This is a genomic window from Ralstonia sp. 22111 (assembly GCF_052045895.1).
Classification (GTDB): domain Bacteria; phylum Pseudomonadota; class Gammaproteobacteria; order Burkholderiales; family Burkholderiaceae; genus Ralstonia; species Ralstonia wenshanensis.
On record NZ_JBQEPR010000007.1, the window covers coordinates 112,629 to 170,299 of the forward strand.

The 57,671-nt window shown below is 64.9% G+C and carries 44 protein-coding genes and 1 riboswitch (2 of these 45 cut by a window edge); of the genes, 19 read left to right on the forward strand and 25 right to left on the reverse strand.

Features of this window, described 5'->3' with window-relative positions; translation table 11 throughout:
- The 3 genes from ACTJK4_RS18240 to ACTJK4_RS18250 form a co-directional block, all read right to left on the reverse strand.
- Positions 1 to 2,708: the 5' portion of an efflux RND transporter permease subunit gene (locus ACTJK4_RS18240; RefSeq protein WP_440818592.1), read on the reverse strand. It extends 415 nt beyond the left edge of the window; the window shows 2,708 of its 3,123 coding nt (coding positions 1–2,708); the start codon lies at positions 2,706 to 2,708; the stop codon falls past the left edge of the window.
- Entirely contained in the window at positions 2,705 to 3,811 is a 1,107-nt protein-coding gene (locus ACTJK4_RS18245) for an efflux RND transporter periplasmic adaptor subunit (RefSeq protein WP_440818593.1), read from the reverse strand. Before ACTJK4_RS18245 ends, ACTJK4_RS18240 begins: the two co-directional genes overlap by 4 nt.
- Positions 3,812 to 3,897: 86 nt before the next feature.
- Positions 3,898 to 4,512, reverse strand: coding sequence for a TetR/AcrR family transcriptional regulator (locus tag ACTJK4_RS18250; protein ID WP_440077435.1), 615 nt, complete (start codon positions 4,510 to 4,512; stop codon positions 3,898 to 3,900).
- 86 nt (positions 4,513 to 4,598) lie between these two features.
- Between ACTJK4_RS18250 and ACTJK4_RS18255 the strand changes: the two genes are divergently transcribed.
- The 3 genes from ACTJK4_RS18255 (at position 4,599) to ACTJK4_RS18265 (ending at position 9,698) form a co-directional block, all read left to right on the forward strand.
- Complete coding sequence (locus ACTJK4_RS18255) at positions 4,599 to 6,059, forward strand: efflux transporter outer membrane subunit (RefSeq protein ID WP_440077436.1); 1,461 nt, start codon at positions 4,599 to 4,601, stop codon at positions 6,057 to 6,059.
- Between the two features lie 59 nt (positions 6,060 to 6,118).
- Complete coding sequence (locus ACTJK4_RS18260; protein ID WP_440077437.1) at positions 6,119 to 6,925, forward strand: oxidoreductase; 807 nt, start codon at positions 6,119 to 6,121, stop codon at positions 6,923 to 6,925.
- A gap of 661 nt (positions 6,926 to 7,586) precedes the next feature.
- Positions 7,587 to 9,698, forward strand: a complete 2,112-nt coding sequence (locus ACTJK4_RS18265; protein WP_440818594.1) for a TonB-dependent siderophore receptor — start codon at positions 7,587 to 7,589, stop codon at positions 9,696 to 9,698.
- Positions 9,699 to 9,744: 46 nt separating this feature from the next.
- Here the strand turns inward: ACTJK4_RS18265 and ACTJK4_RS18270 are convergent, their stop codons facing one another.
- On the reverse strand, positions 9,745 to 10,494 hold the full coding sequence (locus ACTJK4_RS18270) for an SDR family oxidoreductase (RefSeq protein ID WP_440818595.1): 750 nt from the start codon (positions 10,492 to 10,494) through the stop codon (positions 9,745 to 9,747).
- 112 nt (positions 10,495 to 10,606) lie between these two features.
- On the opposite strand from ACTJK4_RS18270, the gene ACTJK4_RS18275 reads away from it, so the two are divergent.
- The 3 genes from ACTJK4_RS18275 to ACTJK4_RS18285 all read left to right on the forward strand — a co-directional run bounded on the left by ACTJK4_RS18275 (position 10,607) and on the right by ACTJK4_RS18285 (position 14,152).
- Positions 10,607 to 11,545, forward strand: coding sequence for a LysR family transcriptional regulator (locus tag ACTJK4_RS18275; RefSeq protein WP_433867774.1), 939 nt, complete (start codon positions 10,607 to 10,609; stop codon positions 11,543 to 11,545).
- Positions 11,546 to 11,754: 209 nt separating this feature from the next.
- Entirely contained in the window at positions 11,755 to 12,330 is a 576-nt protein-coding gene (locus tag ACTJK4_RS18280; RefSeq protein ID WP_440818596.1) for a sunset domain-containing protein, read from the forward strand.
- A gap of 79 nt (positions 12,331 to 12,409) precedes the next feature.
- Positions 12,410 to 14,152 carry a SulP family inorganic anion transporter gene (locus ACTJK4_RS18285; RefSeq protein ID WP_440818597.1) on the forward strand — a complete coding sequence of 581 codons (1,743 nt, stop codon included), beginning with the start codon at positions 12,410 to 12,412 and terminating at the stop codon, positions 14,150 to 14,152.
- Positions 14,153 to 14,190: 38 nt separating this feature from the next.
- Here ACTJK4_RS18285 and ACTJK4_RS18290 read toward each other — a convergent pair whose 3' ends face one another.
- From ACTJK4_RS18290 to ACTJK4_RS18300, 3 genes are all read right to left on the reverse strand, one after another.
- Positions 14,191 to 15,954 (reverse strand): virulence factor family protein, encoded by a 1,764-nt coding sequence (locus ACTJK4_RS18290; protein ID WP_440818598.1) that lies wholly within the window; start codon positions 15,952 to 15,954, stop codon positions 14,191 to 14,193.
- Complete coding sequence (gene mprF / locus ACTJK4_RS18295; RefSeq protein WP_440818599.1) at positions 15,951 to 18,584, reverse strand: bifunctional lysylphosphatidylglycerol flippase/synthetase MprF; 2,634 nt, start codon at positions 18,582 to 18,584, stop codon at positions 15,951 to 15,953. The genes ACTJK4_RS18290 and mprF overlap by 4 nt, the downstream gene beginning before the upstream one ends.
- 284 nt (positions 18,585 to 18,868) lie before the next feature.
- Positions 18,869 to 19,063 carry a hypothetical protein gene (locus ACTJK4_RS18300; RefSeq protein ID WP_440818600.1) on the reverse strand — a complete coding sequence of 65 codons (195 nt, stop codon included), beginning with the start codon at positions 19,061 to 19,063 and terminating at the stop codon, positions 18,869 to 18,871.
- A gap of 291 nt (positions 19,064 to 19,354) precedes the next feature.
- On the opposite strand from ACTJK4_RS18300, the gene ACTJK4_RS18305 reads away from it, so the two are divergent.
- The 5 genes from ACTJK4_RS18305 to ACTJK4_RS18325 all read left to right on the forward strand — a co-directional run bounded on the left by ACTJK4_RS18305 (position 19,355) and on the right by ACTJK4_RS18325 (position 26,224).
- Entirely contained in the window at positions 19,355 to 20,872 is a 1,518-nt protein-coding gene (locus ACTJK4_RS18305) for a sensor domain-containing diguanylate cyclase (protein WP_440818601.1), read from the forward strand.
- A gap of 87 nt (positions 20,873 to 20,959) precedes the next feature.
- Positions 20,960 to 21,976, forward strand: a complete 1,017-nt coding sequence (locus ACTJK4_RS18310; RefSeq protein ID WP_232039998.1) for a helix-turn-helix domain-containing protein — start codon at positions 20,960 to 20,962, stop codon at positions 21,974 to 21,976.
- Between the two features lie 292 nt (positions 21,977 to 22,268).
- Complete coding sequence (locus ACTJK4_RS18315) at positions 22,269 to 24,209, forward strand: S8 family serine peptidase (protein WP_440818602.1); 1,941 nt, start codon at positions 22,269 to 22,271, stop codon at positions 24,207 to 24,209.
- Between the two features lie 22 nt (positions 24,210 to 24,231).
- Positions 24,232 to 24,717, forward strand: coding sequence for a hypothetical protein (locus ACTJK4_RS18320; protein WP_232040000.1), 486 nt, complete (start codon positions 24,232 to 24,234; stop codon positions 24,715 to 24,717).
- 100 nt (positions 24,718 to 24,817) lie between these two features.
- Positions 24,818 to 26,224 carry an amino acid permease gene (locus tag ACTJK4_RS18325; protein ID WP_440818603.1) on the forward strand — a complete coding sequence of 469 codons (1,407 nt, stop codon included), beginning with the start codon at positions 24,818 to 24,820 and terminating at the stop codon, positions 26,222 to 26,224.
- Here ACTJK4_RS18325 and ACTJK4_RS18330 read toward each other — a convergent pair.
- Positions 26,203 to 27,402 (reverse strand): M20 aminoacylase family protein, encoded by a 1,200-nt coding sequence (locus ACTJK4_RS18330; protein WP_433867768.1) that lies wholly within the window; start codon positions 27,400 to 27,402, stop codon positions 26,203 to 26,205. The genes ACTJK4_RS18325 and ACTJK4_RS18330 overlap by 22 nt on opposite strands.
- Before the next feature lie 53 nt (positions 27,403 to 27,455).
- The gene (locus ACTJK4_RS18335; protein WP_440818604.1) at positions 27,456 to 28,751 is read right to left on the reverse strand and encodes an MFS transporter; all 1,296 of its coding nucleotides are present in this window, start codon (positions 28,749 to 28,751) and stop codon (positions 27,456 to 27,458) included.
- Between the two features lie 254 nt (positions 28,752 to 29,005).
- On the opposite strand from ACTJK4_RS18335, the gene ACTJK4_RS18340 reads away from it, so the two are divergent.
- On the forward strand, positions 29,006 to 29,923 hold the full coding sequence (locus tag ACTJK4_RS18340) for a LysR family transcriptional regulator (protein WP_260801349.1): 918 nt from the start codon (positions 29,006 to 29,008) through the stop codon (positions 29,921 to 29,923).
- A gap of 22 nt (positions 29,924 to 29,945) precedes the next feature.
- On the opposite strand, the gene ACTJK4_RS18345 is transcribed toward ACTJK4_RS18340, so the two are convergent.
- Positions 29,946 to 31,250 carry an O-acetylhomoserine aminocarboxypropyltransferase/cysteine synthase family protein gene (locus tag ACTJK4_RS18345; protein ID WP_440818605.1) on the reverse strand — a complete coding sequence of 435 codons (1,305 nt, stop codon included), beginning with the start codon at positions 31,248 to 31,250 and terminating at the stop codon, positions 29,946 to 29,948.
- 211 nt (positions 31,251 to 31,461) lie between these two features.
- Here ACTJK4_RS18345 and ACTJK4_RS18350 point away from each other — a divergent pair, with 211 nt between their 5' ends.
- From ACTJK4_RS18350 to aspA, 4 genes are all read left to right on the forward strand, one after another.
- Positions 31,462 to 32,361, forward strand: a complete 900-nt coding sequence (locus ACTJK4_RS18350; protein WP_440818606.1) for a LysR substrate-binding domain-containing protein — start codon at positions 31,462 to 31,464, stop codon at positions 32,359 to 32,361.
- A 209-nt stretch (positions 32,362 to 32,570) separates the two neighbouring features.
- A complete protein-coding gene (locus tag ACTJK4_RS18355) occupies positions 32,571 to 33,869 on the forward strand; it encodes a dicarboxylate/amino acid:cation symporter (RefSeq protein ID WP_440818607.1) in 1,299 nt (432 codons plus the stop codon).
- Entirely contained in the window at positions 33,866 to 35,347 is a 1,482-nt protein-coding gene (locus tag ACTJK4_RS18360; protein ID WP_440818608.1) for an aspartate/glutamate racemase family protein, read from the forward strand. Before ACTJK4_RS18355 ends, ACTJK4_RS18360 begins: the two co-directional genes overlap by 4 nt.
- Positions 35,344 to 36,759, forward strand: a complete 1,416-nt coding sequence (gene aspA, locus ACTJK4_RS18365; protein WP_440818609.1) for an aspartate ammonia-lyase — start codon at positions 35,344 to 35,346, stop codon at positions 36,757 to 36,759. The genes ACTJK4_RS18360 and aspA overlap by 4 nt, the downstream gene beginning before the upstream one ends.
- Before the next feature lie 34 nt (positions 36,760 to 36,793).
- Here the strand turns inward: aspA and ACTJK4_RS18370 are convergent, their stop codons facing one another.
- From ACTJK4_RS18370 to ACTJK4_RS18405, 8 genes are all read right to left on the reverse strand, one after another.
- Complete coding sequence (locus ACTJK4_RS18370; RefSeq protein WP_440818610.1) at positions 36,794 to 37,726, reverse strand: amidohydrolase family protein; 933 nt, start codon at positions 37,724 to 37,726, stop codon at positions 36,794 to 36,796.
- Positions 37,727 to 37,728: 2 nt separating this feature from the next.
- Positions 37,729 to 39,054, reverse strand: coding sequence for an MFS transporter (locus tag ACTJK4_RS18375; RefSeq protein WP_316869554.1), 1,326 nt, complete (start codon positions 39,052 to 39,054; stop codon positions 37,729 to 37,731).
- 76 nt (positions 39,055 to 39,130) lie between these two features.
- On the reverse strand, positions 39,131 to 40,384 hold the full coding sequence (locus tag ACTJK4_RS18380; RefSeq protein ID WP_440818670.1) for an MFS transporter: 1,254 nt from the start codon (positions 40,382 to 40,384) through the stop codon (positions 39,131 to 39,133).
- A 32-nt stretch (positions 40,385 to 40,416) separates the two neighbouring features.
- Positions 40,417 to 41,463 carry an amidohydrolase family protein gene (locus ACTJK4_RS18385; RefSeq protein ID WP_440818611.1) on the reverse strand — a complete coding sequence of 349 codons (1,047 nt, stop codon included), beginning with the start codon at positions 41,461 to 41,463 and terminating at the stop codon, positions 40,417 to 40,419.
- A gap of 46 nt (positions 41,464 to 41,509) precedes the next feature.
- Positions 41,510 to 42,883: an MFS transporter gene (locus tag ACTJK4_RS18390; RefSeq protein ID WP_440818612.1), complete on the reverse strand. Its 1,374-nt coding sequence runs from the start codon at positions 42,881 to 42,883 to the stop codon at positions 41,510 to 41,512.
- A gap of 56 nt (positions 42,884 to 42,939) precedes the next feature.
- Positions 42,940 to 43,890, reverse strand: coding sequence for an SMP-30/gluconolactonase/LRE family protein (locus ACTJK4_RS18395; RefSeq protein ID WP_440818671.1), 951 nt, complete (start codon positions 43,888 to 43,890; stop codon positions 42,940 to 42,942).
- 5 nt (positions 43,891 to 43,895) lie between these two features.
- Entirely contained in the window at positions 43,896 to 44,846 is a 951-nt protein-coding gene (locus ACTJK4_RS18400; RefSeq protein WP_343618542.1) for an NAD(P)-dependent oxidoreductase, read from the reverse strand.
- A complete protein-coding gene (locus ACTJK4_RS18405) occupies positions 44,846 to 45,544 on the reverse strand; it encodes an RraA family protein (protein WP_260801339.1) in 699 nt (232 codons plus the stop codon). The genes ACTJK4_RS18400 and ACTJK4_RS18405 overlap by 1 nt, the downstream gene beginning before the upstream one ends.
- 168 nt (positions 45,545 to 45,712) lie before the next feature.
- On the opposite strand from ACTJK4_RS18405, the gene ACTJK4_RS18410 reads away from it, so the two are divergent.
- On the forward strand, positions 45,713 to 46,423 hold the full coding sequence (locus tag ACTJK4_RS18410) for an IclR family transcriptional regulator (RefSeq protein ID WP_440818613.1): 711 nt from the start codon (positions 45,713 to 45,715) through the stop codon (positions 46,421 to 46,423).
- Here the strand turns inward: ACTJK4_RS18410 and ACTJK4_RS18415 are convergent.
- On the reverse strand, positions 46,411 to 47,670 hold the full coding sequence (locus ACTJK4_RS18415; RefSeq protein WP_440818614.1) for a voltage-gated chloride channel family protein: 1,260 nt from the start codon (positions 47,668 to 47,670) through the stop codon (positions 46,411 to 46,413). The two genes, ACTJK4_RS18410 and ACTJK4_RS18415, sit on opposite strands and share 13 nt — an antisense overlap.
- Positions 47,671 to 47,747: 77 nt before the next feature.
- A riboswitch (Fluoride riboswitch) is annotated at positions 47,748 to 47,825 on the reverse strand.
- Positions 47,826 to 48,095: 270 nt separating this feature from the next.
- Here ACTJK4_RS18415 and ACTJK4_RS18420 point away from each other — a divergent pair.
- Positions 48,096 to 49,589: an acyl-CoA synthetase gene (locus tag ACTJK4_RS18420; RefSeq protein WP_440818615.1), complete on the forward strand. Its 1,494-nt coding sequence runs from the start codon at positions 48,096 to 48,098 to the stop codon at positions 49,587 to 49,589.
- Positions 49,590 to 49,598: 9 nt separating this feature from the next.
- On the opposite strand, the gene ACTJK4_RS18425 is transcribed toward ACTJK4_RS18420, so the two are convergent.
- The 6 genes from ACTJK4_RS18425 to ACTJK4_RS18450 form a co-directional block, all read right to left on the reverse strand.
- Positions 49,599 to 50,750 (reverse strand): enoyl-CoA hydratase/isomerase family protein, encoded by a 1,152-nt coding sequence (locus ACTJK4_RS18425; protein ID WP_440818616.1) that lies wholly within the window; start codon positions 50,748 to 50,750, stop codon positions 49,599 to 49,601.
- Entirely contained in the window at positions 50,747 to 51,544 is a 798-nt protein-coding gene (locus ACTJK4_RS18430) for an enoyl-CoA hydratase (RefSeq protein ID WP_316657454.1), read from the reverse strand. The genes ACTJK4_RS18425 and ACTJK4_RS18430 overlap by 4 nt, the downstream gene beginning before the upstream one ends.
- Positions 51,544 to 52,437, reverse strand: coding sequence for a 3-hydroxyisobutyrate dehydrogenase (mmsB, locus tag ACTJK4_RS18435; RefSeq protein ID WP_316869543.1), 894 nt, complete (start codon positions 52,435 to 52,437; stop codon positions 51,544 to 51,546). The genes ACTJK4_RS18430 and mmsB overlap by 1 nt, the downstream gene beginning before the upstream one ends.
- 19 nt (positions 52,438 to 52,456) lie before the next feature.
- Entirely contained in the window at positions 52,457 to 54,004 is a 1,548-nt protein-coding gene (locus ACTJK4_RS18440; protein WP_440818617.1) for a CoA-acylating methylmalonate-semialdehyde dehydrogenase, read from the reverse strand.
- A gap of 66 nt (positions 54,005 to 54,070) precedes the next feature.
- Positions 54,071 to 55,765, reverse strand: coding sequence for an AMP-binding protein (locus ACTJK4_RS18445; protein ID WP_440818618.1), 1,695 nt, complete (start codon positions 55,763 to 55,765; stop codon positions 54,071 to 54,073).
- A gap of 61 nt (positions 55,766 to 55,826) precedes the next feature.
- Entirely contained in the window at positions 55,827 to 56,960 is a 1,134-nt protein-coding gene (locus ACTJK4_RS18450; protein ID WP_440077464.1) for an acyl-CoA dehydrogenase, read from the reverse strand.
- A gap of 171 nt (positions 56,961 to 57,131) precedes the next feature.
- Here ACTJK4_RS18450 and ACTJK4_RS18455 point away from each other — a divergent pair, with 171 nt between their 5' ends.
- Positions 57,132 to 57,671, forward strand: partial view of an AraC family transcriptional regulator gene (locus ACTJK4_RS18455; protein WP_232040024.1) — the 5' portion only. The gene runs 477 nt beyond the window's last position; only the first 540 of its 1,017 coding nucleotides appear in the window; its start codon is at positions 57,132 to 57,134; its stop codon lies off the right edge, out of view.

Consider the following 57,671-nt stretch of genomic DNA (forward strand, 5'->3'; position numbering starts at 1 on the left):
GGGACCACACCAATCAACCCCAGCGGGCTGGTCAGGAACACCATGACCATCGCTGGAATGGAGCGCACCTGGAAGATGAGGATCAGCAAGGTCACCGCCAGCATGATCGGGAACAGCGGCAGCATGGCCTTCGTCGCCTTGCCCGACTCTTCGATGGAGCCCGCCTGCTCAATGCGGTATCCGCTCGGCAGTTTCTCGATGATCGGGGCAAGCTGCTTGCTGATGGCGGTCGACACATCGGGCGGTTGCAGACCGTCGGCAATATCGCCGCGCACCGTGATGGTCGGCATGCGGTCGCGCCGGCGCATGACGGGCTCTTCCATGCGCACCTCGATCTTGCCGATTTGCGAGAGGGGGATGCGCTGCCCGCTGGCACCGGCCAGTGTGAAGTCTCCGATCTTGGCCGGGTCGAGCCGCACGTTGCCGGCCGAGCGCGCGGTCACCTGCACGGTGCGGATGTCCTCGCGCACCGCCGTCACCGGAACGCCGTTGAGCAGGAATTGCAGTTGCTGCGCAACGGCGCTGGAAGTCAGGCCCACGGCCTGGAGACGGTCTTGCTGCAAGGTGAAGTGCAGCGTCGGTACACGCATGCCCCAGTCCGTGTTGACCGTGCGCATCATCGGACTGGCGTCCATGACCTGCCGCACATCGGCGGCGATGCGGCGCAATGTCTCCGCATCCGGGCCGGTCACGCGGTAAGCCACCGGGAACGGCGAATACGGGCCGAACACGAGCTGCGTAACACGCACGCGCGCCTCGGGGGCGAGGCCATCCGCAACGGCCTGACGCAGACGCTGCTTCAGCGCATCACGCTCTTCCTGGCTATCGGTGCGGATCACGATCTTGGCGAACGACGGGTCGGGCAACTCTGGCCCCATTGCCAGATAGAAGCGTGGCGCGCCCTGGCCGATATATGCCGTCACGATCTTGGCTTCCTTCTGCTTGGCGAGCCAGGCTTCGATCTTTGCGGTCGCCGCGTCGGTCTGGTTGATCGACGTGCCATAAGGCATCTGCACCTCGACCAGCACTTCCGGGCGATCCGAGATTGGGAAGAATTGCTTCTTAACCACCGCCATGCCCGCTATGGCCAAGGCGAAGAGGCCCACCACCGCGCCCGCGACTAGCCATTTGCGCGCAATCACGCGCCCGAGCAGCACACGGAAGCGGTTGTAGCGCGGGGTGTCGTAAATCGCATCGTGGCCGCCTTCGACCTTCTTGAAATCGGGCAGCATCTTCACGCCAAGGTACGGCGTGAACACCACCGCGACCACCCAGGATGCAATCAGCGCAATGCCGACAATCCAGAACATGTTGCTGGTGTATTCACCCGCCGTGGATCGCGCAAAGCCGTTGGGCATGAAGCCGACGGCCGTGACCAGCGTGCCCGACAGCATGGGCGCGGCGGTGTGGCTCCACGCATAGGCCGAAGCAGCCACGCGGCTGTAGCCCTCTTCCATTTTCACCACCATCATTTCGATGGCGATGATCGCGTCGTCCACCAACAGGCCCAGCGCCAGGATCAGCGACCCGAGGGTAATGCGATCGAAGTTCTTTCCTGTCGCGGCCATGACCACAAACACCACGGCGAGCGTCAGTGGCACGGCAGCGGCCACCACAAGGCCTGCGCGCCAGCCCATGCTGATAAAGCTCACCAGCATCACCACCAGTAGCGCAGCAAAGAACTTGAGCATGAACTCGTCGACTGCACCGGCGATGTTGACGGCTTGGTCCGTCACCTTGGTCAGACTCATGCCGAGCGGCATGTCCGCATTGATGGCGCCGACTTCCTTGTCGAGTGCCTTGCCCAGATCGAGCCCGTTCCATCCATCGCGCATGACGACGCCCAACAGCAACGCGGGCTGCCCGCCATTGCGCACCATGAATGTGGCGGGGTCTTCATAACCGCGCTTGACGGTGGCGATGTCGGAGAGCTTTAACGTGCGGCCCTGCGAGACCACCGGCGTATCGCGAATCTTCTGTAGTTCATCGAATGCGCCATCCAAGCGGATGAACACCTGTGGCCCTTTCGTTTCGACCGAGCCGGCGGCCGTCAGCGCATTCTGGCTGTTGAGCGCGGCAAACACGTCTTGCGGGCTCACGCCGAGCGTCGCCAGCCGGTCATGTGAGAACTCGACGTAGATGCGCTCGGACTGTTCGCCGATGATGTTCACCTTCTTCACGCCGGGCACATGCAGCAGGCGCTGGCGCAGAGTCTCCGCATCGCGCACGAGCGCACGTTGCGGCTCGCCCTGCCCCTTGAGCGCAAACAGGGCAAAGGTCACGTCCGAATATTCGTCATTGACGATCGGCCCGATCACGCCCGACGGCAGGTTGCTCACCTCGTCGCCGACCTTCTTGCGCGCTTGATAAAACTCTTCCTGCACTTCCGACGGCGGCGTGCTGTCGAGCAAAGTCAGCGTGGTGAACGCCAAACCGGGGCGGGTGTACGTTTCGGTGCGGTCGTACCAGCGCAGCTCCTGCATGCGCTTTTCGATCTTCTCTGCCACCTGGTCCTGCATTTCCTGCGCGGTGGCGCCCGGCCACACGGTGACGATGTTTATCACCTTGACCGTAAACGCCGGGTCTTCCGCACGGCCCAGCTTGAAGAAGGAAATCAGCCCCGCCAGCGAGATCAGGCAGATGAGGAACAGCGTGACGGCACGCTCGCGCACGGCAAGCGCCGATAGGTTGAAGCGGCCCGGGCTCACAGTCGCACTCCCGCGATGGCGGTGCCGGTGCCCTGCCCGGCCACGCGGACTTGCTGGCCCTCACGCAGCAGTTGTGCGCCAAGTGCGACGATCCGGTCGCCTTGTTTGATCTGACCGGCAACGCTTGCGCCTTCGTCACCAAGGCGCACGATGGAGACGGAACGCCACGACACCTTGGTCGGCTCGCCGTGGATGATCCACACACCGGGGCCCTTGCCGGCATCGAATAGCGCGCCTAGGGGCACCTGCAAGTCGCCTTGCGCTGTCGCCTGCCGCTCAGGAATCTGGATCGTGACGGTGGCACCCAACGGCGCGGTGGCGAGTTCGCCGTCCAACACATAGCGTGCTTCGTACGTGCGGGTCAGCCGATCGGCAGCATCCGATAGTTGCCGCAGCTTGGCGGGCGTGCCACCGCTTTCCTTGCCGAACAACGTGGCCTGTGCGACCGAGCCGATCGCAGGCCGCAACGTCTCCGGCAACTGGACCACCGCTTCACGACGGCCGGCATGCGCCAAGCGCACAACCGCCTGCCCGGCGTTGACCACTTGGCCGGGCTCGGCCAGCGTTTCCATGACTACGCCGTCGCCATCGGCAACCAGTTCTGCATAGCGGCTGGCGTTGCGCGCGACGTCAGCCTGCGCTTCAGCGGCACTCAGTTGCGCTTTGGCTGCGTCCGCCGCGGCCTTGGCTTGGTCGTAAGCGGAGGCGGAAATCGCCCCCGTGCCGCGCAAGTCGCGGTAGCGCGCTTCGTCTTCCGACGTCTGTTGCGCGCGTGCCCGCGCGGCGGACACGGCTTCTTGCTGCGCATGAGCGGCGAGCTTCAGATCTGCCGGATCGATGCGCATGAGCGGCTGGCCCCGCTTGACGGTTTGCCCTGCGTCCACGAGTCGTTCCAGCACCTTGCCGGGCACGCGGAATCCGAGGTCACTCTGCACCCTGGCAGCCACGACGCCTGTGAACGAGCGCGATGCAGACGCCACGGGCCGAACAAACGCGGCGCGCACCANNNTGCGCGGGTCGGCGGGGGCTTTTTCGCCGCAAGCGATCAACGCCAGCGGCAACGCAAGGACAGCGGTAGAGGTAGCAACGCGACGCGAAAGCATGAAAGCCCCATCGACAGGATGATCTGGGCTTTCATTCTTGTTCAAGTGACTAATTTAGTCAATGGTCACATACAAAAATCTGAGCGTCAGGGAGAAAGGCTTCGGAGTACGAGGCTGGAAAGCAGCCCAGGCGCGGCCTCCGTGTAGTCGAAGCTGTACTGCAAGAGCAACGGATTCATGAACGGACGCATGACCAAGTAGATGGCCGCCGTGGCCTCGTCTAACGGCGTCTTGCGCTCGAAGTCTCCGGTCTCGCGTCCCTCCTGCAGGACATTGCGCAGCAGTTGCTGGATGCGGCCCTCATAGGCGATCACCGACTGCCACCGCTCGGTCGCAGCCGAGGCAGCGATTTCGTAGAGCTTACGGTCGTGGGAAAACAGCCGAAGGCTGGCCTCCGTCAAGGCTTTAAACATGCGGCGGAGCTTCTCCGGCGGGGACCCGGCCTCGGCCAAAGCGGCATTCACGTCGGCCTCGATCTCGCGCAGGCAGTTGGCGCAAATCATCTCGCCAATGGCCTGCTTGGACTCGAAGAACTTGTAGATGTAGGCCTTGGAAAAGCCAATCGCCTTGGCCAGATCGGACACAGCGGTCTTCTCGTAGCCGTACCGACTGAAGTGCTCGGTGGCGGCCGCGACGATCTGATCTCGTACGTCATGGTCCGCCGGGCCGCGGGCGGAAACGGGGTAAGGAGTGGTTTTCATGGGCTTCAGCTTACGCCAGTCGAGATAGTTGAACAACTTGTGACCGATTTGTACTATAGTCACTCAAAATTTCGATGGACGTCGCCATGTTGCCAAAACACTCCCTTGCAGCCCTTCTCGTTGCCGGCCTGGCCACAGGGTGCGCCGTCGGCCCCGACTATGTGAAGCCGGAGGCGCCGGTTCCCGATCGATTCCTGGGTCAGACGTCGGTCGAGCAACGGCCCGCCCATGCCGCGGCGGATCTGTCCGAGTGGTGGGACGGCTTTGGCGATCCGCAGCTCACACGGTTTGTTCAACTCGCGTTGGAACAGAACCTGGACCTCGCCCAAGCCTTCGCCCGCGTTACGCAAGCGCGCGCTGGCCTAGGTGCCGCCGATGCCGCGTTGCTGCCCTCGGGCAATCTCACGGGGCAGGCCGCGCGTGCGTACCAGTCTGTCGAAACGCCCTTAGGCCGCGTGTTGAATTCAAGACCCGGCTTCGACCGCTACGGCAACGCATTCGAGGCCGACGTTAACGCAAGCTGGGAGCTGGACGTATTCGGCGGCCTGCGCCGTGGCCGAGAGGCAGCATTGGCCGACTATCAGGCCTCCCAGGCAGGCGCAGTCGCGACACGGCTGGCAGTGGCCGCGCAGACCGCTGATATTTACATCACCATTCGTGGCTTGCAAACGCGCCTGAAGGTGGCCCGTCACCAGGTGCAAACACAAGAGGAATTGCTCTCCACCATCAACCTGCTATACGGCAAGGGGCTGGCAGCCGAGCTTCAGGTCAGGCAGGCCGAAGGCGCGCTCGCGCAGGTGCGCGCCTCCATTCCGCAACTTGAGGCGGGCGTTGATGCTTCGATGAATGCGCTGGACGTGATGCTCGGGTCAGTCCCGGGCACGCACCGGGCGGAGCTGATGGAAGACAAAGACATCCCGGCCGCTCCGCAAATTGCCATCAGCGGATCCCCAGGCGAACTGCTGCGGCGCCGCCCCGACCTCATCGTTGCTGAACGCCGCCTCGCTGCTTCCAACGCGCGCATCGGCGTAGCCATCGCGGAGTACTACCCGAAGTTCTCGCTCAGCGGCCTGCTCGGCAGCGCCACATCGATAGGCGCTGGAAGTCTGTTCGGCAGCGGTGCCAGCCAATTTGCGGGCGTGCTCGGCCTGCGCTGGCGCCTGTTCGACTTCGGCCGCATCAACGCGCAGATCGATCAAGCCAAGGGGCAAGAGGCGGAGATGCTGGCTGCGTACCGGCTCGCGGTGTTGCGCGCCACGCAAGATGTGGAGGACGCCTTCTCCGGCCTCGTCAAACGCGAGGAGCAAGCCACGGTGCTCGCGCAAGGCGTGGATTCGCTGAGCCGCGCGCGGAATGCTTCATTTGCGGCGTACCAAAAAGGCGTCGTCAGCCTGATCGAAGTCCTGCAGGCAGACGAGAGCCTCTTGCGTGCCTCGGACGCACGCGCCCAGGCCCAAACGGAATCCGCGCGTGCCGCTGTAGCGGCATTCAAGGCGCTGGGCGGTGGCTGGCAGCCCGATACCCCGACCGCTGTCGCCAGCAAATAGACCGCTGGCAAAACCCGATTTATCGCAGCTCCCATTCACCCATACAGAAAGAAACTGCCATGTCGAATTCCAAAGTTGTTGTCATTACCGGCGTGTCCTCCGGCATCGGCCGTGCCACCGCCGCAAAGTTTGCCCTGCGCGGGTGCCGCGTATTCGGCACCGTGCGCAACATCGCTCGCACTCAACCGATCGCCAGTGTTGAACTGATCCAGATGGATATCCGTGATGAAGCCTCTGTCCAGCGTGGAATCGAGACGATCATCGCGCAGGCCAAGCGCATCGATGTGCTCGTCAACAGCGCCGGCGTGGCTCTGCTCGGCGCGACAGAAGAAACGTCGGTTGCCGAAGCCCAGACGCTATTCGATACCAACGTGTTCGGCATCTTGCGCACCACGCAAGCCGTATTGCCGCACATGCGCGCGCAACGCTCGGGGCGCATCGTCAACATCAGCTCGGTGCTCGGCTTCCTGCCGGCGCCCTACATGGGCCTGTATTCGGCATCCAAGCACGCGGTGGAAGGAATGTCCGAGACGCTGGATCACGAAGTGCGCAAGTTCGGAATCCGTGTGGTGCTTGTCGAGCCGTCATTCACCAAGACCAGCCTGGATGTCAACGCGCCTCAAGCGGTTTCCAAGGTCTCCGCCTACGACGCGGAGCGCGGCATCGTTTCTCAGGCGATTCAAAAAAGCGTCCAGAAGGCGCCGGACCCCGATGGTGTCGCAAGCACCATCGTCGATGCTGCACTGGGGGCATGGAAGATGCGCCGCACACCAAAAGGCGAGGCATCTCTTCTGAGCAAGCTGCGCCGTTTCATGCCGGCTGGCCCCGTTGACTCGAGCCTGAGAAAAACGTTCGGACTCTCCTAAAGCGCGTTGCCACGGGTGCGCTCACTCCCACCCCAAATCTCAACAATGTTCACCGTGAGTCCGGAACCTCGGACGTGCGGCCCGAAAACATCTTGAAAAAACCTCATCAAATCTGCCCCGCCATGGAAGCTTGACGACGCATCCTGTCAGGCATCGCGGCACGGTACGTCTCTGCCCACAAAGCCGCGCATGGCATGGTTCCTGCACACCGCGTTGCGCCGTACCACCAAAAAAATTCGGGGGACTTGCGTGATGAAGGGGCAGTACACACGGGAATTTCGCTCACCAAGAGAGATGTGCGCAGGGGCTCACGCCAGGCAGCGGCGCGGTGTTTTTCAGCGCCGCTATCGAGCCGGAGCCGCGCCCGCCAGGGTGCCCGCAGACCCCACTGCCTGATCTGTTCAGGATGTGCTCGAAGTGCCGCTGCGCCGCGTGCATCAGTGCCATGCGGCCATTTAAAGCCTTCGCATGCGCTGCGGCGCAGGCCTGCCTGCCGCCGCGCACGGGTCGCACATGGCATAGGGTGCGGCTGCTCGGTCTTGCCGCGCTGTTCGCTGTGCAGAGCGCCCACGCTGCACCGCAAGACACATGGGATTTCTCCATTGAGCGAGCGCCCTTGGAGCGCGTGTTGATGGAAATCGCTCGCGTGAGCGGACAGCCCATGTCGTTTCCCTCCGGCCTTGCGAAAGACCTGTTCGCTGGCCCGGTTCGCGGCACCATGTCGGCCCAGCAGGCGGCGGAGCAGGCTCTAAAAAACAGTGGGCTGCAACTCACCACGCTGACCGACAACACGTTGACCATCGTGGGCGCCCCCGAGGCGCCGCGCGACATCGGGACCCTGCCGCCCGCCGAGGTACGCGCGAGGACGGGCAGCGATTTTGCCGCGTTCACAACCGGCTTCGCCACGCACATCGAGACGCCCATCACGAGCGTGCCCCATGCCGTCAGCACGCTCACAAGAAACCTGCTCGCGAGCCAGAATGCGCCGTCGATTGGAGATGCCCTGGCGCTGGCCGGTGTCTCGTCCATGTCGCTCGATCCCACGGCCGCCCCCCGCTACGCCACCCGGGGTTTCATGACGGGACAGATCACGGTCGATGGTCAGCCCGACAAGATGGCTTCGCTGCGACCTGTCGAGGCGGTCGAAGATGTTTCGGTGATCAAGGGCGCGCATGCCGACATCGGTGGCACCCCAACAGCCGTTGGCGCCATCAATGCCAACCTCAGGGCACCCGCGGTCATGCCGCAGCGAACGGTGACCGTGGAAATCGGCTCGCATGCCGAGCGCAAGGCCGTGGTGGATCTGGCCGGCCCCATCGGATCGACCGACCTGTCTTACCGGACAGTGGCGTTGCAGGACACGACGGCTAACAGTGATTCGGGATACGCCGGTCGCCGCAAGAGCTACGGGCTGGCGGCGCTCGGCTGGCGAGATGCCGCAACGGAAGTCTCGGTCGGGCTCGAATCCGCAACCAGCCGTCAACCCATGCCGCCGGCCACGTTTGCGCTGAATGGCGCACCGGTCCGGCTGGCCCTGCAAAGCCCGCTGGGCAATGCCGACGACAACGTGCAGTCCCGTGCGAGCCGCGGCTACTACAAGGTATCGCGCACCCTCTCCGACGATTGGTCGTTGCACTCACGCGGCACGTACGAAGCGCTCAGCCAACAATCCGTGCTGTGGCATTTGGCCCCGGTGATCAACAACACCGCGCCCTCGCTGACGTTCAATCTGGGCGACCGCAGCGACAACACTGCGTGGGCCATCTCAAATGAGTTGACGGGCAAGTTCTCACACGGGCCGTTCGAGCACGCGCTGACGCTGGGTTGGGACGAGTTCCACGAGCGGCAGGACATGGCCTTTGCGTCAACCCCCACGCTCATGCCCCAGAATCCGTTTGCGCCGGTCGCACTGCCGCCGGCCACCTTCGTGCCGGGCCTGCAGGTTTCGCAGTCGGTGCGGCAGTCGGTGTTTCGCGTGCGCGACCAGATTGCCATTGGCGAGCGTTGGGAGCTGTCCGGCGCCCTGTACGTGAATGATTACGTCGCCAAACTGCCGCGCGCGCAGCTTCAGGGCACCGCCTGGACACCGTCGCTGGGCCTGCTCTACAAGCTCACGCCGCATACCGCCTGGTTTGCCGATTACTCGCGCGGTTTCCGTCTCAACACCAGCTACTTCGACCCGTACCAAGCCTTGTTGCCTGAGCGGAGTCGCCAGCTGGAAACCGGTCTGCGCTGGGCAGATGCCAACCGTGGGCTGACGACGCAGGCTGCGCTGTATCGCATCGATGCGCACAACGTGAGACTCGTGGATGTGGCACCCGCCGGCTACGACACGCAAATCGCCCAACAGAGCAGCGAAGGGCTGGAAATCTCGATGCAAGGTGCCGTCACCAAGGCCTTGGACACTTCGCTGTGGGTCGCTCTGTCTCGCGTATCGGGCACGCTGACTACGGGATACCTGCCGCAAGCGCCATTTCTGAGCGGCGCGGTTTGGACGACGTACACCATGCAGGCAGGCCCATTGAAAGGCGCAGGCGCAGGGATTGGCATCACCGGGCAACGCGGCGCCCCATGCTACGGCGACACCCCGTTTCGCATGCCCGGTTTCGTGCGCGTCGACACCAGCCTCTTCTGGCACCAGAAATCCTGGAGCGTCGATCTCTTCGCGCGCAACCTCTTCAATATCCGCGCTTACGGCAACGCGCAGTCCGGAAACTTCATCCCCGTTCAGCCCGGCCGCACGCTGACACTGCGCGTGACCCACAACTTCTGACGTTGGCCGGCCAAGCCGAATCGGGCACACGCGCCAAGGGATGGGCTTAAAGCTGGCTCATGCCGCCGTCAGCAACGATCTCCGTGCCAACAATGAAGGCCGATTCCGGCGCCGACAGATGCAGCACGGTCGATGCAATCTCTTCCGGCTGACCGAAGCGGCCCAGCGGTACCTGGCCCTGGATCTGCGCGGCGGTGGCGGCCAGCGTGTCGGCATCCAGCCCAAGCTTGCCGTACAGCGGCGTCGTCACCGGACCGGGGCTGACCACATTCACGCGGATGCCCGAGCCGACCAGCTCACACGACAGCGTCTTCGCCAGCGAGATCAGCGCTGCCTTGCTCGCCGCATAGACCGATGAATTCGGCATGCCGATGTGCGCGTTGATGGAGCCGTTCAGCACGATCGACGTGCCCTTGTTCAGGATCGGCAGCAGCGCCTGGATCTGGAAGAACGCGCCCTTCACATTGGCGTTGAAGGTGGCGTCCCAAAGCGCCTCGTCCACATCCGGGACGGCGGCAAACCGGGCCATGCCAGCGTTGATGAACACGGCATCCAGACGCACGCCGGCCTCCAGCAACTGGCGGGTCAGCTCGCGTGCGGCGGCCACGGTGCCGGTTTCATTGCGGATGGCGATGGCGTTGTGACCGAGCGCGGCGCGCGCCGTTTCCAGCGCGGCGGCGTCCCGGCCGGTAATGACCACGCGGGCGCCTTCGCGCACAAATGCCTGGGCGGCTGCCAGGCCAATACCGCTGTTGCCGCCAGTGACCAGAACGGTCTTGCCTTCGAAGCGATTCATGATGTCCTCCAGTAGGAAAGTTGAACTTGAACAATCGCGTGACTTCAGTGTGGACGCGGGCAAGCGGTTTGCCATACGATCCGGACGATGAACACGTTCGAAGGAATTGCACATGTTGACGGACGAAGAATTGGCCCTGCTCGAGGCCATCCGGCAAACGGGCAGCCTGTCGCGTGCGGCGGCGCAACTGGGCAAGGCGCCGTCGACCGTGTCGTATGCCGCGCGACAGTTGGAGCAGCGCTTCGACGCCCTGCTGTTTGATCGGCGCCGCTACCGGCTGCAGCTCACGCGCGCCGGGCAGTTGCTGACGGAAGAAGCCGCGCGGCTGGCGCAGGATGTGTCGCGCGTGACACAACGCGTGCGGCAGGTGGCCAACGGTTGGGAAGACCGCCTGTGGATCGTGACGGACGAGCTGCTGGAGTTCGAATCGCTCATGCCCGTGATGCACGCGTTTGATGCGCTGCAATCGGGCGTGGCGCTACGCGTGACGCACGAGGTGCTGGCCGGCACTTGGGAGGCGCTGCGCGATGGCCGAGCCGATCTCGTCATCGGGGCCACGAATGAGCCGCCGTCCATCCCGAACCTCGGGTGGTTCGAGCTGGGCGTGGTGGAGTGGGTGTTTGCCGTGTCGCCACGGCATCCGCTCGCAGCCATCGACGCGCCACTTACGCGCGAGGAAATCGCCCGGCATCGCGCCGTGGTGGTGGCCGATTCGGCGCGAACCACCGCCGGCCGCGCCTACGGCATGCTCAGCGGGCAACCTACGCTGGCCGTGCCCAGCATGCGTGCCAAGACGCTGGCCCAACGCGACGGCCTGGGCGTCGGTTGGCTGCCGAGACACCGCGTGTCGTCATTGCTCGCGCGTGGCGAACTGGTAGAAAAGCGCACCACCGATCCGCGCGAGCCCAACCTGCTCTACGTCGGCTGGCGCAGCGGCAAAGGTGAACGCGACGGCGACGGAGAAGGCCGCGCACTGCAATGGTGGCTCGAACAGCTACGGCAGCCCCGAATGGCCAAGCGGCTGGTCCAGGGGATCGACGCATTCGCCTGAAACTTCGCCGGGCCACGTGCTCTTGCCTATGCTGGGATGGCGCCGGCGCCGCATCGCCCGTCGGCGCAACACAAGCGATGCCGACTGTTGCGGAATGATCAGCGCCGCTACGTTTGTCTTCTGACAAACCCTCGGGTGGGTCAACGCGCGCTGTCGGCCAGCGTTAATCGATCACGCACGTATCTCCGTGCCTCGTTGAGGGTCTCGTTATGAAACTGTCTGCGTTGATGTTTTCAATGGGTGCACTGGTGATGGGCTCGGCGTTTGCGCAGGGCACCGCCGCGCCCGCCACCGCACCGGCAGCGGCCCCGGCAGCCGTCCACGCGGTCTGCAAGGATGGCACCCCGTATAGCGGCGCGACGCTCAAGGGCGCCTGCCGCGGCCATGGTGGTGTCGACAAGAAAGCCAGCGCAGGCGGTGCACCTGCTGCCGCGCCCGCAGCACCGGCTCCGGCCAAACCTGCGGCCGCAGCGCCTGCTGCACCTGCCGCAGCACCGGCTCCGGCCAAACCTGCGGCCGCAGCGCCTGCTGCACCTGCCGCTGCTCCGGCTCCGGCGCCTGCCGCCAAACCCGCAGCCGCAATGCCTGCCAAGCCTGCGGCGGCCGCAGGCACCGTTGCCCCCGGCGGCGGCCCCGACAAGGTATGGGCCAATGCCAGTACCAAGGTCTATCACTGCCCGGGCGATCGCTATTACGGCAAGACCAAGCAGGGGGAATACATGACCGAAGCCGACGCAAAGGCCGCCGGCATGCGCCCGAGCCGCGGCAAGGCCTGTACCAAGTAAGACACGCCTGACGCAAACCCGCACGCCGCGGCCCACCCGGGTCGCGGCGTCGTCCATTTCAGCCTGATCACCGCATCGCATGCCCCCCAGCAACGAACATCCCGCCGCCGCACTGCAACACCCAGAGGGCTTTGCCCCGCTGGATGCACCGCCACAACCGCCACAGCAGCGCGTGGTGCGTGACGTGATCGCCGGGTTCTCGATTGCGGGCCTGTTGCTGCCCGAAGCCGTTGCCTACGCAGGCATCGCCAGCCTGCCGCCGCAGGCCGGGCTGATCGCATTGCTGTGCGGGCTTGTGGTCTATTCGCTGGTCGGCACGAGCCGCTTTGCCATTGTCTCGGCGACGTCGTCATCCGCCGCCGTGCTGTTTGCGACGGTGCTATCGGAGCCTAGCGGTAACGGCGCGACGGCGCTCACGATGGCGGCGGCGCTCATCATCGCAACGGGCGTACTGTTCATCCTTGCCGGCGCGGCGCGGCTGGGCGGCATGTCGGATTTCATCGCGCGGCCGGTGCTGCGCGGCTTCACATTCGGGCTGGCGCTGACGATTGCCGTCAAGCAGTTGCCCAAGATCCTCGACGTGACGGTGCACCACAGCGACACGCCACGCATCGCGCTGGACCTCATCACCAGTGCGGCCAACGCCAACCGGTACAGCACGACATTGGGGGCCATCGCGCTCGCCCTGCTCTTCGGCCTCGGGCGCTGGGGGCGCATTCCGGCCACGCTGGTCGTCATCGTGCTGGCCATCGCGGCCGGCTACTGGGTCGACTGGCACAGCTACGGCATTGCCGTGGTCGGCCATATCGACCTGCAGAACATCAGCTTCGGCGTGCCTGCACTGAACCGGGTGCAATGGATGGAAAGCGCTGAACTGGGCTTTGCGCTCATGTTGATCCTCTATGCCGAGTCCTACGGCTCGATCCGCAACTTCGCGCTCAAGCACGGCGATGGCATCTCCGCCAACCGTGACCTCGTCGCGCTGGGTTGCGCGAATCTGCTCTCGGGCCTGCTGCACGGCATGCCCGTCGGCGCAGGGTATTCAGCCACGTCCGCCAACGAAGCCGCGGGCGCGCAATCCCGTCTGGCCGGGCTGTGCGCAGCAGCCGTGGTGGCGCTGATCGTGTGGTTGTTCCTGCCGCAGCTCGCGCGGATTCCCGAGCCGGTGCTGGCGGCCATCGTGATCTTTGCGGTGAGCCATTCGCTGCATCCGGCTGTGTTCAAGCCTTACTGGACCTGGCGCCGCGATCGGCTGGTGGTGATTGCCGCGTTGCTGGCCGTACTGGTTCTGGGCGTGCTGCATGGGCTGCTGGCGGCCATTGGAGTGAGCTTGCTGCTGACGCTGCGCCAGCTCTCGGAGCCTAACGTGAGCGTGCTGGGGCGCCTGCGCGAAAGCCACGATTTTGTCGATGTGTCTCTGCACCCGGAAGCCAAGGCCGTCCCTGGCGTGTTGATCGTCCGGCCGGAAGTGCCGCTGTTTTTCGCCAACACCGAACGCGTGCTCGGCACGGTGCGCGCCATGCTGCAACAGCCGCACGAGCCTGCGCTGCGCACCGTCATGATCAGCCTGGAAGAAACACCGGACGTCGACGGCTCGGCCATCGAGGCGCTGCGCATCTTTGCGGCCGAATGTGCGGCGCGCGGCCTGCAACTGATGCTGGTGCGGCTCAAGCCGCGCGCGCTCACAGTGTTGCAGCGCGCCGCCAATGACACGCTGCGTCCGGAGATGCTGCACGAGTTGAGCGTGGACGAATGCGTGCAATCGCTCGCGACAGCGCCCAGCACACCGGCCGGTCCCCTGCTCGACAACGCCGGGGCATAACACGCTGCGCGAGGCGCGGCAGCCCCGGAACCGGCGAATCAGCGCGGGGCGTTGCCCGATGCACGCGCGCCTTCCAGGATGATGCGCGCCAGCTTGGCGTAATCGCCATCAAAGTGATGGCCGCCAGGCAGCTTCACGAGTTGCACCTGCTTCGGGTCCAGGCCTGGGCAGTTGGTGTCTGTCTCTTCCTTGCCGTAGATGCACATGCCCAGGCCCGCCGGCAGCTTCTGCACCTCGGGCAGGATCGGCAGGCCAGACGCGCTGCTCGACACCCAGTTGGTCATGTGGAACTCAAAATCGGCACGCTTGCCCAGGCCCATCATCACGGCCAGCGCAACATGCTCGCGTGATGCCGTCGGCAGCCGGTTGACGATGAAGGGCAGCACGTCTGCGCCCTGCGAATAGCCGATCAGCAAAGCCTTCTGCTTCTTCCAGCGCGCCGCGTAAAAGCGCACGAGGCGATCCATATCGGCGGCGGCGGAGGCTGGCGTACGCGGCGTCCAGAAGTAGCGCAGCGAATCGATGCCCACCACGGGCACGCCGGACTTGGACAGCGCGGCCGCGACCTCCTTGTCGAGCCCGGCCCAACCGCCGTCACCCGAGAGCAGCACTGCGAACAGCTCGGATGATGTACCGGGCTGCGCGGGCACTTCGATGATCGGCAAGTCGGATACCGCTGCGGGCGGCGGCGGGGGCGGCGGTTTGCGTTGGGCGACAAGCTTGGCGAAAGCAGTCTTGAAAGGCTCGCTGGCTGTCACCGGCGGTGCATTGGCAGCCGACGCGGCGGCCGGCAACGCCACCGATTGCGCCCCCGAAATCGTATCGATGAAGGCTTGCGTGGCACGCGCTTCGCACAGCGGACCGGAGCGGCGTGCAAACGACGTCGGCGTGGCCGATTGCAGCACCACCCACGGCGCAGACAATTTCGTGGCCGGCAGCAGTACCACCCCGGCATTCTCAGGCGGCTTGACGCGCTTGGCCGTGGTGCGGCTCTCGCTCATGCGGCGGCTGAAGTGCACGCCCTCGCCCTTGCATAGCGGCTTGCGAAGTTCCAGCACGGGGCAGAATTCCATCGACATGGCCGCGGCAAAGATGTTCGGACGCGCCTGGGCAATCATGGCGTAGGCCAGCGCCCCGCCTTCGTTGTCGCCCACGAGGATGGGCGGGTAATAGCCCGGCACCTTCTCGTAGGCCTGCAGGAAACGGCTGAAGTTTTCGAGGTCGCCATCGGGGAAGGCGCAATCGCCCAGGTCAGCCTCCAGGCTCGCGAACAGCGCGGGCGTGGACAGACCGGCCACCAATGCGCCCTGCTGTGCGAGGCTTTCTGCCATGCGCGATGCGGCGGGCGTCCAGCCAAGGTCACCCGAGAGCATCAGCACGACGGAGCGGATTTCGCCCTTCGGCTTGTAGACCGGCACATCGCGAAAACGCCCGTGCGTGACGAACTCGACGGCGCCGGGCGCCGCCGCGGCCGTGGCAGGCGCCACCACCGGCAGCGACAGCACGCCGCCATTGGCAGCCTTGTTGGCGGTGACGGCTGCGGCGCTCATCTGCAGGCGAGGCGGCATGTCGCCGCGCGGCGGCGCGGCCACAACACCGCTGGCGCCCGTCATGCCGACGGGCGGCACCAGCACCGGACCTTGCACGGGCGTAGGCTTGGCTGCTGCCGGAGCATCGGCAGCGATGGCCCAGGACGCGGCCAGCACCATGCCGAACGCACTCAAATGCCCAGCCCAACGCAAGCCTTTGCGTAGTACTCCCCGATGCCGCGCCTCTTGCGTGCGCGGTGCTTGCCAACTCATTTGGAGATCACTCCCTTCAAGCCGCCGCCGATCAGCGCGGCAACGTCCGTCAATGTGAACAGCGGCGCAATCCCGCCACGCGCGAGCAGGTAGCGGGCTTCCCACACCGGCTCGAACTTGTCTTTGAAATTGCGCAGCCCTCTGAAATTGTAGAAGCGCGCGCCATGCCGGAACATCATCCGTCCGAAGCGGTGCCAGCGCGGCGCAAGCTGATGCTCAACCATGCCCGACATCGGCGCCATCCCCAGACCGAAACGCTGATACCCCTGCGCCTGGAAGTGCAGGATGACCTTGCCGAACAGGAAATCCATCGTGCCCGGCGGCACATTGCTGCGATAGCGCATCAGGTCGACGCTCGCCTCGATGCGCAGCACGTCTGGACACATCAGCGTGGCAAACGCCAGGATGACGCCCTCACGGCGCACCACGGCCACGGGCTGGCTACAGATGTAGCGGTCGTCAAATGCGCCGAGCGAAAAGCCTTTTTCGCGCGCGTTCTGGTTGCGCAGCCATTCATCGGAGATGGTGCGCAATTCGTCCAGCACGGTCGGCACCTCTGCCGTGGGGACGATCTCGAACGACAAGCCTTCGCGCTCGCCGCGCGTGACGCCGTGGCGCAGGTTGGCGCGGCGCGAGCCCTTCAGGCTGAACTCGGGCAGCGACACATACGCCTCTTCGCCCAGCTTGTAGGCGCGCAGCCCCGCGTCGAGATACAGCGACAGCGTCTGCGGGCGCGTCTTGTAGAACGCGGCGCGCCCGCCATGCGCATCCGCCATTTCGATAAAGCGCCAGATCAGCTCGGGCCATTCCTGCTGCGCGCCCACGGGGTCGGACAGCGCCACCCACGAGCGCCCCTGCTTGGCATACATGATGAACGCGTTGCCCGACGGCGAGAACAGCAGGCTCTTGTCGCCCATCAGCGCGAGCGTGGCATCGGCAGCAGGCTGCTTGCGGATGATCTCCGCCGCGCGGGCGAGTTCTTCGTCGCTCGGGAAGGTCGTAACGCCGGGCTCCTTGCGAAAGAGCTGGCGCATGCCGAACCCGAGGCCGGTCACGGCCACGGCCATCAGCGCGCGGATGGAGCGCGGCGCATCACCGTCGAACGTAAATTGCCACCAGAGCTGGTTGGCGTAGGCGACCTCGCGGTAGGCGAAGAAGAGGATCCACACGCACGCCGCGAACACGCAAAGCATGGCGAGCAGCCACCCCGCCTCCAGCCGTTGCGAGAACAGCGACGACGGCCGATCAAACTGCCGGCGCGAGATGACGAGCAGCACCGCCAGCGTCACCAATACCGCCATCTCCGACACGGCAATGCCCTTGGGCAGCGCCAGCACGCCGGTCAGCAGCGACAGCACCAGCGCCGCCCACCACGCGGCATCCAGCCGGTGCAGCAGCCCGCGTGCGACAAACAGCATGATGAGGCCCGCCACGCTGCCGATCATGTGCGAGGCTTCCACCACGAACAGCGGCACGTGCATGCGCAGGAGGTCTTCGGCCTCGTCCGTGGCGGGGGTGACGCCCGAGACGAGCAGCATCACGCCTGCCACCATCGTCAGCGCGGCCAACAGCCCCGGCGACAGCTTGACCGCTGCGCGGCCAAACGGTGCCCCGGCGCCGGAGCGCAACTCGAACACGCCGAGCATGGCGGCAGCCACGACCAGCGGCAGCAGGAAATAGATGGCACGGTAGAACAGCAGCGCGGCCAGAACCTCTGCCGGCGGCGCCTGGCCGCTGCAGCCCAACAGAATGACGGCTTCAAACACGCCCAAACCGCCCGGGCTCTGGCTCAGCACGCCCAGCGTGACCGCCAGCGCGTAGAACGCGACAAACGTGGGCAGATCGACGGCGCCTGCCGGCATCAATACCCACAGCGCGGCCGCGGCCGCACTCATATCCGCCGCAGAGATCGCGAACTGCCGCGCTGCCAGCCCCGCCGGCGGCAGGCGGATCTCCCAACGGCCGAACAGCGTCACGTGGCGCCGCCGCATGCACAGCACCAACAACGCCACGACGCCGGCCAGCACCAGCAACGCCACGACTTCAAGCAACGCCGCCGGCAAATGCGCAATGGCCGCGATATGCGGGGCACCCCACAACAGCCCGACCGCCCCAAAGGCCGTGGTGGACACGCCCAGCGCGCCCGCATCAAAGGCCACCGCCTCTGTCACGCGTGCCGGGTCAAGCCCTGCCGCTGTATACAGGCGCGTGCGCACCGCCCCCGCCGTCAGCGAACCGAGGCCGACGGTATTGCCCAGCGCATAGGCAATGAACGAGGTCGTGGCCACCGTGGCGGGTGCGACATGTGCAGCCGCATAGCGCAGGCCGGACGCGTCGTAGCCGGTCAGGGCGACGTAACTCAGCGCCGTGGCCAGCATGGCCAGCAACAGGTGCGAGCGCGGCGTGGCCTGCAGCGCGGCAACCATGTCTGCGTAGTGCACATGGTCGAGCAGCGCATACAGGCTGTCGAACACCAGCGCGCCAAGCACGAGCACAACACCGATCACCATCCAGCCGGCGAGTCCAAAGCTGGAGTCGGACGGCGCGGGCGTGGCGGGCGCGTCAGGCGCAGTGCGGGCCGGTGATCGGCGTGATGTTGGACTGGCGTCGTTGGACGCGGCGTCAGGCATGGTGAAAAACGAAATCCTGCTGGCTTGGCGGAGTGCCGGGTGGAGGCGATATACGAATCCAGGCACGCAAAGGCGGAAGAGCGCGGCAAGCCAAACCGTCCAAGCCCACGCTCGGCGCGGTGTCGACGTCTTGATTGGACCCTGACCTACCGGCACGCGCATGTCGCGCACACCGGTGTTCTCGCGACCCGCGCTTCAAACGGCGCGTGTGCTGGATTCGCACGTTGTTTGTGGCCTACGTAATACGGCTGAAGCGGCCGATGCGTTGACACACGGTCTGCATTTTACGGTTTGGGCGCACTGCCCGGCGCCTTTGGCGGCACATCGGGCTTGCCGGCATCGACGGAAACCGGGTCGCTGGCAGGAAAGGTTTCTTCAATGCCCTCGTCGAGCAGGGCTTCCTCGTGCGTATCGGCCACGAGCGGATGCGGGTTGGCGGGCGCCGGGGTGGGTGAGGCGCGATCGTCTGGCTCTGGCATGGCGTTCTCCAAGGATGCTTACCCAGAATAGGCAAAGCCGGCCTGACACGATTGCACGAAGGTGCGATGGGCATATGTCGGGCGGGCAGCGTGCCCGGCGCCACGGGTGCGGCACTCAGGCAATGCTCAGCAAGCCGCACACCTGCGCCCACAAAAACGTTGCACAAACGGACTGGATCGGCATTAGCAAACGTTTTCTTTCCAGAAAACGTCTTAGATAGTATTGCGTAGGAAGGTAGGGTCCGGTACACAATCGAGACTGTCGTTTTCAATATTTTCACAATTCTGCGCATGCCTTTAGAGCGCGCCACCGGCGCATTCCTGCGACGCCCCTCCCTGCTGATCATCGGCGCGTCGGTGCTGTCACTGGTGCTGGCCGCGTTCACCGCGCTCTCGCTCTGGGAAATGCGTACGGACGCGCTGGCCCGCGCGCGCGATGCTGCCGACAACCTGTCGCTGATCCTGCAACGCGACATTGCCCGCAACATCGAGGTGTACGACCTGTCGCTGCAGGCCGTGATCGACGGCGTGCGCGACCCCGCCATGCTGGCACTGCCGCCCAACGTCCGCCAGCTCGTGCTGTTCGACCGCTCGACCAACGCGCAAGACCTGGGCTCCCTGCTGGTGACCAACAAGGTCGGCGACGTGGTCTTCGATTCCCGCTCGGTGCCGCCGCGGCATATTCACCTGGGCGACCGTGACTACTTCCAGGTGCATCGGGGCTCCGCAAATGTCGGGCTGTACATCAGCGAGCCCTTTACGCCGCGCGTGACCGGGTTGGACACGTCGCTCGGCCTGAGCCGGCGCTTGAATGGCCCGCATGGCGAGTTCAACGGCATCGTGGTCGGCACGCTGCGCCTGAACTACTTCCGCCGGCTATTCGATGGCATCAACCTGGGGCCCCACGCAACCGTCACGCTGATACGCACGGACGGTACGCTGCTCATGCGGCGACCGTACAGCGAAAAACTCATCGGCCGCAGCCTGGCCGATGCCGTTGCCTTCCAGAAGCGCCTGCTCACGCCGCAAGGCTCGTACGTAGACGTCGCCAGCCTCGACGGCATCGAGCGCCTGTTCAGCTTCCGCCATATCGGCGACCACCCGCTGATTGTCACCGTTGGCCTCGCCACCGAAGACATCTACGCAGAATGGCGGCAGCGCGCATGGGTGATCAGCGGCACCGTGCTGATGCTCGACGCGGTATTCATGGCGCTGTCGTTGCTTTTCGCGCAGCAACTACGCAAGCGGCTCGAGATGGAGCAGCAATTGCACCTGCTGGCCAATACCGACAGCCTGACCGGGCTCGGCACGCGCCGCGCGCTGGACTCTGCACTGGACGTGGAATGGCGCCGCGCCAATCGCCACCACGCCCCGATGTCTGTGCTGATGATCGACGTGGACGACTTCAAACCCTACAACGACAAGTATGGCCATGCCGCCGGCGATACCGCGCTACGCACGGTGGCACGCTGCATCAACGACAGCATCAAGCGCCCGGGGGATTTTGCCGGCCGCTATGGCGGCGAAGAGTTCTGCGCCGTGCTGCCCAATACAGACCTCAGTGGTGCCTTGCGCGTGGCCGAGAGCATCCGCACCGCCGTGCTGCGCGCCGACGAACCCAACGCGGGAAGCGCATACGGCACGCTGACGGTCAGCATTGGGGTGGCTTCCCACTCTGGCCTCGCTGCGGCCGACGATACCGTTCAAGACCTGATCCACCTGGCCGACGGGCGCCTGTATGAAGCCAAGGCCGCGGGCCGCAACGTGGTCATCCCCAGACAGGAGCGACCGAAGTTGGCGGTCGTTTAGGCTAGCCCCCTCGGGCACCCCACTTTGGGGGCATGCCATCGTGAGCCACCGCTTCTGCACAATGCACGGGCCTTTCAGGAAACCACCGTGAGCAAACCTCCGCATTCCCACTTCGATACGTCTGCGCTGCCGCGCGAGCATCAATTTGCGGCGTGGCGGGATGCCATCAACGTGCTGTTCGACACGCGCTCCGCCGCGCCGCAGTCGCATGGCTTTCAGGCCAGCGTTGACGCGTATCTGTGCGGCGAGACCGGTGTGGGCATGATCAGCGCGCAGGCACAGCACTATGATCGGTCCCGCTCCAAGCTCGGGCGCGACGGCATGGATGTCTACGTGCTCCAGTACTACCTGGAAGGCAGTTGCGGACAGCGTGACGGCGCCACCGGCACCGCCACGCGCCCCGGCGATCTGTTCATCGTCGATGCTGCACAGCCGCTCGCCACCAGCACGACCGACAGCCGATTCCTGAGCCTGGCGGTGCCACGGCGGCTGCTGGCGCCGCTGCTGCGCGCACCGGACGAACTCAGCATGCGCGTGCTGCGCGGCGATGCGCCGATGGTCGGGCTGCTGCGCGATCACCTGTGCTCGCTCTATCAATCGGTCGGGAAATTGAGCGAGGCCGAGGCGCAGGCCGTCATGCCGGGCACGCTGCAACTGGCGGCGGCCGCCATCAACTGCCAGGTGACCGAAGCCAGTGCGCCGGCCGTCAGGGAAAGCCTGTTTGCGTCGATCTGCCGGCACGTGCAACAGAACCTGCCCGATCTCACACTTTCGCCCGAGGGGGTTGCCGTGCAGTTCGGCATCTCGCGTGCCACGCTGTACCGGCTGTTCGAGCGCGAAGGCGGCTTCTTCAACTACCTGCGCATGCAGCGCCTGCGGCAATGCCACGCGATCCTGGCAGACCGCTCGCAGACGCACCGGTCGGTGGCCGAAATCGCGCAGACCTACGGTTTTTCCGACGCATCGAACTTCACGCGCGCGTACCGCCGCGCCTCGGGCATGTCACCGCGTGAGACACGCATGCTCGCCATCGAAGGTCGTGCCACCGCCATGCGCTTCGTTCAGCAAAAAGACTGGCGCACCTGGGTCATGCAGATGCGCTGAAGCGCGCGCGGTACCCCTGCCGCGCTCCCGTTTTCCTCCCGCCGCCCCCGCTCAGCCACCCCAAAGGCTGAGACGCGCTGACAGGTTCGCGCGACTGCCGAACCGGTTCGCGGGCACAGCCGCTTTCGCCGTTGAATCCCCACTGGCGTGCATGCGAGCATCCGGCCCGACCTGATGAGCGCCCACGCTCTCGCGGCGGGCACGTGCGACGTGCCCTCTCTTCGTCGAACAGGTCGAAGCGGTGCGGACATCCCGCGCTTTGCACAACACACAACGACAAAACGGGGGTCTCGTGAAAGACATTACGGGAAAAACGCTTGCCTTGACGCTGTTCGCCACCGTGGCCCTGGCCGCGTGCGGCGGCGCAGACTCAGGTAGCAATACGGCCAGCAACGGCGGCAACACCGGGGGCAACACGCCGCCCGCATCCACCTGCGCGGAAACCGGCGTCGATGCCAAGTACGCGTGCCAGACCGGCAGCACCGAGCCGCTGTACGCCTACCAATGGGCGCTCAAGCAGGCGACCAGCTTCTTCGCTGCATTCGGCCTGGTGGCCAACGGCACGACCGACATCGACGTGGAAGACGCGCACAAGGCCGGCATCAAGGGCCAGGGCGTCAACGTGCTCGTGCTGGATGACGGCATCGACGTGCACAACGAAGACCTGTTCGCCAATGCCAACTCGGACATGACGCACAACTTCGACGATGGTTCGAACGATCCGACACCGGCAGACATTCCCGCGAACATCAAAGACGCGCACGGCACCAACGTGGCCGGCATCATCGCTGCGGCACAGAACGGCAAGGGCGTCATGGGGATTGCTCCGCACGCGACGCTGGGCGGGGCGCGCTTTATCGGCGCAGCGAATCCGGACACGACCGCGGCCTACGGCGGCGCCGACTGGTCGAAGAACGGCCACATCATCAATGCCTCGTACGGCGCGAACCCGCAGGCACCGCTGGAATACGACACGTCCACCTCGACACAGGCAGCGGTGCGTGCCTTCCCGAACCTGCGTGGCGGCCGCGGGCTGGTCATGCTCAAGGCGTCGGGCAATGAATACGAATACATCAACGACGGCGTCAGCGTTCCGCCGCGCACATGCCCGACCGTCGGTGGCACCGCCGGCATGATCGGCTGCGAGAATCCCGCCAATGATCCAGAAGCGCTGGAGCCCGGCGTCATCGTGGTCGGCGCGGCAAACGCGAAGGGCATCAAGTCGAGCTACTCCAACGCCGGATCGGTCAACTGGATCACAGGCCTGGGCGGCGAGTACGGCGACGGCGGCAAATATGGCGAAACCGGCAGCGGCCCAAAGATTTTCTCCACCGACCTCAGCGGCTGCGCACGCGGCTACAGCCGGGCCAATCCGGACGACACCAACGACTTTGCGATTGCTGGCACTGCCACCAACCTGAAAGACAACGCGAAGTGCGATTACTCGAGCATGAACGGCACGTCGGCGGCTACGCCCACGCTGTCCGGCGTGGTCGCGCTGATGCTGGCCGCCAACCCGAATCTGACGTGGCGCGATGTTCGCGAAATCCTGCGCGCAACTGCCCGCCAGATCGACACCGATTACGGCAGCCGTGACGGCCGTAACGCGCGAATCGACCTGCTCACCGGTGCCGCCACGGGCGATACCAGCGCCGCGCTGACTGACGGCGCGACCACCGCACGGCTGGACTACGGCTGGCAGACCAATGCCGCCGGCTATGCATATTCCACGTGGTACGGCTTCGGGCTGGTCGATGCGTCAGCGGCGGTGAAAATGGCCAAGGCCACCGTCACCTACAAGCCGGCCGCTCTGACGGTGCCGGACTTCGCGGCGGCCTTTGCCAACGTGAACCAGCTGAACTACGGCGCGGTGCAAAAGCTCGGCCAGTTCAACGTGTCGGGCACCGACAAGGTCGACGCCCTGCAATTGCGCGTGTCGGGCTCGGTGTGCGTGGGCAGTGTCGGCTTCTTTGTGAAGTCGCCCTCGGGGACGGTGTCGGCGTTGTCCCTGCCCTACAACGGCTATTACAACAACGGCGTCGATACCGTGAACAAGTACGGCCTGGGCAGTTACGCCTTCTATGGCGAGAACGCAGCCGGCACGTGGGAGGTCTACGCCGTCAGCGGCGTGCCGACCAATGCCTGTTCGACATACCAGCCCCAGGGCGGTACCCACAGCGTGACCCTTGCCACGCCGCTGGCCGTGGAGTACCGCGTGATTGCTGCCAAGTGAGCCTGTTCGGAGACCATTCAACATGATCAATACAACCCTGATGAAGACCGTGGCGCTGGCGGCGCTGCTCTCGATGGCTTCGGCGTGCCAGGCAGCCGACCTGACGGTGGGCAAGCACCTGAGCACGCAGGAGCTGACGCAATACGCAAGCGCACCGACAGTGCAGATCGAATCGCAGTCGTTCAAGGTGCTCTCCAGCGGCACGCGAACCAAGGCGGCGGGTGCGGCATCCTCCGCCGTCACGCAGGTCGTCAATGAACGCGGCGTGGTGGGCGAGAGCCGCAACGAGGTGGTCGTCTCGCAGGTGTCGGTCGACAGCGTGCGCCAGGCGGTGAGCAACCTGCCCGCAACGCCCGTATCGGCGGAGTACTACGGGCACCTGAACATCAGCACCCTGCGCTTTGCTACGTTCCAGGATGCCGTGAATGCGCGTGCGCAGCTCAAGAAAACGCTGCCGCAGGCGCGGGTGGACGTTCCGATCCAGTACGCCAAACCCGTGGCGCGCTGATCAGCCTCCGTCCGGTCACACAAGACGCCCCGCCTCCGTGCGGGGCGTTTTTCATGGAGCGGCGTATCATCCCGGCCTTTTCCCCAGTCAGGACAACACCATGACCAAGGCCACCGGCAGCTTCGAAGCGCTGGCCGCACGCGAAGGCGGCCTGCAGCACCGTCTCTCATCTGCGCAACTCGCCATGATCGCCATCGGCAGCGCGATCGGCACCGGTCTGTTCCTGGGCAGCGGTGCGGCCATTCAACTGGCCGGCCCAGGCGTGATTGCAAGCTATGCCATTGGCGCACTCATTGCGCTGCTGCTCATGGGCTGTCTGGCCGAGATGGTGGTGGCCCACCCGACCACCGGCTCTTTTGGCGCCTATGCCGAGCATTACGTTAGCCCGCTCGCCGGCTTCCTGGTGCGTTATGCGTATTGGGCGGCGGTCGTCTTCGTGATTGGCGCGGAGGTGACGGCGGTGGCGGTTTACATGGCGTACTGGTTTCCGGGCGTGCCAGCGTGGGTATGGATCGTGGGGTTCTCTGCCGTGCTCGTGTGGATCAATGCCAGCAGCGTCGAGGTATTCGGCGTGGCCGAATACTGGTGCTCGATGATCAAGGTGGTGGCCATCGTCGCGTTTCTGGCGGTGGCGAGCTATGCCATTCATCGTGCGCCCGAAGGCGCATCGATCGGCTTTCACAACTACGTGGACATGGGCGGCTTTCTGCCGAACGGCTGGCATGGTGTGTGGTTCGGCGCGGTGGTCAGCATCTTCAGCTTCTTCGGTATCGAGCTGATTGCCGTGGCCGCCGGCGAAGCGCGCGAGCCCGAAGCGGCCGCCACCCGCGCATTCCGCTCCACGCTGTTCCGGCTGGTGTACTTCTACCTCTGCACACTTGCGCTGATGCTGGCCGTGGTGCCGTGGCAGCAAGCCGGCACAGGCAAGAGCCCCTTCGTGCGGGTGATGGAGATCCTGGGCATTGCCGGCGGCGCGGGGGTGATGAACTTCGTGGTGCTCACCGCCGCCTTGTCGTCGATGAACGCGCAGTTGTATGTGTCCACGCGCATGCTGTTCAGCCTGGCACGCGGCGGGCAGGCGCCCAGGGCGCTCGGTGTGGTGAGCCAACGCGGCGTGCCCCTGCGCGCGCTCGCTGTGTCCAGTTCCGGGGCTGCGCTGGCGGCCGTACTCAGCGTCGTGCTTCCGGGCCATTCGTTCTTGCTGATGATGGCGCTTGCGATGTTCGGCGCGCTCTTTACGTGGCTCGTCATCTTCATCACGCACCTGCGCTTTCGCCGGGCAGCGGAACGCGAAGGTCGCACGCTGAGGTTCCGCATGTGGGGCTTTCCGACGCTGACCGTCATCGGCGCCGTCGCGATGGCGGTCATCATCGTCAGTACGGCGTGGATGGCGGATTTCCGCATGACGCTGGTGGTGGGTGTGCCGTTCCTGCTGGTGATGGCGCTGGTATTCCGGCAGGCGCGGCTGGGGGAGTCGCCTGCGCGTCAGCCCTCTGCGCGCAACTGATCCTCGACCAGCGCCACCCAGCATGCAGCTCCAATGGGGATCAGCTTGTCATTGAAATCGTAGCCGTCGTTGTGCAGCGAGCAGCCGACCCACTGGCCGCCCAAGCCGTTGCCCAGCGCGAAGTAGCAGCCTGGGCGTTTTTCCAGCATCCAGGCAAAGTCTTCACTGCCCATCTGCGAAGACGGCGGCACCTGGATGACGCGCTCCTCGCCCAGCACGCTCGCCACGGCACGGCGCGCGATAGCGGTCTGCTCGGGTGTATTGCAGATGGCCGGCACCAACCGCTCGTAGACGATCTCCGCGCACACGCCATAGGATGCGGCCTGGTGCGTAATGACCTCGCGGATGCGCGTCTCCAGCAGCTCGCGCACCTCCGGCTTGGTCGCGCGCACGCTCAACTTGAGCATGGCCGTTTCGGGGATGATGTTGTGCGTCGTCCCGGCCTGCATCTGCCCAACGCTGATGACCGCCGCATCCACGGGCGCGACATTGCGCGAGACGATGCCCTGCAACGCCACCACCGTCGATGCCAGAGCCAGCGTCGGGTCCACAGCCAGGTTTGGCATGGCGCCATGGCCGCCGCGCCCGCTGAAAGTCACCGTTACACGATCTGACGAACCGCCCAGCGGGCCGCTCTGCACGACGGCCACGCCCAGCGGCAAGCCGGGCGCGTTGTGGAAAGCGTAGATGCCATCGCAGGGGAAGCGCTCGAACAGGCCATCGTCCATCATGGCCACGGCGCCGGTCAGGCCCTCTTCATCGGGCTGGAAGATGAGGTTCAGGGTGCCGTTGAAGTTGCGCGTGGCCGCCAGGTGCTCGGCGGCCGCAAGCAACGTGGCGGTATGGCCATCGTGGCCGCACGCATGCATGCGGCCGGCCACCTGGCTGGCGTAGGGCAAGCCTGTGCGCTCCTGCATGGGCAGAGCGTCCATGTCGGCGCGCAGGCCGATCGTGCGCGTGCCGTTGCCCACCTTCAATTGCCCCACCAGGCCGTGGCCGCCGACGCTGTGCACGTCATAGCCCCATTCACGCAGCAGACCGGCGACGAGCTGGGAGGTGTGCGGCACGTCGGCACCCAATTCCGGGTTGGCATGGATGCGGTGACGCAGTTCGGCAAAGCGGTCGGCGCCCACGTGCAGGGCCTGGGGGATGCTGGGTGAATTCGGATCGAGGTACATGGTGCAAGGTCAGAGGCGAACTAGGTAAAGGCAACGATGGCGCGGCATCAATCTCAATCGCGGCCGGGATACGTCGGGAACAGCGTGAGCGCGCCCAGGCTGATTGCACTGCTGGCCAGCAGATACCAGGCCGGTGCCATCGGATTGCCGGTTACGCCCAGCAACCACGTAACGATGAGCGGCGCAAAGCCGCCGAACACGGTCACCCCCAGGCTGTACATCACCGACATGCCGGTCGCGCGATGCTTGCGCGGGAAGGCTTCCATCAGCAGCGCCGCGCCCGCGCCATTGCTGACCGCCATGATCGTCACGCCCAGCGCGATCAGCCCCATGGTGAGTGCCAACCCCGCACCGGAAGACAGCAGCACGAAGCCCGGGTACGTGCACGACAGGCTGACCGCAGACGCGACATACAGCATCGGCTTGCGCGTCGGCAAGCGGTCAGCAATCAGACCAAACAGCGGCGACATGACCAGCATGGTGAACCCCGCCACGCACGCCGTGAGAAATGCCGTGACCGGCGGCATGTGCAACGAGTGGATCAGGTACGTGGGCATGTAGAAGATCAGGATGTACATGGACGCAGTGGCCCCCGTCATCAGCAGCATGCCCAGCACCAGCGTGCGCGCATGCTGGCGAAGCACGTCGACCACGCTGCCGTGCGGGGCGGCCTCATGCGTCTCCTTCAGATGCCGGCGGATATACATGCCAACCGGCGCGATCAACAAGCCCAACAAGAACGGCAGCCGCCATCCCCAGCTCTGTAGAGCCTCGGGGCTGAGCACGGCGCTCACACCGGCCGCACTCAACGCGCCGAGCAGTGCCGCCGCACCCTGCGTGGCAGCCTGCCAGCTCACCAGGAAGCAACGCCGGCCCTTGCTGGCCGATTCCAGCAGCAGTGCCGACGCCGCGCCGATTTCCCCGCCGGCCGACAGGCCCTGCAGCAAGCGCCCGAGCACCACCAGCACCGTTGCCGTCACGCCGATCGCCGCGTGGCTGGGTGTGAAGGCGATCAGCGCGGTGCCGGCCGTCATCAATGCAATTGTCAGTGTGAGTGCTGCCTTGCGGCCGCGCCGATCGGCCATGTTGCCGATCAACACGGCGCCTAGCGGCCGCATGACAAAGCCCGCACCAAACGTGGCGAATGACAACAGCAACGACGCCAGCGGGCTGCTCGACGGAAAGAACAATCGCCCGATGGTGGCGGCAAAGAAGCTATAGACCGTGAAGTCGTACATTTCGAGCCCGTTGCCGATGGCGGCGGCAACGACAGCGCGGCTCGAATGCGGGGTCACGGCGGTGGTCCCTTGGCGTGGGGCGCCAGCGGGCACGGCGATCTGGGCATCCATCTTTGATGTCTCCTCCAGTCGGGCGGGCTTCTATGAGCGTCCCGCAATGCGCTGGATTGAAGGGCAATAGTAGGAGCGGTCGAGCCGATTCCGCCTCTCGTTTTTTTTCATGGCTATAGCTGTTGGCTATGGCGGGAGCGCGCATCCGAGTCTGCCCGGCTATTCCAACCGCCGCCCCGGGAGGATTCCGCAGTACAGTTGCGGGCTGGCGGTGCGGCATGCCAGCTCCGCCGCGCCGTGTATCAAGGACACCTATGAAGCTCAACCAGCTACGCGCACTGGTCACTGTTGCCGAGACGGGCAGCATCCAGGAGGCATCACGCCTGCTTCACATCACGCAGCCCGCGCTCAGCAAGGCCATCAAGGAGTTGGAAACCAGCGTGGGCGCAACGCTGTTCGTACGCTCCAGCAAGGGCATCCGGCTTACGCCGTATGGCCAGCGCCTGGTCGGGCATGCACGCTTGATCAATGAAAGCGTCAAGCGCGCACGAGAAGACCTGGAAGACATGAAAGGGGCGGTGACGAGCGAACTGACGGTGGGCGTCACCCCCGTCACCGCGCTCATCGGGCCGGTGGCCGACTGTCTCGTGACCTTCCGCCGGGAGTTTCCCAATGCGCGGTTGCGCATCCTGGAGGCACGTCCGGGCCAATTACTGGAACTGCTGCGCGAGGGCGCCATCGATTTTGCGCTGACGTCTCAGTTGCAGACGGGCGAACGCGGGTTCGACCACACCGTGGTCTGCCGCGCGCAGACGCTGATCGGCGTACGCAAGGGCCACCCGTTGCGCGGCCACCAGCCCCTGCATGCGTTGCAGCAAGAAGAGTGGCTTGCCCCCGATTCGCTTGCTGACGAGCACTCGCCGCTGTACCGACTGTTTGCCGACGCCGGTCTCGCCCCGCCCGAACGCGTGGTCGAATGCAACTCCATGACCCTGCTGCTCGAACTGTGCTGGAAATCGGACGCCCTGCTCCTGCTGTCGAGCGAATCGACGCGCTCGCCCATCATCCGTCAGACGATCGACTTTATCGAGACCGATCAGCCAATGCCCGAGCGCGTCATCTCGCTGCTCACGCGGGACCGCCACGTCCTGACAGCGCTCGGCGCGCGCTTGCATGACGCGCTGGCACAGGCGCTGCGGCAGGCGTATCCGGAGCGGCCGGCGCAGCCGTGAACCAGTGCGGTTCTGCGCGCGATCAGGCCAACGCCAGCGCCTGATCCAGATCGGCGAGCAGGTCGTCGATATGCTCGATGCCGATCGACAACCGGATCGTCTCCTGCCGCACACCAGCCTTGGCCAGTTCGGTTTCTGACAACTGCCGATGCGTGGTCGATGCCGGATGCGTGGCCAGCGACTTGGCGTCGCCAATGTTCACCAGCCGCGTGAACAACTGCAGCGCATCCTGAAAACGCGCCCCGGCGGCAAAGCCACCCTTCACGCCAAACGTAAGTAGCCCCGGCGCCTTGCCCGAAAGGTATTTGCGCACGAGCCCGTGGTCGGGGTGATCGTCAAGGCTGGCGTGGTTGACCCACTCCACCTTGGCGTGGCCGCGCAGATGTCGGGCGATGTGTGTGGCGTTCTGCGTGATGCGGTCGATGCGCAAGCCCAGCGTTTCAATGCCCTGCAGGATCAGGAACGCGTTGAACGGCGACAGCGCCGCCCCGGTATTGCGCAGCGGCACCACCCGGGCGCGGCCGATATACGCCGCGTCGCCCAGCGCTTCCGTATAGACGACACCGTGGTAGCTCACGTCCGGCTCGTTCAGCCGCTTGAAGCGCGCCTTGTGCTTCGCCCACGGAAACTTGCCCGAATCGACGATCGCGCCGCCCAGGCTCGTGCCGTGGCCGCCCAGGTACTTCGTCAGCGAATGCACGACGATGTCGGCGCCATGCTCGAAGGGCCGCGTCAGGTACGGCGTCGGCACCGTGTTGTCGACGATGAGCGGCACGCCGTGGCGGTGCGCGATCTCAGCAAGCGCCGCTATGTCGGTGATGTTGCCCAGCGGGTTGCCGACGGTCTCGGCAAAGACGGCCTTTGTACGGTCGTCGATCAACGCCTCGAACGATGCAGGGTCGCTCGGGTCGGCAAACCGCGTGGTGATGCCCGACAGCGGCAGCGTGTGCGCGAACAGGTTGTAGGTGCCGCCGTACAGCGTGCTGGCCGAGACGATGTTGTCGCCCGCTTCCGCAATCGTCTGGATCGCATACGTCACCGCTGCCTGCCCCGACGCGAGCGCGAGCGCCCCGATGCCGCCTTCGAGCGCGGCGATGCGCTTCTCCAGCACATCGTTGGTCGGGTTCATGATGCGCGAGTAGATGTTGCCCGGCACCTTCAGGTCGAACAGATCGGCGCCGTGCTGCGTGTCGTCAAACGCAAAGGCAACGGTCTGGTAGATCGGCACGGCCACCGCGCGGGTGGTCGGGTCCGCGCTGTAACCGCCGTGGACGGCCACGGTGTCGAGTTTCCAGGCAGGGGCAGTGCTCAAGGACGGCTGCGTCATGGTGCGTCTCCGGAAGGTTGGTCCGGCGAGCATATGGGCAGCGCATCAACGGCGGAACGACCGTTTTTGTCTTTGGTTATGCGCGAAACGACGCGATGCGCGGGCCACATGCGGTCATGCGGATCTCGCATACCTAGGGTAAACACGTCCCACCTGGCCCGAGCCGAACGGATAGCCTCCACAGCATTGAACGCACCGCGCCGGAGGGGCCATGGAAGTCAAATGGATCGAGGACTTTATTGCCCTCACGCAGCACCAGAGCTTTTCGCGAGCGGCGGAGATTCGCAACGTCACCCAGTCCGGCTTCAGCCGCCGCATCCAGGCGCTTGAGCAGTGGGTGGGCGCCGAGCTGGTGGATCGCAGCACCTATCCGCCCACATTGACGGCAGCGGGCCGCCTATTTGAAGAGGCGGCGGATGACGTGCTGAGCAAGCTGATCGACACGCGCGCGATCATCCGCTCCGAGCACCGCATGCCGGGGCCGGGGCTGCAGATTGCAGCGGGCCACACCATTTCATTGAACTGCCTTCCAACCTGGTTAGCGACGGTGGGCAAGCACATCGGCAACCTGCGCGCGCGCATCATTCCGGGCAATGTGCACGACTCGGTTCTCACACTGGTCAACGGTACGTGCGATCTGATGTTTGCGTACGACCACCCTAACCTGCCGCTGCATCTTGATCCCATCAAGTACCCCAGCCTGACGGTCGGGCGCGACACCTTCATGCCCGTCAGCAAGCCGAACGCGCGGCTAGGGCCGATGCACCGCCTGCCCGGCACGGCCAACCGGCCCCTGCCGCTCATCTCTTACACCCCCACAAGCTATTTCGGCCGTTGCCTGGCGCTGCTGTTGAGCCAGGCCGATGCGCAACCGTTCCTGCGGCTCGACTATGAGTCTGACATGGCCGAAATGCTCAAAAAGATGCTTCTCGCCGGTGAAGGCATTGCTTGGCTGCCAAAGAGTTCGATCGAGGCGGAGCTTGCCGCCGGCGTATTGGTGCCGGCCGGCGGGTCGACGTGGTCGCTTGATCTGGACCTGCGTGTGTATCGCAACCAGTTCACGCGCAACGAGCTGCTGGAAAAACTCTGGCGCCATCTGAGCCTGTCCTGAACCTGCATCGGCGGGCCGTTTGCTCGTTTACCCGAACTATGCGGCGCTCGCATGAGCCCTTGCGGGAACCGCATTACGGTACGCGCAGCCGTTCCTACACTCCGTTCACGCAATGAAAGCCGAGCCGCAACATTCGGCCGGCGTCATGCGAAAGGCCACGGATTCGGTGTTCTCCGATTCCGGCAAGAGACCTCACTGGACGGAGCACCATGAAAAAGAATCGCCTTACCGCAACCATCCTGGCAGGCATGCTGCTGGGCATCGCCGTCGGCTATGCGTGCCACAAGCTCGCACCTGACGCCAATGCCGCCAAAGCCATCGCCGGCTATTTCTCCATCATCACGGACATCTTCCTGCGGCTGATCAAGATGATCATCGCGCCGCTGGTGTTCGCGACGCTGGTCTCGGGCCTGGCCGGCATGGACGGCACGCAGGCGGTGCGCCGCATCGGTTTGCGCTCCGTCGCGTGGTTTATTTGCGCGTCGCTCATCTCGTTGGCGCTCGGGCTGGTGCTGGCCAACGTGCTGCAGCCGGGCGCGGGGCTGAACATGACGCCCAATGCCGCCGATGTTGCCACCGGCCTGAACACCGCCGGCCTGAACTTCAAGGACTTCATCACCCACGCATTCCCCACCAGCGTGCTGGATGCCATGGCACGCAACGACATCCTGCAGATCCTGGTGTTCTCGGTGTTCTTTGGCGTGGTGCTGGGTGTGCTCAAGGGTGACGAGCGTGTCTTGCCGCTGTCGCGCGCCATCGACGCCCTGGTGCCGGCCATGCTCAAGCTGACCGACTACGTCATGGCGCTGGCACCGATCGGCGTGTTCGGTGCGATTGCCTCGGCCATTACGTTGCACGGGCTGGATGTGCTGACGACGTACGGCAAGCTGGTCGGCAGCTTCTACCTGGGGCTCGCGCTGCTGCTCGCCATCCTCATCGGCATCGGCCACCTCTTCCTCGGGCGCCAGACGTGGGCGTTGCTCAAGGCCATTCGCGAGCCCGCCATGCTGGCGTTCTCCACGGCCAGCAGTGAAGCGGCCTACCCGCGCCTGACGGAAAAGCTCGAGGCCTTCGGCGTCGACAAGAAGGTCGTGGGTTTCACCCTGCCGCTGGGCTATGCGTTCAACCTCGATGGGTCGATGATGTACCAGGCATTTGCGGCACTCTTCATCGCACAGGCGTTCGGGGTGGAGATGCCGTTGTCGCAGCAGATCCTGATGCTGCTCGTGCTGATGATCAGCAGCAAGGGCATGGCAGGCGTGGCGCGTGGCTCGGTGGTGGTGGTGGCAGCGGTGGCGCCAATGTTCCATCTGCCGCCCTCGGGCGTGGTGCTGATTTTGGCCATCGACCAGATCCTGGACATGGGCCGCACTGCCACCAACGTGGTCGGCAACAGCATCGCCACCACGGCCATCGCGAAGTGGGAAACACGCCGGGCCGCGCGCGAGCAGGCACAAGGTTTCAGTGACCTCACTAGCGTTCCCGGTATTTCAGGCGAAGTGAAATGACAACACCGCATCCCCGTCGCTCGCTGGGCGTGATCGGCGGGCTCGGCGCGCTGGCCAGCGCAGACGTGTTCTTCAAGCTGATTCAGTCCACGCCGGCCAGCACCGATGCCGAGCACCTCGACATCGTGTTCGAGCAGCATCCGTTTTCTCAGGCGGGCCAGACCACGGCAGCCACCACGGAGCGCAAGCTCTACATCTTCGATCTGATCCGCGATTTCCAGCGGCGCGGCATCGGAGAGGTGGTGCTGCCCTGCTTCCTGAGCCACACGTTCATCGATGAGCTGACCGCCAATTCACCGCTGCCGATCATCGACATGATGGCGGGACTGCGCAGCCACGTGCGGCGCAAGTTTCCGGCTGCGCGCCGCATCGGCGTACTGGCCTCGGACACCACGCGCAACAAGCGTTTGTTCGAGCGCCACTTCAACGCACCGGAGTTCGACATCGTCCACCCGCGCGTGGACGACATCGACCGCGTGACCGAAGCGGTGTATGCCCCCGACGGCATCAAGAGCGGCAACCTGCGCGGGCGCCCCATCACGCTCCTGCGTGAAGCCTGCGCCGATCTTGTTGACCAGTGTGTCGACCTGATCCTGCCGGGGCTGACCGAGATCGCCCTGGTTCTCAACGAGCTTGGGCCCCTTGGCGTGCCTATCGTCGATTCGAACTTGGCCTACGCGCAATACGTGGTGTCGTGGCAGCACGATGCGCCCGGCAAGCTCTTCAAGGTGGGGGTGGTGGGGGGCGTGGGGCCCGCCGCCACGGTCGACTTCATGCAGAAGATCGTGCGCAACACGCCTGCCATGCGCGATCAGGACCACATCAAGCTGCTGGTCGAACAGAACCCGCAGATTCCTGACCGCACTGAAAACCTCATCGGCGAAGGCCCGGACCCGACCATCTCGCTGTACGCCACGTGCCGCAAGCTGGAGGCCGGCGACGCCGACATCATTGCCATCCCGTGCAACACGGCGCATGCGTACGTCGAGCGTGTGCAGCCGTATCTCGGCATCCCGATCGTCAACATGCTGACCGTGACGGCTGAGCAGATTCGCAGCACGTTTCCCGACCTGCGCAAGGTCGGCCTGCTGGCAACCTCCGGGACGGTGGCCAGCGGTGTGTACCGCAAGGCGCTGGAAGCGGCAGGCCTCGAACAGGTGGTGCCCAGCGCCGAGCGGCAAGCCGGCGTGATGAACGCCATCTACGGCCCGCAGGGCGTGAAGGCGGGCTTTACCACAGGCGCCTGCATTGACGATCTGATGGCCGCCATCGACGAACTGGCCGCAGGCGGCGTCGAGGTGGTGATCCTCGGCTGCACAGAACTGCCACTGCTGCTGCCGCAAGCCACTGTCAACACATCGGAAGGCCGTGCCGTCACGCTGATCGACCCGACCGATGTCCTGGCGCGGCATTGCGTTGCGCGCGCCCTCGCCCACCCAGTTCCATTGCATTCCAACGCTTCACTGCAAACGACATGACCCACCGTATCGAACACGACCTGCTTGGCGACCGCGAGATCCCCAGCGATGCCTACTACGGCGTTCACACGCTGCGCGCACTGGAGAACTTTCCGATTACCGGAACGCCCATCTCCGCCTATCCGCAGTTGCTCAATGCACTGGCCAGCGTGAAAGCTGCCGCAGCGCTTGCCAACCACGAGCTGGGGCTGCTGGACAGCCTGCATGCCAACGCCATCGTCCATGCATGCGAGCGTGTGCGTGCGGGCGAAGCGCACGCGCATTTCGTCGTCGACGTCATTCAGGGCGGCGCGGGCACATCCACCAACATGAACGCCAACGAGGTCATCGCCAACCTGGCGCTGGAGTTGCTTGGCCACGCGCGCGGCGACTACCAGCATCTGCACCCGAACGAGCACGTCAACCTCAGCCAGAGCACGAACGATGTCTTCCCGACCGCCCTGCGGATTGCAGCGTATGAAGGCGTGCTGACCCTGATCGATGCCATGGGCGTGTTGCGCAAGGCATTCGAGCGCAAGGCCGAGGCGTTTCGTGGCGTGCTCAAGATGGGCCGCACGCAGCTCCAGGACGCCGTGCCGATGACGCTCGGCCAGGAGTTCAGCACCTATGCTGTCATGCTGGGCGAAGACCAGGAGCGCCTGGCCGAAGCCGCCGCACTGATGCGCGAGATCAACCTCGGCGCCACGGCCATCGGCACCGGCATCAACACGCACCCGGGTTATGCGGCGGCGGTGTGTCGACACCTGGCGCAGATCACGGGCATCCCGCTGGTGACGTCGCACAACCTGGTGGAGGCCACGCAAGATGTAGGCGCGTTCGTTCAGCTTTCCGGCGTGCTCAAGCGGACGGCGGTCAAGCTATCGAAGACCTGCAACGACCTGCGGCTGCTCTCCAGCGGCCCGCGCGCAGGGCTGGGCGAAATCAACCTGCCGCCCATGCAGGCGGGGTCGAGCATCATGCCCGGCAAGGTGAATCCGGTGATTCCGGAAGTCGTCAATCAGATCGCATTCGAGGTCATCGGCAATGACCTGACCATCACCTTTGCCGCCGAAGCGGGGCAACTTCAGCTCAATGCCTTCGAGCCCATCATCGCGCACAGCCTGTTCAAGAGCGTCTCGCACCTGCGCAACGGGTGCCTGACGCTGGCGGAAAAGTGCGTCGACGGCATTACCGCCAACGAGGCGCACCTGCGCGCCAATGTCGAGCATTCGATCGGCATCGTCACCGCGCTCAACCCGCACATCGGCTATGCGAATGCGACAGCGATCGCGCAGGAGGCGCTCGTCAGCGGCACCAGCGTGTATCAGCTCGTGCTGGACAAGCGCCTGCTCAGCCGCGAGGCGCTGGACGAGATTCTGCAGCCGGACATGCTGGCCCAGCCGCGCGCGTTGACGGCGGCCCGGGCCATCTGACCAAACGGAGGCCGCAGAGCCGAAAGGGGATCGGTCAACCGAAGCCGTAGAGCTTCACCGGATTGGCAACAAAGATCATCTGCTGCCAATCCGCACGTCCGATCCATGCGGCAATCGTATCCACCAGAGCGGCATCGTCGGGCTTGTGCATCTTCTCGGTCGGATGTGGCCAGTCAGTGCCCCAGAGCATCCGCTCGGGCGCCATGTTGATGAATGCCTTGGCGACGGGCTCTACGTCGGCATAGGCCGGTGCACCGGTCTTGGTATCGACGTATGGGCCGGACAGCGTGATCCACGTGTTTCCCTTGTCGACCAGGCGTTGCGCTGTGCGCATCGCGTCGGACTGCATGCCTCCTGGCTGCGGCACATGGGCAATGTGGTCGATGACAAGCGGACATGGCAGCGCAAGCAGATGCGACTCGAGCGCGGGCAGCTTCGCGCCTTGCACGACAAGCTCGATATGCCACCCAAGTGCGCCGATGCGTGACGCCAGCGGGGCAAGCATGTCGACTGTGGTGGCGCCCGGATAGCTCAGGTTGAAGCGGATGGCTCGCACACCTGCTGCGTGCATCTGCGCAAGCTGGGCATCCGTCACAGAGGTATCGACTACCGCGACACCGCGCGCATTTGGCCCGAAACGCTTCAGCGCATCCAGTGTGCAGCGGTTGTCCGTTCCGTACGTCGACGGCGTGACGACCACGTTGCGCTGCACGCCCAAACGCGCCTGCACCTTGCGGTACTGCTCGATGCTTGCGTTGGGCGGTCGTAGCGTGCTGCCCGGGGCACTGGGGAAACGGTCATCGTAGATGTGCATATGGCAATCCACTGCGCCGGCCGGCAGCTTGAACGTCGGCGGGGCGCTACCGGTGGACCACAACTCTTCCGCTTCGGTAAGCGTCGGAGCAGCGGGCGCCACGGCGCCCAGCCCCGCGATCTGCAGGAATTGCCTTCTGTTGAGGGCGCGCATGGTCAGGCCGCCTCCGCCTTGTTCAGCACCTGCGCTTCGGGCTTCGCGCGACTCAGCAGCAGCAACGTCGTCACGCTCACCAGCGTCAGCAGCGCCAACGGCATCAGCGCCAGTGCATAGCTGCCGGTGGCCTGCTTGACCCAGCCGTACACGTTCACCATCAGGCCGCCGCCGATGAGGTTGGCAATCGCATTGATGGTGGCGAGCCCCGCAGCGGCTGCACTGTTCGAGAGCATGCCGGAGGCCAGCGCCCAGAACGGCCCCTTGAACGAATAGGCCCCCACCAGCACCGCGCACAGCATCACCATGGTCGGCACGAGCGACCCGCTGAGCGACGTGCCGAACAGGCCGAGGCCGATCAGCAGCATGGGAATGGCGGTGTGCCAGCGGCGCTCCTTGAGGCGGTCCGAGCGGCGGCCCCAGAACACCATCAGCACCGAAGCCACTGCATACGGCACAGAGTTCAGCAGCCCCGTCTGCATGACGGTCAAGCCAAACGATTTGAGAAGCTGCGGCTGCCACACCGACAGCGTGCTGCCGGCGGCCGACGCACACACGTCCACCAGCGCGAGGCACAGCACGTAGCGATTACAGAACAGCTTGGCCAGCGGCATCTGCGCAACCTTCTTGGGCCCACGCGCTTCACCAGCCAGCGTGTTCGTGAGCCACTGGCGCTCGTCACTCGACAGCCACTTGGCTTCTTCGGGCCGATCGGTCAGCAGGCGCAGGCACGCGATGCCGAGGAGCACCGTGGGAATGCCTTCGAGGATGAACAGCCAATGCCAACCGCGCAGGCCGGCTAACCCATCCATCTGCAGCAGCGCAGCGGAGATGGGCGAGCCGATGAAGCTCGCTGCCGGAATCGCGACCATGAACGTCGCCACGATGCGGGCACGGTGCGTTGCCGGAATCCAATACGACAGATACAGCAGCACGCCGGGAAAGAACCCGGCCTCCGCCGCGCCCAGCAGGAAGCGCAGCGCATAGAACGATGCCGGGCCTTGCACCAGTGCCGTCGCGGCCGAGATCAGCCCCCACGTGATCATGATCCGCGCAATCCAGATGCGCGCGCCGTAGCGTTGCAGCGCAAGATTGCTCGGCACCTCGAAGAAGAAGTACGACACGAAGAAGAGGCTGCTGCCAAACCCGAACACGCGGGCCGTCAGCCCGAGGTCATGATTCATCTGCAGCGAGGCCATGCCCACGTTGCCGCGGTCGATGAAGGCCAGCAGGTAGCAGAGCATGAGAAATGGCACGAGCCGCCAGACCACCTTGCTCAGGGTCTGCTTTTCAAGATCAGTTACATCAGTGATGCCAGCTTGTTGCATACAGGTCTCCGGATGCCAATGGGCGCTCTCTACGGGCCCTCTGAGGCGAAATCAGTGCTGGAAGAACGACAGGGGATCACCCAAGCGTCTTGCCGCGGGTTTCGGGGGCAAGAAGAACGACAATCGCAGCGGCCGTAAACGCCACGATCGTGGTAGACAACCCGAGGACAAAGCCTCCCGATGTCGAAGCGAGCGCACCAATCAACAGCGGCGCAATGAAACCACCGAGTCGTCCGCCGTTGTAGGCCAGCCCCATGAGGAACCCTCGCGAGGTCGTGTTCCCGATGATCTCTGCCAGAAACGGGCCCGATCCGGCAAAGATGCCGTTCACACCAAATCCGGTCAGGAAAATCGCCACCATCAACAGCAACGGATTCGACGACAGAATATAGACACCCACGGCTGCGGCCCCCACGAGCAGGTAGGCAATGAACATCGGTCGGCGGCCCACCCGGTCCACCAGTGCGGAAAACAGCAAGAAGCCTGCGATGGCACCGAACTGCAGCGCGAGCACGAACTTCAGGCTGTGCACGAAATCCAGATGCTTGACGGTGATCAGGAAGGTCGGTGTCCAGGTAAAGACACCCCAGTACAGGTACTGCAGAAAGAAGATGAAGAAAAACGCCGTCAACAACCCGCGAACGTTCAGGCTTGCTGGAGTTGTGTGCGCCCGACTTGCCCGGGTTGCGGTAAGCGCCGTCTTGCCTTGACGTTCAAGCCAGATCGGCGACTCGGGCGTGCGACGGGCCACCCAGTACAGGATAAAGAATGGCAGCGCTCCAATGAGAAAGAGCACGCGCCATCCATTGCCGGCCAAACCATCATTCAGGTTACTGACCAGCCCCGCCGCGCTGATTGCAATGATTGCGCCGATGGGCAGGCCCATCTGCATCAATGCCCCACCCTTGCCACGGCGGCTCGCGTGCCACGTCTCGGCGATCAGGGCAGCGCCGGCGGTCCACATCCCGCCCATTCCCAAGGCTCCACATAGACGCAAAGCCGCAAACCAGTGCTCGTTCGGCGCGGCGGCGAGCAAGCCAGAGAACAGCGAATAGATGCCGATGCAGAGCATCGCGGTCCGAACCCTTCCGATACGGTCAGACACGTAACCGAAGAAGATGCCACCGATGATCTGCCCAGCCGCCGTGATGCTGGTAAAGAGGCCCAGTTGCGTCTTGCTCAGGCCAAACTGCAGCGCCAGCGTCGGCAACAGCAACGAGAGAAGAAAAGAGTCATAGCTCTCGAACGTCCAGCCCAGCCCAGCCAATGACAGCGAACGCCACTCCGCGCCGGTAATCCGCCGCGCATTCTCTGACTGGCGGCTTGCCATGTTCTCCGCCTGTGCATCGGCACTGACAACCTTCATGTTTTGTCTCCTGGTACGTGTAATCCGTACGTCAATGCAGCCGTACGACTGAACAGCGCGGCCCGCTCGTCAGGCGACGCTGCTCCGGCCAATCGCTTGAAGGCATTCCAAAGCACCGCGTAGCTGAACATCCCCTTGTCGACCGGAAAGTTGCTTTCGAACATGCACCGGTCTGCGCCGAAGAGTTCGACACAAGTCTCGAAGTACGGCCTCCACGCGGCTGCGAGCATCTCCGATGCGGGGGCTTGTTCATGAGACGCAAAATCGAAGCCGAACACGGTCATGCCCGCACCGCCGAGTTTCATCCGCGTGTTGGGCAGACTTGCCAGCCGGGTCAGTGCCTTGCGCCAGTCTTGAAATACAGCGGCGGATTGCCCAGCGTACGGGCCGACGCCAATCGGCCCACCAAAGTGGTCGATGACGATCGTGACCCCTGGCATCGCACTCGCCAGCTCGAACAACGCGTCGAGCTGTGTGTGATAGACCCAGGCATCGAGCGACAGGTTGTAGCGTTCCAGCGCTCTGACACCTTCCCGGAACGGCCTGCTGAACATCAGGTCCGGCGGCGGGGTTACCGGGCTGGAGCGCACCGCATCGCTTTCGTGCCATGCAAGCGGATTGCGAATGCCGCGCAATCGCCCACCAGAGACTTCAAGCATGGCTTCCAGCACAGGGATAACGTCTCGTCCCAATGAGAGATCCGCTCCTCCAACGATTGCCTCACAACCGCGTGCTGGCCCATAGGCGTCGCTGGCAAACATGGCAGCAACCCCGTTGGCAAACTCGACCTCACCCACCGGCCGCATGGCGACAGGACCGTCGCTCCGCAGCATCGACCTGCACTGCACATAGACCGTCGAAATGACCCGATGGCCGCAGCTCACGTCTTGCTGCAGTTCTTCGGTCAGATAGCGGCCGGTCTGCCGATCCCACAGATGGTGATGCGCATCGATGATCGGCAGCTCAGGCAGCAGAACCGCTTCCTGACGGGTGGCGAGCCACGCTTGCCTGATAGGCAGATGCGGCGCATGGACGATTTGCACGGGCTTTCTCGATGAGGATGAAGTCAACCGGGCTGGAGGCGTTGCGTCAGCGGATCGCGTCGGCTTCACCGGCATCGGCGCCCGGGTCGCCCAGCCAGGCAATCGACAGCGCTCCGATGAGCAACACAGCCGACACCGCCAGCAGCGGCGCAGTAAAGCCATGCGAGAACTGCTTGATGGCACCGACCATCGACGGACCGACAAAGCCGCCGAGGTTGCCCACGGAAACGATCAGCGCCAGGCCGCCCGCGGCCGCACGGCCCGTAAGGAACGTGGACGGAATCGCCCAGAACGTGGCCTGGAACGCCAGGATGCCGCTCACGGTCAGGCACAGCGCCAGCAGCTTGAGCGCCGGTGCATCCACGGCTGTGCTGGCCGCCAGCGCTGCCGCTGCAACCACCAGCGCACCCGCCACATACGGGATGCGGTTCTGCGCCCGGTTTGCCACACGCGCCCACCAAAGCATGGCCACCGCACCCACGGCATATGGAATGGCCGTCAGCCACCCGACCACGGTGTGCTCGACGCCAAACTGCTTGATGATCTGCGGCATCCAGAGGCCCACGCCGATGGAGCCGACAATGCCGCAGAAGTTGATGAACGCCAGCACGAAGACGCGCCAATTGGTCATGGCTCCGCGCAGGGTCGCGCCGTGCTTGCTGGCGATGTCGCGTTGCTCCAGCGCCAGGCGGCGCGCAAGGACGGCCTTCTCATCGTCGGTAAGCCATGTCGCCTTCTCCGGCCGATCCGCCAGCACGAACAGGCACGCGATACCGAGCAGCACCGCCGGCAGCCCTTCGATCAGCAGCAACCATTGCCAGCTGCGCAGTCCATGCAGGCCACCGAGTTCGAGCAGCGCGCCGGAAATGGGGGAGCCGATCATGTTCGCCACCGGAATGCCGACCAGGAAGGCAGCCGTCACTTTGGCGCGCCACTTCCCCGGAAACCAATGCGTGAAGTACAGGTAGATGCCCGGCGTGAAGCCCGCTTCGGCAAGACCCAGCAGAAAGCGCGCCGCCGCAAAACTCTTGGGCCCGACCACAAACGCCGTAGCCATCGAGAAGATGCCCCACGTGATCATGATCCGCGCGATCCAGATGCGCGCCCCCACCTTCTGCATGATGAGGTTGCTCGGGATCTCGAACAGAAAATACCCGATGAAGAACAGCCCCGCCCCGAACCCGAACTGCTCGGCCGTCAGGCCAATGTCCTTGTTCATGGTGAGTGCGGCAAAGCCCACGTTGGTGCGATCGAGATAGCTGATCACATAGCAGGCAAAGATGAACGGCAGGATGCGGCGGAATGCCTTGGCCAGCGTGCGTTCGCTCGCCTGGTAGTCCGCATCGGGCAGCGTGGCGGCGGCGCGCACATCCGCGCCATGCGCTGGCGTGGTGGCACTCAAGGTCTGGGACATTTGCATGGTCTCCTCCATCGCGCTTCTATGAGCGCTAGGGGTTGTGTATCGATGATCTGTGGCTAGGGCGTGGCTTTTGTCTGCTGTGCCCGATGCGGCTGCGGGCCGGCGATGTCCATCTCGGTCTTGAGCACCGTGCCGGACACCGATTCGGTCATGAACAGCGTCTTCATTTCAGGGCCACCGAAGCACAGGTTCGTAAGCGATGCACCTTCGGGACTGGTCACGATCACGTCTGGCTCCGCGCGGTGGTTCAGCACCCATGCGCGGCCGAGTCCGGGGTTGGCCACGAACAGCCGCCCCGCCGTGTCGATCGTCAAACCATCCGGGCCGCTCGGGCCGTACGACGTGAAGAACTGTCCGACCTTGCTGACGGAGCCATCGGCCTGTAACGGCACACGCCACACGCAGTTGCCGCGCGTCATGGCGACGTACAGCACCTTCTCGTCGGGCGACAGCACAAGCCCGTTGGGACTGGGGCAATTGCCGAGCAGCATGTCGAGCCTGCCTTCGGGCGAGAGCCGATAGACGCGCCCTGTCGGGTCTTGCAGCCCAGTCTGTCCCTGGTCGGTGAAGTACAGGTTGCCGTGCGAGTCGAACGTCAGGTCATTCACGCCCTTGAAGCGCTCCGAGTTGCGGCGCTCCAGATACGGCGTGACTTCGCCGCGCTTGATGTCGAGCAGCATCAGCCCGTTGCGGTAGTCGGTGATGAGCAGGTGCGCATCGTCGACGAACTTCATGCCGTTGGGCTCGCCGTCGTATTCGGTCACCAGTTCCCAATCGCCTGCCATTGAGATGCGGAAGACGCGGCCGTGCGGGATATCCGTCACGTACAGATGACTGTGACCGCGGCCGTCCGGACACCACACCGGTCCTTCGAGAAAGGAATCGGTGGCTTGCCCGCCGCGGTTGACGCGTGCCCATTCCGTCTGGACATCGGGCTTGCGAAACTTGGCTGGCATGCGCGTGAAGACTTCGGCTTCACGCACCACGGGTGGCGAGAGCAGGAACATGGACATCACGCCGCCGTGCGGGCACGTTCCTCGATCACTTCGAGCACATTGGCCGCCGCGCCTTTGCCCATGTTCACGTAGGCCGCGTCGCTCACGCCGCCGATGTGCGGCGACAGGATGATGTTCGCAACGCCCTGGAACGGATGCGGCGTGGTCATCGGCTCCACGTCAAAACTGTCGAGCCCTGCTGCACGGAGTTGGCCACTGGCCAGCGCTTCCACCAGCGCTGGTTCGTCGATGAGGCCGCCGCGCGCCGTGTTGACCAGAATCGCACCGGGCTTGAAGCAGTTGAACGCGTCACGGTTCAGCATCTTGCGGTTCTCGGCCGTCAACGGGCAGTGCAGCGACACCACATCGGACTGTGCGTACAACTCGCCCAGGCTCACCAGCTTGACGCCTGCGGGCGCCTCCTTGGCGTACGGGTCGAATGCGACAACGTGCATACCGAACGCCAGCCCGATCGCGGCGGCCCGGCGCCCGATCGCGCCCAAGCCGACCAAGCCAAGCGTGCGGCCATCCAGCTCGACCGACTTGTGCGTCGCTTTATCCCAATGCCCGGCATGCATGCGCGCGTCGAGATGCGGGACAGACTTCGCACACGCCAGGATCAGTGCCCACGCATGCTCGGCCACGGCGGCGGCATTGGCCCCCACTGCTGCACGCACCGCGATGCCACGCGCCGCGGCGGCGTCCTGATCGATGACGTCGATACCACTGCCATGCTTGGAGATCACCTGCAGGTTACCGGCCGCGGCATCCATGATGCGGGCGTTGATCTTGCCGTAGCGCACGATGATCGCCACCGGCTTGTGCCGCGCGCAGAGCGCGACGATGTCGTCTTCGGTGGGTTGCTTGCCGGCAAACACGACTTCGAAATCGCCCAGCATCTCCAATGCTTGGGGTGCCAGGTCAGCCGCCGTGACGAGCAGGACAGGCTTGGTTGCAGTCGTGCTCATTACAGTGCCTCACCTTCAGCCAGCATGCCCGCGGCGCGCAGTTCTTTCTCGAGCCAGCCCGGGCGCGTATCGCCCTTGCGGATCGCCGCAATGCGGGCCGCTTCTGCGTCCACCTTTTTCTGTGCGAGCACGAGAATGCGCTCAACGTCGGCACGCGGGATCACGACCACGCCATCTGCATCGCCCACCACCAGGTCACCCGGATGCACCGTCGCGCCGGCGGCGGATACGGGCAGATTTACGCGCCCAGCCACGCTCTTGGTCGGCCCGCACGGGTTCAAGCCGGCAGAAAAGATCGGGAACGTGCCGTGCGCCAGTTCGTGCGAATCGCGCACCGCCCCATCGATGACAAACCCAGCGATGCCGGTTGCCTGCGCCTGCGTGGCCATGATTTCGCCGATCAGCGCGCAACTCTGGTCACCCTTGCCGTCGACCACGATCACATCGCCGGGCTTGGCGACCGCCAGCGCGGCATGGATGGCGAGGTTGTCGCCCGGGCGGACTTCGACCGTTACGGCCGGCCCGGCCACCTTCATGGTCGGCGCGAGCGGTTTGACGCGACAGTTCAAGGTGCCGCGGCGGCCGGCAACGTCGGCCAGGATGGCGGCCTGAAAACGGGCAGCCGCCTCGACCAGCGCGGGCGAAACGCGCTCGATATCGCGAACGATGGCGGAAGTGTTGTGCGAAAGGGTACTCATAAAAACCTGCCTCAGACTATGATGTTTTACTGTGTAAAACTGTGGTGTACTCAGTGAAATCACTATAGCCACCGCAGGCGGGTCGATCCACTAGCGTTTACCCTTCCGCCAGATACAACGGCGTTGTACATAGTACAATCGTGCCATTCGGAGTTCGGGGATTCGGAAATGGGAAATGACGGCGTTGCCGCAGTAGAAAAGGCGTTGGCCTTGCTGGATTGCTTCAAGCCGGGGGCGGAAGCGCTGTCACTCGCGACCTTGGCGCAAGCGTCGGGCATGCACAAGACCACGGTGTATCGGCTGATGAACTCACTGGAGCGCATGAGCTATGTCATCCGCTCCGAGTCCGGCGCGTACTCGCTCGGGCCGCGCCTGCTGTATCTCGGCAAGCTGTACGAGCAGTCGTTCCACTTGTCGTCCGTGGTGGAGCCGGTACTGCACGCCCTGGCGGCGGCCACGCGAGAGAGCGCATCGTACTACGTCATCGATCACGGCCGGCGGCTTTGCCTGTTCCGCGCCGAGCCCTCGGAAGGCCTGCGCGAGACCCGTCTGCCTGGCACGTCGCTGCCACTGGACGACACGGCCATCAGCCACGTGCTGCGTTATTGGGGGCTGGGTGAAGCGTTGTATGACGGCGTGCCCGAATTACCGCTGTTCACCTCCGGCGCGCGCGATCAGCACACGGCGGCGTTTGCCACGCCCATCTTCGGTTCCGGCGACAAGTTCATGGCTGCGCTGACGCTGTCGGGCGCAGCCTCCCGGCTGGAAGCGGCGCGCACCGCTGGGGATGTCGTCGCCAAGCAGTTGCAGGCGGCGTCCGAGCTGTCGCGCAAGCTCGGCGCAAGTGCGGCGTTGTGCGAACGCTTCTACGGTGTTTGATGTGAAGGCGCTGCCTCGGTAGGACGCTTTGCATGGCCAATGCGCTGCGCATGATAGATGCCGGTGTGGCCTGAGAAGAGATAGCTCACCACACACGCGATGCCGGCAAACGTGCCGACTTCAGGGCCGAAGAGCTCCATCGCCATCAAGGTCGACGCGATGGGCGTATTGGCGGCACCCGCAAACACCGCAACGAACCCAAGGCCGGCCAGCAGCGGAAACGGCAGCGGCAGCACATAACCCAACGCATTGCCCAACGTGGCACCGATGTAGAACAGCGGCGTGACTTCGCCACCCTTGAAACCCGAGGCCAGCGTCACGATGGTGAAGGCCGCCTTGCCGGCAAAGTCGTAGGCCGGAAGCGGGTTGTGGAACGCATCCACGATGACGGGAATGCCGAGGCCCAGGTATTTGTCTGTACCGAGCGCCAAGGTCGCAGCCACGACCACGCTGCCGCCCAGCACGGGGCGCAGCGGGCCAAACGCAATGTGATGCTTCAACAGGCGGCCAAGCCGATGCGTGAGCGCCGCGAACGTCATTCCCGTCAGACCGAAGATGATGCCGGCCACCACAACCAGGCCAATGGCGATTGGCGTGAGATGCGGCACAAACGGAATCGCATACGGCGTGTGGTGTACGCCCAGCAGCGGCGGCACCAAGTCGCCCACAATGGCCGCGATAAAACACGGCAGGATCGCGTCATAACGCAGACGCCCGATCGCAAGCACCTCCAGCCCGAACACGGCACCAGCCAGCGGCGTGCCGAACACCGATGCGAAACCGGCGCTGATGCCCGCCATCAGCAAGATGCGCCGGTCCGCCGGCGCCAGCGAGAACAAGCGCGTCAGGTAGTCCGCAAAGCTGCCGCCCATCTGGACAGCCGTGCCTTCACGCCCCGCTGAACCACCGAAGATGTGGGTGACGACGGTGCCCAGCAGGATGAGCGGCGCCATACGCTTGGGCACGACCCGCTTGGGGTCGTGGATCTCGTCGATCAGCAGATTGTTGCCGCCTTCCACCGAGCGCCCCGTGTAGTGATAGAGCAACCCAACGGCAAGCCCCGCCACGGGCAGGAACCATAGCAGCCACGGGTGGGCGGTGCGCGTGTTGGTCGCCCAATCGAGCGCCAGCAGCAACACCGCAGAGCCTAAGCCGGCGAGCATGCCGACGAGCGAGCCCAGCGAGAGCCAGCGCAGCAGATACCCGAACATGAGCATCGGCTCGGAGCGTGTAAGCGTTTTGTTCATGATGACCAGATTCGAAGAACTCAAACCTGAGCGACAGAACGTCGTTTGGGCGTGTGCCTACAACTTCCTTCGTTCAGGAACTTGTAGGCATCATCAGCCGGTTTCGTGATCCGCAGACCGGCGGTTAAGGGAGGAATGCCATCTCCACAAGGTTGCGCATTGTGCCTGAAGGCGGTCGCGGTCACAACCGGGCACAATCGCGCGCGCCCCAAAAAAAGGCCGTCCTTGACATCAAATCGGGCTGACTTTTCCGCCTCCGGCGTGCCTCATCATTCCGGTGGCTTGGCGCGCGCTGCCAAGGGTGCGTTGTCCAATTACATTCACCAGTGTGCGCAATTCACCGTGGATTGTTCAATCCGGCTCGATCCGGCATGCTGCATGGATTCGGCAACCGTCCCCCAAGAGACCTCGCACAGGAGACACGCATGACCGCCAGCCTCATCTTCGACGATCGCCCGACCGATGCCGACACGCTGCTCGCGCGGGGTGCCGCCCTTGCCGGTGGGTTGCGCCGCATGGGTGTGCAGGAGGGCGACGTGATCGGGGTGCTGCTGCGCAATGCGCCCGCCTACATCGACGTGATGCACGCCTGCCGCATCGCCGGGTGCTACTTCTGCCCCATCAACTGGCACTTCACGCCGGCCGAGGTGGAATTTCTCGTGCGCGATTCGGGCGCCAAGGTGTTGATCGGCCATCGCGATCTCGTCGATGCAACAGAGCCGCTGCTGCCTGCCCATGTGCAGCTGTTGCGTGTGGACGCCGAAGGCACCGACCGTGCCGACGGCTATGCCAACTGGCTCGCGCTGCAGACGCCATACGACGGGCCGATGGTTTCTCCGCGCGGGCACATGGCCTATACCTCGGGCACCACGGGCCGGCCAAAGGGCGTGGTGCGTCAGGCCGTGCCGCTTGATCAGCTCGATGCGCATCTGCAAAAGGCGCGTGCCGTGGTGGCAGCCACGTTTGGTATCGTGCCCGGCTGCCGTGCGCTGGTGCCGGCGCCGCTGTATCACAGCGCGCCGAGTTTATTCGCGCAGCAAGCCGCGCAGATGGCGGAGCTGCTGGTGGTGAACGCGCGCTTTGATGCGCTGCGCGTGCTCGAGCAGATCGAGCGCTACCGCATCGACACCGTCTACCTCGTGCCCATCATGTACGTGCGCCTGCTCAAGCTGACCGACGAAGAACGCAGCCGCTACGACCTGTCTTCGTTGCGCTTCGTGGCCTCCACCGGCGCACCCTGCGCGCCGGAGATCAAGCGCAAGATGATCGACTGGCTCGGCCCCGTCATCTACGAAACCTATGCGTCGAGCGAGACCGGCATGATCACGGTGATGGACCCGCGCGACGCAGCCACTCGCCCCGGCAGCGCCGGCCGCCCGGTGTGCGACGCGCAGGTGCGCATCCTGCACGACGACGGCACGCCATGCGACACGGGCGAGATCGGCCTGATCTACAGCCGCCAGCCCGCTTACCCAGACTTCACGTATCGCGGCAACGACGAGGCACGTCGCAAGGCCGAGCGCGATGGCCTCGTCACGCTGGGCGACATGGGCTACCTCGATGCCGAGGGCTATCTGTATGTGTGCGACCGCGCGTCGGACATGGTCATCTCGGGCGGCGTGAACATCTACCCGGCCGAGATCGAACATGCGCTGCTGCGCCACCCCGATGTGGTCGACTGCGCTGTCTTTGGCGTGCCGGACGACGAATACGGCGAGCGCCTTGTCGCCGTGGTGCAGACCGAACGCGAAGACCTGCAAGCCGGGCCCGTGATCGAGTGGCTGCGCGGCCAGATTGCGGGCTTCAAGATCCCGCGCCACATCGAATTCACCACAGCCCTGCCGCGCGATGACAACGGCAAGATCGCCAAGCGCCGGCTGCGCGATGCGTGGTGGGGAGACCGGCAGCGGCGCGTTTGATCGCCCGGCTCAACCAAGCCCCGCCAACGGATGCCCCTCTGCCCGCCACGGCGACGTCAGGAAATGCCGCACCCGCTCCGGCCGCACTTGCGGCAGCGTTGCCGGCGCCCAGCCGGGGCGATGATCCTTGTCTACCAGATGCGCGCGCACGCCTTCACAGAAATCGCCGTCCTGGATTCCGCGCGCGACGATGCCCAGCTCCATCTGAAAGCACTCGGCCAGTGACAGCTGCCGACCGCGCAGTAGCGCTTCGCGTGTGACGTGCAGCATCGTCGGCGAGTGTGAAGTCATTGCATCAAGCGTGGCCTGCAGCCATTGGCGCGGCTCGCGGGCCTGCTCGCGCTCCAGGCTCTCGCGCAGCGTGGCGACAATGCGATCGACCGACGAACGCCGATCGAAGTAGCGCAGCACCCACGGTGTCGCCTGTGCAAGCGGCGCGTGCGGCACGACGTTGCACGGCGGCTCGAACACGCGGCGCAGGGCCTGCATGAGGTCGCCGTCGTGCGGCATGCGTTGCAGGCGCTCTTCGAACGAGGCAAGCCATTCCGCAGGCACGCACACATCGGCCAGGTGGCAATGCAGCGCGTCGGCGCCCGTGAGCGTCACGCCCGTCAGCCCGACATATAGCTCAAGCTCGGGGGACATCACGCTCAAGAAGCGCGTGGCGCCCACGTCGGGCAGGAAGCCGATACGCGTCTCGGGCATCGCCATCTTGGTGCGCTCGGTCACGACACGCAGACGTGCGGCCTGCCCCAGGCCCATGCCACCGCCCATGGTGATGCCGTCCATCAGCGCAACGATGGGCTTCGGGAACTGATGCAGCGCGTAGTCGAGCCGGTATTCGTCAACGAAGAATTGCAGCCAGCCGTCGTCGCCGTCCATGCGGCCCTGTTGTGCAAGCTGATAGAGCGTGCGCACATCGCCGCCGGCACAGAAGCCCTTCTGGCCCGCGCCGCGCAGCACCAGCGCGACGATGCCGTCGTCGTGGCGGCATTGCTCCAGCAGCGTCGCCAGCTGACGCACCATGCCGTGGGACAGCGCATTCAAGGCTGCTGGCCGGTTCAAGGTGATGATGGCCACGCGGTTCACCACGCGCATCAATACCTCGGGTTCGGCGGTGCCTGCCTCGGGCAACGTCGCCTGACGTTGGACGGCACTCATTGCAGCGTCTCCGATTCGTGTGCGGCATGCCAGCGCGGCGCGCGCTTCTCCAGAAAGGCGTTCACGCCTTCGCGCTGATCCGGATGGTCAAACAGGTCGACAAAGCGCTCGCGCTCCACGGCCAGCGCCGCGCTGCGCGGCACGCCATTGCGCGCCTGATGGATGAGCTGCTTGCTGAAGGTAACGGCCTGCGGGCTCAACGTGGTCACACGCAGCGCCATGGCGATGGCGGCTTCGCGTGCGGCACCGGTTTCCACGACTTCCTCGACCAGGCCGATGCGCAGGGCGGTCTGCGCATCGACGCGCTCGCCGGTCAGGATCATGCGCTTGGCCCAGCCTTCACCCACGAGCCACGGCAGCGTCTGCGTGCCGCAACCGCAGCAGAGCAGGCCGACGGCCGTCTCGGGCACGGCCAGCTTGGCGTGGGCCTCGGCGATGCGGATGTCACATGCGAGCGCGCACTCCAGGCCGCCGCCCATCGCAAAGCCATTGATGGCCGCGATCACCACCGGCCGCGCATTCTGCAGCGCCTCGAACGCGGCACCGAAGCGCGCAGCGGCCTCGCGGGCCACATCGCGGTCGCCATCGGCAAAGGTGTTGAGATCCGCCCCTGCGCTGAAGAACTTCGGCCCGTCGCCGGTGACGACGATGGCGCGCACGCGCGCGTCGGCGTTCAACCGTTCGACGGTGGCTTGCAGTTGCAGCAGACCTTCCGGCGTGAATGCGTTGGCCGGCGGCCGCTTGAGCGTCAGCACCGCGATGGTGCCGTCATGCAGCGTTTCCAGTTCGATCATCACACCGCTCCGTCTTTCCGATACAGCTTGATGACGGCGGAGAAATCCAGCTTGCCATCGCCCTTGCTGCTCACGGTTTGATAGAGCTGCTGCGCGAGCGCCCCCAGGTAGACCGGTTGATGGACCGACTTTGCCGCATCGCCGGCCAGGCCCAGATCCTTGAGCATCAGGTCGGTGCCGAAGCCGCCTGTGTAGCCGCGCGAAGATGGCGCGGTCTCGATCACGCCCGGAAACGGGTTGTAAGTGTCGGAACTCCAGCAGCGTCCCGTCGACGTGTTGATGATGCCGCCGAGCACCTTCGGGTCGATGCCGAGCGCCTCGCCCAATGACATGGCTTCGGCCACGCCAGCCATGGTGATGCCGAGCACGAGGTTGTTGCAGATCTTCGCGCCCTGCCCGGCGCCGGAGTCACCGCAATGCACGAGGTTCTTGCCCATGGCGGAAAGCACGGGGCGCACCTGTTCGAACGCCGCCGCGCTGCCGCCCACCATGAAGGTCAACGTGCCGGCCGCCGCGCCGCCCGTACCGCCAGAGACTGGAGCATCGACAAAGGTGTTGCCGTGCTCGGCCGCCAGCGCAGCAAACGCCTTCACGCTGGCCGGGTCGATGGTGCTGGAATCGATTATCGGCACGCCCTTCGCGATGCCCGCCAGCACGCCATCTTCCGCCGTCAGCACGTGGCGCACGTGGGCGGCGGCGGGCAGCATGGTGATGACCGTCTCCGCGCCGGTCACAGCGTCCTTGGGGGACGCGGCGGCTACAGCACCGGCTTCCACCAGCGCGCCCACTGCCTGCGCGTTCAGGTCGAATACGCTCAGTGCGTGGCCCGCCTTGAGCAGGTTGCGCGCCATGGGGGCGCCCATGTTGCCCAGGCCGATGAATGCGATTTTCATGACAACGCTCCCGGTGCGATCAGCGCAGGCTGATGGTGGTGTTCACGCCGCCGGCGTCGACCGCGTCGTCAAACCAGCGCGCCGTGACCGTCTTCGTTTGCGTATAGAACTGCACGACCTGCTTGCCGTACGGGCCCAGGTCGCCCAGCTTGGACCCACGCGAGCCGGTAAAGCTGAAGTACGGCACGGGCACCGGAATGGGAATGTTGATGCCCACCTGACCGATGTCGATCTCGCTCTGGAACTTGCGTGCAGCAGCGCCGCTCTGCGTGAACAACCCCACACCGTTGCCGAACGGATTGGCATTGACCAGCGCAATCGCGTCGTCCAGCGTGGGCGCAGTCAGCACCAGCAGCACGGGGCCGAAGATTTCGTTGGTGTAGATGTCCATGTCGGTCTTCACATCGGTGAAGACCGTGGGGCCGATGAAGTTGCCGTCTTCGTAACCGGCCACGCGCACGTCGCGGCCGTCAAGCGCGAGCGTGGCGCCCTGCTGCACGCCGGATTCGATCAAACCGAGAATGCGTTGCTTGGCGGCACGCGAGACAACTGGGCCGACGTCGGTACCCGGCTCCACACCGGCATTCACCTTGAGCGTTTTTGCCTTGGCGATCAGGTCCGGCACCCACTGCTGCGCCGCGCCCACCAGCACGACGACGGAGGTCGCCATGCAGCGTTGCCCCGCCGCGCCAAAGGCCGCGCCCACCAGCGCGTTGATGGCCTGCTCGCGGTTCGCATCGGGCAACACCACGGCATGGTTCTTCGCGCCCATCATCGATTGCACGCGCTTGCCGTGCTCGCTCCCGAGGCGATACACGTGCGTGCCGACCGCGGTGGACCCGACAAACGAAATCGCCTTCACATGTTCGTGCGTGCACAGTGCGTCCACCACATCCTTGCCGCCGTGCACGACGTTCAGCACACCCGGCGGCACACCGGCTTCCAATGCCAGCTCAACGAGTTGCATGGTTGAGAGCGGATCCTGCTCCGAGGGCTTGAGCACGAACGTGTTGCCGCACACGATGGCCATCGGGAACATCCACAGCGGAATCATGGCCGGGAAATTGAACGGCGTGATGCCCGCGCACACGCCAATCGGCTGGCGCAGCGTGTAGGTGTCGACCGCGCCGGCCACGTTCTCCAGGAATTCGCCCTGCTGCAGCGAGCCCACCGAGCACGCGTGCTCCACCACCTCCAGCCCGCGGAAGATGTCGCCTTCGGCATCGGGCAGCGTCTTGCCCTGCTCGGCCGTGAGCGTGCGCGCAATGCGCGGCGAGTGCTCGCGAATCAGCGCCTGGAACTTCAGCATGATGCGCATGCGCGCACCGACCGGCGTGTTCTTCCACGTGGCAAACGCAGCATGTGCGGAGCGGATGGCTGCATCCACTTCGTCCGCCGTGGCAAAGGGCACGCGCGCCAGCACCTCCTGCGTGGCGGGGTTGACGATATCGCGCCATTCCTTCGACTGCGATTCGACAAACTCGCCGCCAATCAGCAGCTTGACGGTGGGCGGGGTGCCATGCTGTGCAGCAGGCTTGGCGGAAGCGAGGGAAGCAACGGCGCTCATGGGTGTCTCCTGGAGAATCGGTGTCGGTTGCGGTGGCGGTAACGGGTTCAATGCGGGATGGGCAAATCAGGCGAAGTCTTCTTCCCAGTACTCGCCGGGCAGGCGAGCCGGTTGAGGCGTGCGTTCCAGTTCGAGCCGGCGCAGTTCAACGCGGCGGATCTTTCCGGAGATGGTCTTGGGCAGCTCGCTGAACTGCAGGCGGCGGATGCGCTTGTAGGGGGCGAGCTTTTCTCGCGAGAAGAGGAACACGGCGCGCGCGAGTTCGGGGCCGGCTTCGTAGCCCTGGCGCACCGTCACGAACGCCTTGGGCACCGACAAACGCAGCGGATCGGAACTTGGCACCACGGCGGCCTCGGCAATGGCCTCGTGCTCGATCAGCACGCTTTCCAGCTCGAACGGGCTCAGGCGATAGTCGGACGATTTGAATACGTCGTCGGTGCGCCCCACGTAGACGAAGTAGCCGTCGTCGCGGCGCATCGCCACGTCGGACGTGTGGTAATAGCCATTGCGCATGGCTTCGCTCGTGGCTTTGGCGTTGTTGGCGTAGCCCTGCATCAGGCCGAGCGGGCGGTGCGAGAGCGGCAGTACGATTTCGCCTTCGCTGGCGGGCTGGTCGTCGTGGTCGACCAGCTCCACGCGGTAGCCCGGCAACGGGCGCCCGACCGAACCCGGCACCACCGGCTGTCCGGGCGTGTTGCCGATCTGGCAGGTGGTCTCGGTCTGGCCGAAGCCGTCGCGAATGGTCACGCCCCAGGCGCTGCGCACGCGCTCGATGATCTCGGGGTTCAGCGGCTCGCCCGCACCGACGATCTCGCGCAGCTTGACGGCGTATTCCGCCAGCGGCTCCTGCACCAGCATGCGCCACACGGTGGGCGGCGCGCACAGCGTGGTCACGTTGAAGCGCACCAGCACGTCCAGCGTGTCCTTCGGCACGAAGCGCGCGTAGTTGTAGACGAACACGCAGGCCTGCGCGTTCCAGGGTGCGAAGAAGCAGCTCCAGGCATGCTTGGCCCAGCCGGGTGAGCTGATGTTCCAGTGGATGTCGCCAGGCTGCAGGCCAATCCAGTACATCGTCGACAGGTGGCCGACCGGATAGCTCTGGTGCGTGTGTTCAACCAGTTTCGGCTTGGACGTGGTGCCCGAGGTGAAATACAGCAGCAGCGGGTCGGTCGCCTTGGTCGGGCCGTCAGGCGTGAACTGCGCGGGCGCGTCGTAGGCTGCTGCCAAGTCGATCCAGCCATCGCGCTGCGCGCCCACGGCGATGCGCTTGACGCTCGCATCAACACTGTCGAACTTGTGCAGCTCCGCTGCGTCGACGACCACGCAGTTCGCGCCCCCGAGTTCCACGCGGTCGCGCACGTCATCCGGGGAAAGCTGCGTGGTGGCCGGCAGCACCACCGCGCCCAGCTTCATTGCCGCGAGCATCACGTCCCACAGTTCAACGCGGTTCGGCAGCATCAGCAGCAGACGATCACCACGCACGATGCCCAGCCCACGCAGGAAGTTCGCCATGCGCGACGAGCGCTCCGACATCTGCGCAAACGAGAGCTTCAACCCGCCGCTTTGCGGGTCATCGACGATCCACAGCGCCGGGTTGTCGTTGCCGCGCGCCATCACATCGAAGTAATCGAGCGCCCAGTTGAACGTGTCCAGCTTCGGCCACGCAAACTCGCGATACGCGCGGTCGTAGTCGGTGCGATGGCGCAGCAGAAAATCGCGCGCTTCCACAAAACCCTGTGCTGCAGATACCACTTCGTTCATCGTCGTCTCCTGGTCGGCGCGTTTGCGCTCTTTCGTATGCGGTCGATGTGTGCGGTGCGTGCTAGACGTGCCGCGCGATCACCATCCGCTGGACTTCGCTGGTGCCTTCGTAGATCTGGGTGATGCGTGCATCGCGGTAGTGGCGCTCGACGGCGTAGTCGGCCAGATAGCCGTAGCCGCCGTGGATCTGGATGGCGTTGGAGCAGATCTCTTCGGCCAGTTCCGATGCGTAGAGCTTGGCCTGCGAGGCCTCCGACAAGCACGGTTTGTCTGCGCTGCGCAGGCGCGCCGCGTGGTGGACGAGCAGGCGCGCCGCATTCAGGCGCGTGGCCATGTCGGCCAGCATGTTGGCGATGGTCTGGTGCTCGCGCAGCGCCTTGCCAAACTGGATGCGTTCATTCGCGTAGTTGCGTGCCGCATCGAACGCGGCGCGCGCAATGCCCACGGCCTGCGCGGCAATGCCGATGCGCCCGCCTTCCAGGTTCGACAGCGCGATCTTCAGGCCCTCGCCACGCTCGCCCAGGAGGTTCTCTTCGGGCACGGCGCAGTCTTCGAGCGTGATCGGGCAGGTGTCCGACGCGCGGATGCCAAGCTTGTGCTCGGGCCGGCCAACGTGAAAGCCTGGCGTGTCGGTCGGCACGATGAAAGCGGAGATACCGCGCTTGCCAGCCTCGGGGTCCGTCACGGCAAACACGATCGCGATGTCCGCCCGCGCGCCGTTGGTGACGAACTGCTTGTTGCCGTTGAGCACCCACTTGCCGTCGCGCAGCACCGCACGCGTGCGCAGGTTGTTGGCCTCCGACCCGGCATGCGGCTCGGTCAGGCAGAACGCGCCAATCGCGCGGCCGGTGGCCAGATCCGGCAGGTAACGCGTCTTCTGCGCCTCGGTGCCGAACTTGAGGATCGGGCCGCAGCCGACCGAGTTGTGCACGCTCATCATCGTGGCGCTGGCGGCGCAGCCGGCGGCCACCTCTTCCAGCGCGAGCGCATAGGCCACGTAGTCGGTATATGAACCACCCCACTCCGCCGGCACAATCATGCCCAGCAGGCCCAGCTCGCCCATCTCGCGCACCACCTCGTCGGGCAGGGCGCCGTCACGGTCCCACTGCGCGGCGTTGGGCGCCAGGCGCTCGGTGGCAAAATCGCGCGCAGCGTCGTGGATCATCCGCTGCTCTTCGGTATAGAAGTCGTCCATCGCTTGGCTCTTGCTTGTTGGCTGACCGGGGCCGCGTGACGCTGCCTGTGCAGGCGCCTTACACTGTGCAGCCCGCGGCGCTTGGGTTCGATGGGGAAAAAGTGTAGGCACGCGGCTGGGCGGCTTCGATGCCCGTCACGATCAACTTGCGTGAGCGGATTTGCCATACCGATGAAGAACAACGAAAAAGGAACCGTCTCGGTCAGCCTCGTCAACGAGGCCGTGACACGTGCGCGCGCGCATGGCGTGGACATGCAGCCCATCATGGCGGCAGCCGGCATCACGCCGCAGATGCTGGCGCAGCCGCGCAGCCGCGTGTCGTCCGCACAGTACGGCGCGCTGTGGGCCGGCATTGCGCAGGCCATGGACGATGAGTTTTTCGGGCAGGATGCGCACCCCATGCGCTGGGGCAGCTTCGTGGCGATGACGCAGGCGGCGCTCACCGCGCGCACGGGCCGGCAGGCGCTGGCCCGTGCCACGGGTTTTCTGCGGCTGGTGCTGGACGATCTGCATGTGCGTGTTGAAGAAGACGATCAGCGTGTGCGTCTCGTCTTTGTGCACCGCAAAGGCACGCGGGTGCCGCCCATGTTCACCTACGCCACGTGGCTCATCATGGTCTACGGCCTGGTGTGCTGGCTGGTGGGGCGGCGCATTCCGTTCATTGCCGCGCGCTTCCGTTGTGCGGCGCCACAGGACGCGCAGGAATACCGC

Bases quoted from the DNA above. Each gene is read 5' to 3' on its own strand.
- ACTJK4_RS18270 (WP_440818595.1), bottom strand. From the start codon at position 10,494: ATGAATCGCTTCGAAGGCAAGACCGTTCTGGTCACTGGCGGCAACAGC.
- aspA (WP_440818609.1), top strand. From the start codon at position 35,344: ATGACCCACCGTATCGAACACGACCTGCTTGGCGACCGCGAGATCCCC.
- ACTJK4_RS18255 (WP_440077436.1), top strand. From the start codon at position 4,599: ATGTTGCCAAAACACTCCCTTGCAGCCCTTCTCGTTGCCGGCCTGGCC.
- ACTJK4_RS18405 (WP_260801339.1), bottom strand. From the start codon at position 45,544: ATGAGTACCCTTTCGCACAACACTTCCGCCATCGTTCGCGATATCGAG.
- ACTJK4_RS18425 (WP_440818616.1), bottom strand. From the start codon at position 50,750: ATGAGTGCCGTCCAACGTCAGGCGACGTTGCCCGAGGCAGGCACCGCC.
- ACTJK4_RS18395 (WP_440818671.1), bottom strand. From the start codon at position 43,890: ATGTTCCTGCTCTCGCCACCCGTGGTGCGTGAAGCCGAAGTCTTCACG.
- ACTJK4_RS18360 (WP_440818608.1), top strand. From the start codon at position 33,866: ATGACAACACCGCATCCCCGTCGCTCGCTGGGCGTGATCGGCGGGCTC.
- ACTJK4_RS18415 (WP_440818614.1), bottom strand. From the start codon at position 47,670: ATGAACAAAACGCTTACACGCTCCGAGCCGATGCTCATGTTCGGGTAT.
- ACTJK4_RS18320 (WP_232040000.1), top strand. From the start codon at position 24,232: ATGATCAATACAACCCTGATGAAGACCGTGGCGCTGGCGGCGCTGCTC.
- ACTJK4_RS18400 (WP_343618542.1), bottom strand. From the start codon at position 44,846: ATGAGCACGACTGCAACCAAGCCTGTCCTGCTCGTCACGGCGGCTGAC.
- ACTJK4_RS18285 (WP_440818597.1), top strand. From the start codon at position 12,410: ATGCCCCCCAGCAACGAACATCCCGCCGCCGCACTGCAACACCCAGAG.
- ACTJK4_RS18390 (WP_440818612.1), bottom strand. From the start codon at position 42,883: ATGCAAATGTCCCAGACCTTGAGTGCCACCACGCCAGCGCATGGCGCG.
- ACTJK4_RS18340 (WP_260801349.1), top strand. From the start codon at position 29,006: ATGAAGCTCAACCAGCTACGCGCACTGGTCACTGTTGCCGAGACGGGC.
- ACTJK4_RS18380 (WP_440818670.1), bottom strand. From the start codon at position 40,384: ATGGCAAGCCGCCAGTCAGAGAATGCGCGGCGGATTACCGGCGCGGAG.
- ACTJK4_RS18430 (WP_316657454.1), bottom strand. From the start codon at position 51,544: ATGATCGAACTGGAAACGCTGCATGACGGCACCATCGCGGTGCTGACG.
- ACTJK4_RS18350 (WP_440818606.1), top strand. From the start codon at position 31,462: ATGGAAGTCAAATGGATCGAGGACTTTATTGCCCTCACGCAGCACCAG.
- ACTJK4_RS18445 (WP_440818618.1), bottom strand. From the start codon at position 55,765: ATGAACGAAGTGGTATCTGCAGCACAGGGTTTTGTGGAAGCGCGCGAT.
- ACTJK4_RS18290 (WP_440818598.1), bottom strand. From the start codon at position 15,954: ATGAGTTGGCAAGCACCGCGCACGCAAGAGGCGCGGCATCGGGGAGTA.
- ACTJK4_RS18370 (WP_440818610.1), bottom strand. From the start codon at position 37,726: ATGCGCGCCCTCAACAGAAGGCAATTCCTGCAGATCGCGGGGCTGGGC.
- ACTJK4_RS18260 (WP_440077437.1), top strand. From the start codon at position 6,119: ATGTCGAATTCCAAAGTTGTTGTCATTACCGGCGTGTCCTCCGGCATC.
- ACTJK4_RS18410 (WP_440818613.1), top strand. From the start codon at position 45,713: ATGGGAAATGACGGCGTTGCCGCAGTAGAAAAGGCGTTGGCCTTGCTG.
- ACTJK4_RS18375 (WP_316869554.1), bottom strand. From the start codon at position 39,054: ATGCAACAAGCTGGCATCACTGATGTAACTGATCTTGAAAAGCAGACC.
- ACTJK4_RS18275 (WP_433867774.1), top strand. From the start codon at position 10,607: ATGTTGACGGACGAAGAATTGGCCCTGCTCGAGGCCATCCGGCAAACG.
- ACTJK4_RS18250 (WP_440077435.1), bottom strand. From the start codon at position 4,512: ATGAAAACCACTCCTTACCCCGTTTCCGCCCGCGGCCCGGCGGACCAT.
- ACTJK4_RS18355 (WP_440818607.1), top strand. From the start codon at position 32,571: ATGAAAAAGAATCGCCTTACCGCAACCATCCTGGCAGGCATGCTGCTG.
- ACTJK4_RS18300 (WP_440818600.1), bottom strand. From the start codon at position 19,063: ATGCCAGAGCCAGACGATCGCGCCTCACCCACCCCGGCGCCCGCCAAC.
- mmsB (WP_316869543.1), bottom strand. From the start codon at position 52,437: ATGAAAATCGCATTCATCGGCCTGGGCAACATGGGCGCCCCCATGGCG.
- ACTJK4_RS18420 (WP_440818615.1), top strand. From the start codon at position 48,096: ATGACCGCCAGCCTCATCTTCGACGATCGCCCGACCGATGCCGACACG.
- ACTJK4_RS18325 (WP_440818603.1), top strand. From the start codon at position 24,818: ATGACCAAGGCCACCGGCAGCTTCGAAGCGCTGGCCGCACGCGAAGGC.
- ACTJK4_RS18345 (WP_440818605.1), bottom strand. From the start codon at position 31,250: ATGACGCAGCCGTCCTTGAGCACTGCCCCTGCCTGGAAACTCGACACC.
- ACTJK4_RS18305 (WP_440818601.1), top strand. From the start codon at position 19,355: ATGCCTTTAGAGCGCGCCACCGGCGCATTCCTGCGACGCCCCTCCCTG.
- ACTJK4_RS18450 (WP_440077464.1), bottom strand. From the start codon at position 56,960: ATGGACGACTTCTATACCGAAGAGCAGCGGATGATCCACGACGCTGCG.
- ACTJK4_RS18440 (WP_440818617.1), bottom strand. From the start codon at position 54,004: ATGAGCGCCGTTGCTTCCCTCGCTTCCGCCAAGCCTGCTGCACAGCAT.
- ACTJK4_RS18265 (WP_440818594.1), top strand. From the start codon at position 7,587: ATGTCGTTTCCCTCCGGCCTTGCGAAAGACCTGTTCGCTGGCCCGGTT.
- mprF (WP_440818599.1), bottom strand. From the start codon at position 18,584: ATGCCTGACGCCGCGTCCAACGACGCCAGTCCAACATCACGCCGATCA.
- ACTJK4_RS18280 (WP_440818596.1), top strand. From the start codon at position 11,755: ATGAAACTGTCTGCGTTGATGTTTTCAATGGGTGCACTGGTGATGGGC.
- ACTJK4_RS18330 (WP_433867768.1), bottom strand. From the start codon at position 27,402: ATGTACCTCGATCCGAATTCACCCAGCATCCCCCAGGCCCTGCACGTG.
- ACTJK4_RS18335 (WP_440818604.1), bottom strand. From the start codon at position 28,751: ATGGATGCCCAGATCGCCGTGCCCGCTGGCGCCCCACGCCAAGGGACC.